Below are 57,671 nucleotides of genomic sequence, written 5' to 3'. Positions count from 1 at the left end.
TCGTGCTCATCGGAAATGCCGGTATAGTACGTCACGAACAGCTTTCCGCCATTCGACACGTATCGGCGAATCCGATTCGAATCGACCTCGCTCAACAGATAGACACACGGGAGCACTGCCACCTCATAGGTATCCCAATCACTTCTCATCGGCACCATGTCGGCGGTGATTCCCAAATCGGCGAAAGCACGGAACCAGTCCAAAGGTTCGGTGAAATGGCGAACCTTCTGCGTGGGGTTGGCGCTATGCTCCGTGGCCCATTCGCTCTGGTAATCGAAGACGATGGCGACAGAGGATTTCTTTAGTTCGGTTCCTTCGAGACCGGCTTCGGAAAGCTTGCGCAAATCGTCGCCGAGTTCACAGACATCACGGAAAATCTGGCTGTTTTCACCGGCGTGGGGCACCATGGCGCTGTGGAATTTCTCGGCGCCTGCACGCGACTGCCGCCACTGGAAATAGCAGACCGCGTCGGCGCCCATGGCCACATGCGCCAGCGCGTCACGAACCGTCTGCCCCGGTTCCTTGCGATAGTTGACGGGGCGCCAATTGACGGCACCCGTCGAATTCTCCATGAGGAACCATGGCTTTTTGCGGGCAATACCGTCAACCAATGAGGCGGACCAGGCCAACTCATCCAGATGTTGCTCGCCCGGCACGAAATAATGGTCGTTGGAGACGAAATCGACCTCATCGCCCCAGTCGTCATAGTCAAGCGGTGTACCGCCAGTGCTGACCATGAAGTTGGTCGTCAACGGCTTGTCCGGGGTAATCTGAGCCAAGGTATCGCGTTCCGCCTTGTAGAAATCCTTCAGGGCATCCGAGCTGAACCGCTTGAAATCAAGCAGTTTGCCAGGATTCATGAAATTGCCCTCACCGATAAAGCGCGGGGGAATGATCTCGCTGAAATCATTCATCCGTTGCGCCCAGAATGACGTGCCCCAGGCGTCGTTGACGGCCTCAATGGTGCCGTAACGTGCCTTGCACCACTTCTGGAAGGCACACATGGCGTCATCGGAATAATCGAAGCGGTTGTGGCAGCCGTATTCGTTACTGACATGCCAAGAGACAACGTAAGGATTGTCCTTGAAATGTTCGGCCATTTGGCGGCAAAGTCTCAAGGCGTACTCGCGGAACACCGGCGAAGTGGGGCGCCAGTGCTGACGGGCGCCGGGCCAGCAAATATCCCCACGCTCGTCACGCCAAAGCACCTCCGGATGCTTCTGTGTCAGCCACATCGGCGGCGAAGCAGTGGCGGAGGCCATGTCCACCGCGATGCCGGCCTTGCCGAGCTTGCCGACGATGCGGTCAAGCCAATCGAAGTCAAAGACACCATCACTGGTTTCTATCTTGGCCCATGAAAAAATACCAAGTGAGACCAAGTTGACCTTCGCTTTACGCATCAGTCGGATGTCGTCATCCCAAATCTCTTCCGGCCATTGGTCGGGATTGTAATCACCTCCGTACCAGAGCCTCTGCCTTTGGCCGTCAAGAGGCTGCGGCCAACGATATGTTCTGCGTGTACTCATTACTTTATATTCCTTGTGTTGTCTCGTTTGTCGTCGTTGTTTATTCTTTGACGGCGCCTGCGGCGAGGCCGGACTGCCAGTACTTCTGCAGGAGGAGGAACGCGATCACCAGCGGGATGATGGTGACCAGGGAACCGGTGATGACGAGGTTCTGGATGGCCTGCCCGCCCGCGGTCGAGGCCTGGTCCTTCCACTGGTTCAGGCCGATCGTGAGCGGGTACCAGTCGGCGTCCTTGAGCATGATCAGGGGCAGGAAGTAGTTGTTCCACGTCGCCACGATCGTGAACAGCGCGGTCGTCACGATGCCCGGGGCCAGGAGCGGCAGGGCGATGGTGAAGAAGGTGCGGAACTCGCCCGCCCCGTCCACGTGCGCCGCCTCCAGCAGCTCGGTGGGGACGGCCTGCTCGCTGAAGATCCACATCAGGTACAAACCGAACGGCGAGATCAGGCTCGGCAGGATCATCGCCCACGGCGTGTTCGTCAGGCCCAGTTTCGCGAACAGGAGGAACTGGGGGACGGCCAGGGCGATGCCCGGCACGCTGATCGCGCCGATCACCACCGCGAACACCGCCTTCCTTCCCGGGAAGCGGAACTTGGCCAGCGCGTAGCCGCCCATGATCGCCAGCAGCGTCGCCCCGCCCGCGCCCACGACCACGTAGAGCAGCGTGTTCAAAAACCACCGGCCGAAGATCCCGTCCTGGTAGGAAAACACCTCCGTGAGGTTGTCCCACAGGGCGAACGTGCGGCCGAAGCCGAGACCGAACGTCGAGGTGAAGTCCGCCTGCGTCTTCGTGGCGTTGACCAAAAGGTAGACGAACGGGAACAGGCAGTACGCCGCGAACACCGCCACCACCAGGGTCAAAGGCCAGCTGCGGCGCGGGTTCTCCGGGTTGCCGAACCCGCTGCGCGCGCTCCGCCTCCGCTCCGCCGCCTCATCCTTCGCCACCCGGCGCCGGCGCGCCTTCTCCGCCCTCCGGGCCGCCCTCTCCCGCGCCTTCAGCCCGGACGCGGAGAGACGGTCGGGTCCGGACGTTGTCCTGGCTTGCATGCTCGTCCCGCTCATTTCATCTGCTCCTTCATGCTGTTGAGCTGCACCGCGTACGCCACCGCCATGGTGATCACGGCCATCACGATCGCCAAAGCGGCCGCATAGTTCGACTGGCCGCCCGTGAAGCTCAGGTTGTACGCATACATGTTCGGCGTATAGTACGTCGTGATCGCGTTGCCCGGCACCATGTTCTGCATGATGCTCGGCTCGTTGAACAGCTGGAAGCTGCCGATGATGCTGAAGATCACCGTGATCGCCAGCGACCCCTTCAACTCCGGCATCTTGATCCTCCGCACGATCTGCCACTCCGAGGCGCCGTCGATCGCCGCCGCCTCATACAGGGAATGCGGGATCGTGGACAGCGACGAATAGAAGATCAGCATGTTGTAGCCCGTGAACTCCCACGTCACGATGTTGCCGATCGACGCCAACAGCACCCCCGGCTGCAGCACGTCCAGATGCACGCCCAACCACGAGTTCAGCGAACCCACCAGACCGTACTTCGCCCCGTACATGAACCCCCAGATCAACGTCGAGACCACCGCAGGCACCGCGTACGGCAAAAACGTCGAGATACGGAAGAACCGCGTGCCATGAAGCCTCATCGAATCCAACGCCAACGCCAGCAACGCCGACAGGGCCAGCATGACCGGCACCTGCACCAGCGTGAACAGCGTCACCCGCCACACCGAACCCCAGAACTGCCCGTCACGGAACAGCCGCACATAGTTCTGGAACCCCACGAACACCGTGCCCCCCACCATCCGCGTCTGGAAGAACGACAGGAACACCGCATACACGACCGGCACGATGAACACAAACAAAAACACCACAACAAACGGCCACAAAAACTTCCAACCACGCCAATCCACACGATGACGATTCACCGACACCGAGTCCACCTTGGGACTTGGCCCGGCAGAAACCTCTGCTGCACTCATTTTGCATCTTCTCCTTCGAAGAAAATCTCGGTGACGAGCCAATCGCACTCGCCAGTGGAAAAATGTTTACGTTACCATTGTAGCATTTATTCATGAAAGCGAAACACGATTCGTGTCGACGTGCACATTTGCCCATTGATTGACGCTCTTAGTAATTATTTACTGACTTTTGAGAAACATCATTAGGAAATATGTCTTAGAATGGTATCGTCACCAATATAAGTGCAGAATAAACAATGCAACAACGATTTACGAGGTCAACAGATGCCAACCAACCGGGTAGTGTCAATGCAGGATGTCGCCCGCGAAGCAGGGGTTTCCCCGCAGACGGTCTCACGGGTGGCGAATCACAGTAATGCCGTAAAACCGGACACACGCAGACGCGTCGAAGACGCCATGCAGAAACTAGGCTACCGGCCGAATTACGCAGCCCGAGCATTGAAACACGGGCATTTCAACAATATCGGAGTCGTGCTTTTCAATATGACTTCGTACGGCAATGCCCGTATTCTCAACGGCATCACGGACGCCGCGCTTGACAACGATTACGCCGTTACCCTCCACCGAATCGGAGACGACAGCATCCACACCCTCCAGGCGGCAATCAACCGTATGAAAAAACTGCCCGTCGACGGGGTGATCGTCATTTTGGAAAAGAATCTTCCGGACGTCAACTCGTATGTGCCCCTGCCCGATTTGCCCGTGGTTCTTATCAGTGAGGAACCCTCAGACCACTGCCCCACCGTAGACGCGGACCAATACGGGTGCTCGATCGCCATTGTCGATTATCTGCTCAGTCATGGGCATTCCACCGTCTACCACATCGCCGGACCGACTTCCTCGCGAGCGGCACAGAGCCGCGAACTGGGTTGGAGAGACGCTCTTGAGCAAGTCGGAGCCCCCATACCTCAGACCTATATCGGCGATTGGAATGCCGACAGCGGCTACCAGGCAGGATTGTCGTTGGCGACCAATCCTCGATGCACCGCCATCTACGCGGCGAACGACCAGATGGCCTATGGCGTTGTCCAGGCTTACGAAAGCTTGGGCAAAAAAGTACCGCAGGATGTCAGCATCGTCGGTGTCGACGATTCGCTGGTCGGTCTCGTGCCTCGCCTCAATCTGACGACGATGAAAATGCCGTTCAACCAAATCGGGCGTACGGCCTTCGACATGGTCAAATGGCAATGTGACGGAAAGCATGTTCGCGCAGGCATAAAAACCGTCATCCCGACCCAGCTGATCGAGCGCGGCTCCGTGCGGTCGATTGAATAGGGCTTGACAGCTCGGACCTGTATCTTGCGGCCTGGCCCTACGATTTGTATTTTGCCCCATACGGATTCCGCCGACCTAACGCAGTTCCATTCGAGACGTCTCAGTTTGTAAAAGCTCAGTTTGTAACAGCTCAGCCAAGGTCGATCTGCGAAGTGAATCTACGAGGTTCGTGGCTGACCGGGTCAATGAAACTGAGCGAACGGGCCACCAATTGAAGAGGGCTGGAGAAGTCGGTATAGTCCGGTTCGAGGATTTTCGGGTACAGGTCATCGCCTTTGATCGGCAGACCCAGCGAATTCATATGGACACGCAGCTGGTGGGTCTTGCCGGTTTTCGGGTGCAGGATATAACGGCGAAAACCCTGGGATGCGATATTTCCGTCCGTATCCCCCAGCTCGATGACAGTTTCAGCGTTGACGTTTCCCGGCATTTCGTACGCCTGCAAGCGTCCACGGTTTTTGACGATATGAGAGCGGCGCTTGACTGGGAATGGCGCGGGCGGATTGAGCCTTTCGATGGTTCCGGTTTTGGGCCGCACAATCGGCAAGGCCGGCGCGAGGCATTCGTAAGTCTTTTCAACCCGATGCTCCTGAAACAGCATCTGATAGTCCCGCCGTCGATCGGGGTTGCGTACGAAAAGTACCACCCCGGCCGTTTGGCGGTCAAGCCGGTGAGCCGGCGTAATCTGCGGTTCCTTGAAACGTTTGCGCAACCGGATCAGCGCTGTCTGCCGATACCACATTCCCCGCGGCGTCGTCGCCAGAAAATGCGGCTTGTCCACCACGATGATGTTTTCATCCTCGTAAAGAACCGTCAGCTCAAACGGCACTTCCGGCTCATCAATGACGAAACGATGCTTTTCCGGCAAAACGTATCACTCAACCGTCACGGACTTGGCGAGATTGCGAGGCTTGTCGACGTCATAACCTTTGAGCGTGGCCACATCGAGCGCAAAGAGCTGCAACGGAACCACATCGACCAACGGGCTCAGCAGCGTCGCGCACTCAGGACGCCAGAAGACGATATCCGCATATTTCTCGGCGTCGGGGTCGCCTCGTTCGGCCACCGCGATGGTGAACGCGCCACGAGCCTTGACCTCTTCGATGGCGGAAATGACCTTGTTGTGAAGCACATTGCGCCCACGCGAGGACGGGACGATGATCACCACCGGCTCCCCCGGCTCGACCAGCGCGATCGGGCCATGCTTGAGCTCGCCAGCCGCGAACCCTTCGGTAAAGGTATAGGCGATTTCCTTGAGTTTGAGGGCACCTTCCAGCGCCACCGGGTAGCCGACGTGGCGTCCGAGGAAGAGGAATGATTTGGCGTTCAGGAGCTTCTTCGCCGCATCGCTAACGGTTTCGGCATCGTTGTCGAGCACCCATTGGATCTTCTCGGGCATGGCCTTGAGCTGATCCAAAATCTGATGAATCTCATCACGATAGAGCGTGTTCTTGACTTGGGCAAAATAGAGTCCAAGCAAGTAAGCGGCGATAATCTGGGCGACAAAGGCTTTCGTCGATGCCACGGCGATTTCGGGGCCGGCGTGCGTATAGAGCACGGCGTCGGCTTCGCGCGGAATCGTGGAACCTTGCGTGTTGCAAATGGCAAGTACTCGGGAACCTTGTTCGCGGGCGTGACGCAGGGCCATCAGCGTGTCCATGGTCTCCCCGGACTGCGAGATGGCGACGACCAGCGTACGTGGGGTCAGAATCGGGTCACGATAACGGAATTCGTGCGCCAGCTCGACTTCGACGGGGATACGCACCCAGTGCTCGATGGCGTATTTGGCCACCATACCGGCGTAACTGGCGGTGCCACAGGCCACCACGATGATCTTGTCGATCTGTTTGAAGACTTCCGGGTCGATATGCAGCTCGTCAAGCTTGATTTCGTCGTCTTCGTTAAAACGGCCAAGCAAGGTGTTGCGCACCGCCGCCGGTTCCTCATGAATTTCCTTGTCCATGAAGGAATCCCATCCGCCTTTTTCGGAGGCGCTGGCATCCCAGTCGACGGTGAAACGTTTGGAATCGGTGACGGGGTTCCCATCGAAATCGGTGACGGTGACGTTGTCACCGGAAATGCAGACCGCCTGATCCTGATCAAGTTCCATCGCTTCCTTGGTGTAAGCGACAAACGCGGCCACATCGGAGCCCAGGAAGTTCTCGCCATCGCCAAGGCCTACGACGAGCGGCGAATCGTGACGCGCGCCGACGACGATTTCCGGCTGACGAACGTCAACGGCCAGAATCGTAAATGCCCCGGAAAGCATACGGGCCATACGGCGCAATGCCTCGAACAGGTCGGGCTTTCCGGTCTCCTTGATGATGGTATTGGCGATCTTGCCGAGCAGTTTCGCGGCCACTTCGGTGTCGGTGGCCGAAAGGAACGTATAGCCTTCGGTCTGCAAGTCGAGACGCAGTTTCTCGGCGTTCTCGATGATGCCGTTGTGAATGATGGCGATCTTGCCATCCTGGCTGGTATGTGGATGCGCGTTGACATCGCTGGGTTCGCCATTGGTGGCCCAACGGGTATGGCCGATCCCTACAGTTGCATCGGGCATGGGGCTGCGTTCGATGTCGGAAGCGAGATTGGCGAGTCTTCCGGATTTCTTGCGTACGGCGGCCGTTTCCATTCCAGGCGCCACCAACGCGACTCCGGCCGAATCATATCCCCGGTATTCGAGGCGTTTGAGTCCCTGCATGCACACTTCCAACGGTTTCCCGCAAGCTGTCTTGTTTCCTGCAAATCCAACGATTCCACACATAGCTCACCAGTCTACGTGACAACCCTGAACCGCAACACCACCCCCGCGAAAGTTTCACCATCCCCCACACTAATCGAGCGTCTTCTTATTTTTTATTTATTCAATACGGCAGCTAACTGACGCGGTGGGGTGGGGATATACAATGGCCGACACGCTCCGGGCCGCTCAGGCCAAGTCTTTACGGTCGGCCATCGCATATCCCCACCCCACCACTCAACCTAACCGATGGCATCCCAATTGTTTTAATCGTTGAGTAGCTGGGCGGAGATATGCGATGTTCGGGCGTAAGACACGGCCGAGCGGCCAAGGAGCGTCCCGAACATTGTATATCTCCGCCCAGCTACGCCAGTCAGAAACCTCGGTGTTGATAAAATCGAAAAGAAGATTTACAGCACGTGGCTCAGGAAGTCCTGGAAGCGGGGCTCCTGGGGATGGTCAATGATTTCGGGGCCACCGTGTTCTACGACTACGCCGTCGTCCATGAAGACGATCTGGTCGGCCACTTCGCGGGCGAATCCGATCTCGTGGGTCACCACGATCATGGTCATGCCGGCGTCGGCCAGCGAACGCATCACGCCCAGCACCTCTCCTACCAGCTCCGGGTCGAGCGCCGAAGTCGGCTCGTCGAAGAGCATGATCTTGGGGTTCATCGCCAGCGCGCGCGCAATGGCCACACGCTGCTGCTGTCCGCCTGAAAGCTGCATCGGGTAATAATCGGCACGGTCGGCCATGCCCACGCGTTCCAGCTCACGCATGGCCTCTTCCTTCGCCTTGGCCTTTGGCACCTTGGCGACATGCACCGGCGCCTCCATCACATTTTCGAGCACGGTACGGTGCGGGAAGAGGTTGAAACGCTGGAAGACCATTCCCAACTTCTCGCGCTGCTTGGCGATTTCCTTGTCGTTCAAGGTCTGCAGTTCGTCCTTGCCGCCGTGGTTGACATGCTTGTAGCCGATGAGCTCGCCGTCGACCTCGATACTGCCGCCGGTCAACGTCTCAAGCTGGTTAATCAGCCTCAGGAACGTGGACTTTCCAGAGCCGGAAGGCCCCAGAATCACCGTCACCGTGCCCGGCATCACCGTCATGTCGATGCCTTTGAGCACATGCAGGCTGCCGAACGCTTTGTGCACCTGCGTCGCCTTGACGGCGGGTACGGTTGCAGCGTTCGCAGAAGTCTCTGTCATATTATTAGCAGCGTTCAGGCTGTCGACTCCTTGCTTATTTGCCGCAGTTTGCACAGTCGAATCATTCTTTGTCATATCGTTCATCTCTGTCCCGTCTTCCTTCACGCGTTGAGTCCGAGGAATGTGGTGCCACCCTCATTGCCCTCGGCTACCTTTGCGGACGGCTTCTCGTCTTTGGCGTCACTGCCGCCCTCGCTGGGTCCGTTGGAACCCTCGTTGAAGCCCTTGCCGAAATAGCGCTCGATCCACGATTGCACCACCATGAGCACTGAGGTGATCACCAGATACCAGAAGCAGGCCACGAGCAACAACGGAATCGGCTTGTAAATACGGGCGGCGATGGCATTGGTGGCAAACTGGATTTCCAAGCTGAACGGCACCGCCGAAACCAGCGAAGTCGTCTTCAACATGCTGATGACCTCGTTTCCGGTGGGCGGGACGATGATACGCATGGCCTGCGGCAAAATCACGCGGCGCATAATCATCGTGCGCGGCATACCAAGCGCCTCTGCCGCCTCACTTTGCCCGGGGTCGACGGCTTCCAAGCCGGCACGCACGATTTCGGCCAGATAGGCGGATTCGTTCAATGCCAAACCGAGCATCGCGGCGAGGAAACCAGGGGAAATGAGCTTGTTGATCTGTTCGGTGCTCATCGACCAAAAGTTGATGTGAGTAAAGGGAATGCCCAACGAAATCGTGGGAATCAGCACCGAAAAGAGGCCCCAGAACACCAACTGCGTGTAGATTGGGGTGCCACGGAAGAACCAGATCCAGAACCAGCTGACCCCGCGCAGCACCGAATTGACGGACTTGCGCATCACGGCGAGCAGCACGGCCAGCACGATGGCGATGAGCATGGAGGTGACCGTCAGCACGAGCGTCCATCCGATGCCGTTCAGGACGTGCTCATTGAACAGGTATTTCCAGACAATCGGCCATTCGAAATTGCCGTTGGTCACCATGCCATGCACCAGCATCACCGCGAAGAATGCGACGATGATCCCCGCGATCAATGAACCGGGACGATGCACCGGCCTTGCATGGATCCGATTGGGAATATCCAGCCCGTCCGATTCATTTTTATGTGCCATAACGTTTCTACCTCTCCCGTAACTGCCTTTTCGCCGGCAAACCGACATCAACTACCACTACAAAACGTCAACAAAACTATATGTATAATATACGACACTACGCATAATCGTTCGGTCGTCTCATATTCCAAAAACTCGAAAGTGATTTCAACGGGCAAACCATCGGCGGCTCTGACACCATCGATCGCGATCCGCCACTGATGTTTGACATTGGAATATTGATATAACAATCCGACCGATGCCCTATATCAGCATCAGTCGGATTGCATAATGTTAACCAGGTTAAAACTACTTGATATCGTCGTAGTTGTTGATCTTGGCCTCTTTGACGGCGCCGGATTCGCTGCCCCAAGACTTGAGGATCTTCATGTACGTACCATCGTCGATAAGCTTCTGAATCGCGGCCTGAACCGCCTTTGCCGTCTGCATGTCGCCCTTCTTGACCACCACGGCCTCAGGGGTCATGTTGAAGGTCTTGCCAAGGAACTCAAGCCCGCCGTCGCTCTTCTTGACGGCATAGCCCGAAACCGGAGAATCAGCGAGGAACGCATCGGCCTTGCCGGTGGAGACGTTGGTCGCCACCACTGTCTGCTCCTTCATCGACTGGATGTCAATGGCCTTCTTGCCGGAGGCGACACACTTCTGGCTCAGATCCTTGACCGTGGTCTCATGCACGGTTCCTGTCTGTACCGCGATGCTGTGCCCGCAGAGATCATCGGTCGAAAGCTTCTTTGGATTGCCCTTCTGAACCACGAAAGTGGCACCTTCGTTCATGAAGGAGACGAATTCGCCGGCGTCCTTACGGGCGGGGTCCATGGTGAAGCCGGAAATGCCGACATCGTATTTCGAGCCGACGCCCGGCATGATCGAATCGAACTCGGCGGAGGTCGGGTCGAATTTGAGCCCGAAGACCGCGGAAACGGCCTTGGCGATATCCATTTCATAGCCGATCGGGGTCTTGCCGTCCTTGTCAAGGAATTCAGCGGGTGCATAATCAGGTGACGTACCGACGGTGAATTTGCCGTCTTTCTTGATTGAATCCGGCAGCATCGCGGCGATCTTGTCGTCTTTCTTGACCGAACTGGTGTTGGAGGCGCTGCTCTTAGGCGTCGCGCTCTGATCGCTTTCGTCGGTGGTACCGCACGCGGCGACACTGGCCAGCATTGCGGTGGCACAAATACCGGCCAAAACGACCTTGACCGACTTGGAAACATGGAACGACATATTGAATCCTCTCTGGGGCGAACTCGAACGTTCCGCCTTCTTCGTATAAATGCATAATATACTCACCTACGTATTTATGCAAAAACACCGTCTCAATAAATGGACATAACACGATTCCACAATATGTTTACTGCGAAGGGAAGTCGACAATATAGGTTGTTTCCAGCACTCCCTGCAGTTTTGCGCTGGAAATGACGTGAATATCGGCGCCAAATACGTCTTTACCAGCATAAATGAGTGGGGACTGCCGGAAACACAGCGTATACACGGCCGTCACCATAATTCAGGCAATTTCCGGCACAAATTACACCTAGCGCACCAGCTTGTTCTTGTAGCGCATCGCACGCAAAGCCTCGCGCTTGTCCTCGGCCTCGCGCAAGGACTGGCGTTTGTCGTATTCCTTCTTGCCTCGGGCCAAGGCGATTTCGGCCTTCACTCGGCCATCCTTGAAATAGAGACTCAACGGCACGATGGTATAGCCCTTGGCCTCGGTCTGTCGGCTGAGCTTGGCGATCTGCGAGGCGTGCAACAGCAGCTTACGCTTGCGCTTGGGCGCATGGTTATTCCACGTACCGTTGAGATATTCCGGAATATTCGCGCCTTCCAACCACATCTCGCCGTTGCGATCGATGGAGACGAACGATTCAGCCAAGGACGCGCGGCCTTCCCGCAGCGACTTGACCTCGGTTCCGGTAAGGACCAAGCCAGCCTCGTAATGGTCTTCAATCGTATAGTTGTGCCGAGCCTTGCGGTTCTGTGCGATCAGCTTTGTACCCTGCTCCTTCACCATGCCCTCCCCTTTTTGCTTTGAATCTCTTTGACGCTTGATATGCCCCGACCATAGCACAAGCGCGCCACTCGGTATGGGCAGCGCGCTTGGACGTTCTGTTTTAAACAAGCGGCGGATTAATCTCAACCATCCAGCCGCTTATCGTCAATCAGTGAATGAACTGGTATTTGCTGGCACCGTAGACCGTCTCGTAGGCGGGGAACGTGGCAAAGCCCGTGCCGCCTTCCGAAATGAACACAGAACCGTCGCCGTTCACACGCTCGACAATGGCCACATGACCATAAGCGGCGCTTACCGGGCGATAACCCATCGAGCCGGTGATGATCGAGCCGGGAGTGAAGACCATGGCGTCACCTACACGCGGAGAGTTGTCGACAGGCCAACCCATACTGCGGGCGGTTGCGGCCCACTGGCCACCGTTGCCCATACTGCCGGTGACCGGCTTGCCGAACTGGTTGCGGCGAATCCATGCCCATAGCGTGCACTGACGCGGCGGATACGGAGCACTGCCACCGCTCCAGCCGCCACCGCTGGAAGGCCGGGACGGAGCCGGAGTTGAAGGGGCGGGACGATAGTTGTTGCCACCGGAAGGACGGGAAGAACCGCCGGAAGAGCCGTTGTTCCAAGTCTGACCGCTGGAATGGGCATTGTAGTTGTTGTTGTAGGAGTTCAGCGCCGGCTGGGACTGCGCATCAATCTGGGCCTTCAAGGAGACCATTTGCGCTGCAGCCCTTGCCGAATCGGTGGTCAGCTGACTCGACTGGCTTTGCAGATAGTCTCGCTGACTCATGCCCTGGCTGAGCAAGGACTGCAGGCTGCTCTGCTTGGCCTGTGCGGTCTGAGCCGCCTGCTGGGCCGTGGCCGCATCGCTGTCGGCCTGGACCTTGAGTTTGGAAATCTGCTCCTCGATTGCGTCAAGACGCTGCTTGCGGTTCATTGAGGAGTTCAAGGTGTTGGCGTCTTCGTCCGCCGCATTGGCCTCGCTGCGCTTGACGGCTGCCTGGGACTGCATCTTGTCGACGAAATCCTGCGTGGTGGAAGACTTGGTGACCACATCCATGACCTGCGTGGCCTGCGTGGCGTGGAAGCTGTCGCGTGCCACCTGGGCGACACCGGCCTTCGCGTCATCGTAATCGATACCTGTCTGCTTGATCTTGGCTTCGAGATCGTCTTTGTCTTTGATGGCGGCATTGAGGCGATCGGTGGCGGACTGCGCCGCCGTCTGGGCCTGCGTGGCATTGCCCTGCGCATCATCGGCGGCTTGCTGAGCTGCGGGAATCTGGTTGTCGGTCAGATCATTGAGCTGAATGATCTTGTTCGCCAAATCGGAATTGACCCCGACAAGCTGGCTGCGCAGATTGTTGGTCTCCTGTTGTTTCTGCTGATAATCCCCCCATGTGGCGGCTTCGGCCTGTTCCGGATTGGCGGTAAGCACCGCAGCGGCGCAAGTGAGCAACATGACGACGGAAAGTACCATCCCCACAAACACGCGCAAACGTTGAGTGACTTTCAGCACGACAACACCTTTCTTAAGTAATGCAATGTCTCTATTGTAACAAACCCTTATTATCAGTTCATTAAGCGAGTCTGTTACAGCATGATAGTAGTGCAATGAGTCCTAGACCTGAAGATATCGCCGTAGGGATATCGTCGAGACGATCGCGGAAAGCAGCATTGCGCCGACTATCAACGCAGGAGCCATCAGCCACACCGTCGCCTGATTGACGAAGGGCATCCATTGCACCGTCTTGGCAAGCCAATCGGTGATGAACAACTTGACGATGGCGCTCAACGCCGCGCAAGAGAGCAACGAGCCCAAAAGCGAGGCCAGAACACCTTCGAGCACGAACGGTAATCGAATCGTCCAATTCGAGGCCCCGACCAAACGCATGATTTCGGTCTCGTTTTTCCTACTCGCCGCGCTCATACGTATGGTAATCGCCGTAAGCAGGACAGCCACCACGACCATCACCGCCGCCAAAACCAACGTGACCGCAGTGCCCTTGTTGAGCACAGCGAAGACCGGGTCGAAGATCTGTCGCTGATCCAGCACCTCCTCGACCCCTTGGCTGCCAGAAAGCGTTTCGGAGACCTCCTGGTACTTCGTCGGATCCTTGAGCTTGAGCTTCAACGAATCCTGCATATCCGCGGCCGTCAGCGTACGGCCCTGATAGATGCCGTTCGGATATTGCTTGAGGAACGTGTTCTTATAGAAATCCTCACGGCTTTCATAGGTGATCTTCGAGACCACGTTGCCGAGCTCGTCGTGAATCTTATCCTGTAGCTGGATGATCTCCTGCTGGGTCGGGGCCTTGCCTGCCGAGCAATTGGCGACCTGGCTGGTGCCGTCGGGGCACAGCCAGACCACCACTTCGACCTCTTTATACCAATCCCCTTTGGCCTTGGTGATCTGCGCCTGCATCAGGCCGGAAGCGCCGATGAAAAGGAAGGAGATAAACGTGACCAAAAGCACGGAAAGAATCATCGAGACGTTCTGCCTCAGACTCGTCCATGTTTCAGAAAGGATAAACCGTGCTCTCATTTCCGCTCCCCTGCATTCTTGCCGTTGTTACGGCCTTGTGCGTTGTGAACCTGTTTACTTTGCACGTCTTTGCCGGCCGTCGGCTTCGTGTTCGGCTTCGATTTTGCTTGCGATGGCGGAATCGGAGGCGCTGGCAAAGATGGCGCTTTGGCCTTTGCTTTGCCGGTTTTTGCCACGCTATCAGAGTTTTTTACACTCTGGGAGCTCTTCAGAATTCCAGCCGTCCGAGTATTCGTGATATTGGCTTTCGGCTGCTTGCCTTGTTGCTCTGCAGTGGACGCACTACCGGCAGTACCCGCTGGATTCACTGCTTTTGCGCCCCCTGAAGTCTTCGAAATACGGGAAGCTGCAGGCTTGGACTGCGTGTTTCCCGCAACCGATGAAGACGAAGAATCAGTGCCTTGCCCCGAACGTCTCGAACGTTCCGATTGCCCGGTTTGTGTTCCTTGGTTTGCAGCCGACACTGGTTCGTGTGCGCCGGTCATTTCCTCAGACGTCAGGCCTTTACCCCATGTCATCGTGGTTTCCGCAGATTGGAACGCCTCTCCGTAGCGTCCGGTGCGGCCGGAATGCATGGCGCTGGCAAGTCGGGCGATGCCTTCGTTTTCGCCGGTACCGTTCGCTACGGCCTCGGCGACGGCATCCATGGCCTGCGTGGCGACAATGGAACGCTCATCGCTGGTTTGGGAGTTGATTGACTGTCCCGACGTCGCCGATATGGCACTGACACGGGATTGCGGCCTCTTGAATTTATTGGCGGTAGGATCGATGACCTGCTTGGCCTTGGACTCCACGTCGGCGTCCGGGAAGTATCGGGCGGAATCATAGCTGCCCTTGGCCTCGTCACGCACGATCTTGCCCGCATGCAGCTCGACGACGCGCTTGCGCATGGAATTGACGATTTCCTCGTTGTGGGTGGCCATCACGATGGTGGTACCGGTGCGGTTGATGGCGTCCAAGACTTCCATAATGCCGAGCGACGTGGTCGGGTCGAGGTTGCCGGTGGGCTCATCGGCCAGAAGAATCTGCGGGTGGTTGACGTAGGCGCGGGCGATGGCTACACGCTGGGCCTCGCCGCCGGAAAGCTCGTGCGGGTAGTTCTTTTCCTTGCCGGTGAGACCTACGGTTTCAAGAACTTTCGGGACCAGCGACTTGATGGTGGAACGACGGGTACCGATGACCTCGAGCGCAAAGGCGACGTTCTGCCAGACCGTCTTGTTGTTCAGCAGCTTGTAATCCTGGAAAATGAAACCTATCGAACGACGATACTGTGGAATCTGACGCGCACTTAGGCGGCGTAGGTCGTTGCCAGCCACACGGATTTCACCGTCCGTGGCCTCTTCCTCGCGCAACAATAGACTCAGCAATGTCGTCTTGCCGGAGCCCGAAGCGCCCACCAAAAAGACGAAATCGCCGCGTTCGATGTTGAGGTTGATATGGTCAAGGGCGGGCCTGGTGCCCTTCGGATAGATCTTGGAGACCTTGTCCAATGTGATCAACGCCATAATGCCGTGTCCTTACTGTTTGCCGCTCAAGTTCAAGTCTACGAACTTCAGCCTCGCAGATTGTCCTGATTCCACTGAAATGGCTGAAAGTCTTTACTTTTTATTGTTGTTTTTGGTTTGATCTTCGGCCTGCTCGGCTTCCAACGCGGCCTCACGGCGTTGTTCGTGGCGCCAGCGGATGCCCGCGTCAATGAACCCGTTGATGTCACCGTCGAAAACGGCCTGCGTCTGGCTGGTCTCGTAGCCGGTGCGCAGATCCTTGACCATCTGATACGGATGCAACACATAAGAACGCATCTGATCGCCCCAGCTGGCCTTGATGTCGCCGGCCAGTTCCTTCTTCTTCTTGGCTTCCTCCTCATGGCGAAGCACGAGAAGGCGGGATTGGAGCACGGCCATGGCGGCGGCGCGGTTCTGTATCTGGCTGCGCTCATCCTGCATGGTCACCACGATACCCGTAGGCAAATGGGTGATGCGCACCGCGGAATACGTGGTGTTGACGCCCTGTCCGCCGGGGCCGGACGAGCAGTAGGTATCCACGCGGATATCGGAATCGGGAATGTCGATGTGATCGGTTTCTTCGACCAGCGGCACCACTTCGACCGCGGCGAAGCTGGTCTGACGGCGGCCCTGGTTATCAAAAGGAGAGATACGAACCAGGCGGTGCGTGCCGCCTTCCACGGAAAGACGGCCGTAAGCGTACGGCGCGTCGACTTCGAAAGTCGCGGATTTGATGCCTGCCTCTTCGGCGTACGAGGTGTCCATCACCTTGGCCTTATAGCCGTTGCGCTCGGCCCAACGCAGGTACATGCGCAGCAGCATCTGCGCGAAATCGGCAGCATCCACGCCACCAGCGCCGCTTCGGATGGTCACCACAGCGCTGCGCTCGTCATATTCGCCGTCAAGCAGGGTCTGGATCTCCATTTCGTCAAGGTCTTTTTGCAAGGCGTCGACACCGTTCTGCGCCTCTTTCATCGAGTCAGGATCGTCTTCTTCCTGACCGAGTTCGTAGAGCGTTTCGATGTCATCAAGCCGGCTCGAAAGCGAATCAAGCTTCTTGATCAGCCCCTGCTTGTTGGAGAGCCTGCTGGTGATCTTCTGAGCGTTTTCGACATCGTCCCAGAGATTCGGCGCCGACGCCTCTTTCTCAAGCTCGTCGATTTCGGATTTCAGGCGATTGACATCCAATGCCTTTTCAATCGTCTCGTATTTGGTTCGCGCCTCACCCAGCGCCTGGGAAAAATCAAATTCTGCCATTGCACTTCACCTTATATTTGCTCACTGAAAATTCTCTGACCGTCTTTATTGGCACAAGGTCGAAAATAATCGATTCCGATTAACGCAGTTCCTGCGACTTGCCCGGATATCAAGGTAGATATTCATTTCCTTCAATGAATCTTGCACCACAAAATCCGTCGCCCTGACCGTCATGACCTTGTTGCCGTATTCAATGCAAGATCGTCAAAGGCCCGCATAGATTGCAGGAATGACCAGCGCAAGCAGCATCGCTGCAGCCACGACAATGCAAATCGCCCGCACGATATTGCGGCGACGGCCCTCGCGGCGTTCGCGTTCTTTCCTGTAATCACTCACAATCCATCATTGTATCGAGCCTGCGGGATTTAACGTCTTGATAGCTTGGCTTCTGGGCTTTGCAGCGACAAATATTCTGGTTTGCGCTAGATTGGATACATATTCATTTCAACAATGTAGCTAAAAAGGAGCAGGTATGAGTGACGAACGGACGGCTTGGGGCTGGGGCCTGGCCTCGATCGACGAGGCGGGCAACACGCTGGATGTGTGGTATCCGAAACTGGAAATGGGTGCGGCACCCGACGAGGCTTCGCGGCCGAAGCATGGATTCGGGGCTTTGGCTTACGACCAGCCAGACGCTCGCGGTGTACGGCGTGTGCCCGTGTTCACCGTCTCCGCTCTTGACTCTCCCATCGCCGACGCCGCCGATGCCTACTTGCGTTTGCACTTGCTAAGCATGTGCATGGTCGAGCCGAACACCATCAATCTCGACGGCATTTTCGCCAAACTCGCCAACGTGGTGTGGACCAACTACGGGCCGTTCGCCGCCGAGAACTTCGCACTACGCAAGATGGACGTGATGAACGCCGTGGCCAAGGCCGGCACGGTCGCCGGCGGTATGCCCGCTCCCCACGTCGACGTCAACGTGCTCGGCATCGACAAATTCCCGCGTATGGTCGATTACGTTGTGCCGGAAGGCGTACGTATAGGCGACGCGGACCGCGTACGTCTCGGCGCCCATTTGGCCGCCGGCACGACCGTAATGCATGCCGGTTTCGTCAACTTCAACGCCGGCACGCTCGGCACCTGCATGATCGAAGGTCGGGTCTCCCAAGGTGTCACCGTTGGAGACGGCTCCGACGTCGGCGGCGGCTCGTCCATCATGGGCACGCTTTCCGGCGGTGGCAAGCTGCGCAATTCCATCGGCGAGCACAGCCTGCTCGGCGCCAATGCCGGTATCGGGATTTCCCTGGGCGACAACTGCGTGGTCGAAGCGGGACTCTACGTCACCGCCGGCACAAAGATCACCATCCACGACAAGGCCAAGATTGCTGCAGGCGAGCCGCTGGAAGTGGTCAAAGGTTCCGAGCTTTCAGGCAAAGACAACATCCTCTTCATCCGCAATTCGGTGACCGGTGCCATCGAGGCCCGCTACCGCAAGGTCGGCATCGCCCTGAACGAGAAGCTGCACAAGAACTGATTTCTCACAAGTCGGTAGATAGGTTTTTGAAATCGGCCATTTTCCGCCATTCTCAAAAACCTATCCCCTGACTTGTGTTTTGGAACCTAGCGCTGATTCATCGGGACGTAATCACGTTCGGTTTCGCCGGTGTAGACCTGGCGTGGCCGGCCGATCTTGGTCTTTGGGTCGTCCAGCATCTCGCGGTATTGCGCAATCCAGCCGGGAATGCGGCCAAGTGCGAAAAGCGGGGTGAACATCGGGGCGTCGAAGCCGATGACCCGGTAGAGCAGACCGGTATAGAAATCGACGTTCGGATAGAGATGACGAGAGACGAAATAATCGTCGTGCGTGGCGATGTCCTCAAGTTCCGTGGCAATATCAAACAGAGCGCGTTCGTCTACAGGAAGACGATTATCGACGTCCCCTCGCGCCATCAGCTGCTCAAGATAGTGTTTGGCGACCACTGCCCGCGGGTCGTAGCATTTGTAAACTCGATGGCCGAAACCGGAAATGCGGGTACCGTTCTTTTTTGCGTTTTCGACGAACTGGCTGACGCTTTCGCCCGAATCACGAATAACCTCAAGCTGTTTCAACACCGCTTCGTTGGCGCCGCCGTGCAGCGGGCCGGAAAGTGCATTGACACCTGCCGCCACTGCCGAATACAGGTTGGCGTGGGCACTGCCGGCAATACGCACCACAGAAGTCGAACAATTCTGCTCGTGGTCGGCGTGGATGATCAACAAACGGCCGAGCGCGTGGATGGACAGTTCGTCGGATTCATAGGGCTCGTAAGGCACTGCGAAGCACATGCGCAGAAAATCGTCGACATAACCACGTGCGACGTCCGGGTAAAGCATCGGTTCGTCACGGCGTCGACGGTAGATATAGCTGACGATGGTACGGGCCTTGGCCATGATGATTCGTGCCGATTCGTCAAGCTGATCGGGGTCGCTGATATCGGTGGTATCAGGATAAAACGCCGCCAGCGCATTGATTGCCGAGGCGAGTACGCTCATCGGCTGGGCGGAATGCGGGAACGAGGCCATGAAACTGCGAAAGTCCTCGCCCACCATGGTGCGATGGTTCAGATCAAGGCAGAATTGGTCGTATTCCGCCTTTGTTGGCAGTTCACCATGCTGCAGAAGCCAGGCCACCTCAAGAAAATCGGATTGCTCACAAAGCTGCTCGATCGGGTAGCCTCGATAACGCAAAATGGATTTCTGACCGTCGATGAAGGTGATTTTGGATTCGCATTGAGCAGTCGTCAGGAAGCCGGGATCAAGGGTGACGAAGCCATCATTTTTGAGGCTGGAGACCACGATGCCGTCGGCCCCCTCCGTGGCTTTGACTACGGGCAAATCGAACTTGCTCGCATCGACATTGAGTTTTGCCTCCACCATGGCTTCCACCTTCCTTACGCCCCTCGACCGTTACTTTGCTGCCTCTCAGCTTACCAAACCAGACAAAACGAAAAGCATTGCCGCAATCCATTGAGGATTGAACACACCTTATTGCATGAATGTAAACTGGGGAAGCAAATGTCCACGTTCCGTACATTTTGCCTTGACCATGAGCATCTTCAATCAACCGACTCATCAAAAAGCCGTCAAAAACCAACTTAATCGGCTAAATGAACGGTTTACGGCCTCCTGGCCAAGTCATGCCCGAAAACCGTTCAGCAACAGATGTCATCCAGACAACAGGCTAAACCTCTTTGTTCAGTTCACTATTCCTGTCAGCTGCAAAACACGCACAGATACAATTGGCATCCACTTGCAAAGAAGCAGATGCCATGATAAATGTAGATTCCCAAGCCTACGGAAAGCTACTCGCGAACGGTCAAAATCTCGGGGCCGTTGTCGGTGATGGCGATGGTGTGCTCGCTGTGGGCGCCGTTGGAACCGTCGGAGCTGCGCAGCGTCCAACCGTCCTTGGCATCCTGATAGATCTCATCGGTGGTTTTCATGAACCACGGCTCGATGGCGATGGTCAGGCCCGGGCGCAGCTTGTAGCCGTGGTGGGCCTTGCCGTCGTTGGGAACGAAAGGATCGCCGTGCATCACATGTCCGATGCCATGGCCGCCGAACTCCATGTTGACGGTGTAACCATGCTCATGCGCCACGTCACCGACAGCTGCGGAGACGTCACCAAGCCTGTTGCCGGACTGCGCCGCCGCGATGCCGGCCGCGAGCGCCTCTTCGGTGCACTTGATCAGCGCGATATCCTCGGGATTCGGATCCTTGCCGACCACGAAGCTCACTGCGGAATCCCCGCACCATCCGTCGACGCTGATGGCCAAGTCAAGGCTCACCAAATCGCCGTCCTTGAGTGCGTAATCGTAAGGAACACCGTGCAGCACCGCATCGTTGACAGAGGTGCAGATGTAATGCTTGAACGGGCCGGTGCCGAAATCAGGGGCGTAATCCACATAGCAGGATTCGGCGCCCTTGCGGCTTTCGATGCGACGACGAACCAAATCGTCGATCTCAAGCAGATTGGTACCGACTTTGGTGGTTTCCTGAAGTTCCTTCAGAATGCTGCCGACGAAACGGCCGGCGACCTTCATCGAAGCGATTTCCTTTGGCGTTTTCAATTCGATCATGCCTTCACCCTACTTCGTTCGGCCAACAATCTTCCGGCGATTTTTCAATTCGCTCATTGCCGTAATCAACCGCGAAACCATATCGCCCTCACCAAATATGAAAACGCCTCGACTGCTTGAACACGGGGTTCAAAGCAGCCAAGGCGTTATATCGTCAACGGTGCCTTAGATAAACGGATACGAAAAGCGTTGCGCAACGATATCATTCGTCAGATATTATCGTCACTTCTTGCCGAAACGGAAGGCGCGGACGATGGCGAGAATGCCCATGACCACCATGGCGATGCCCGCGAAAACGACCAGTACGATCACCGAAGCGAACGGGGAGAAAAGCACGACGATACCGGCGAGGATGGAGATAATCGCATAGAAGATGGCCCAACCGGACTTCGGCAAGCGCCAGGTCTCGACCAACGCCATAATGCCTTCCATGATCCAGCCGATGCCGACTGTCAAGGTGACCAAAATCGTCAGCAAAGCTGTGGAAATCGCGGTGTTCTTGAGCATAATCACACCACCGATCACCAAAAGAAGGCCAACGAGTATGTCAAGCACTCGCCAGCCGCCGGGCAGCCCGTTTTCGACGATGGCGCCGATGATGCGGATGGCGCCGGAAACCACGAAGTAGGCACCCAAAACGATGGCCACAGCCACCAGTGTCTTGCCGGGCCAAATCAGCAGCGCCAAGCCAAGCAGGAGAGCGACGACACCGACCACACCATAGACGATGCGGATGGTTTTCTTCGCCTGGTTCGGCAGCCATTCCTCGGCCAGTTTGAAGGGGTTCATCCGCCACCATTCGTTGCTTCCGGGTCGAGCCGATTGGGCGTTGAAATAGTTGTTATTGCCTGCTGTCGGGCCACCATTTCGAGTCTGCTGACCGTTCCGCGCATATTGGTATTGGCCGTTTTGGCTGGCGTTGGCATATTGATTGGCATTGGCGTAAGGGTTGCCATTCTGGTATTGCCGGTCGTATTGATTGGGGTCAGCGGCATACGGCCCATAACCGTTCGGACCATAACCGCTATACGGGGCCTGATTCTGGTTCTGACCTTGACCGTTGTATACGTATGGATTGGCGTTCGGGCCGGCTTGCGGAGCACCGCCTTGGTTGCCGGTGTATTGGCCATAATTCTGGTTGCTTTGTCCGGCGTTCTGAGCATACCCATTGTTTTCGGACTGGTTTTCGTTGCCATTCATAGCGTTGGCATTAGGCGCATAGGCTCCATATTCCGGCTGACCTGACGGTTGTTGGCTATTGGGCTGTTGCTGAGCGTTCTCGTTGTTTCCATTCACGTTCAAATTATTATCATTCGTATTGGCGTCTGACATATCGACTCCTTTTCATTGTCGCCGTCACCATCAAATCACACAGTGGCGCTTCACTTCAACTACCATGTCATTCAACAGATTAAAGTCGAAAGCTATTCCTTCGCTAGCGACTTCAAGACTTTGAACTTGGCACAAGCCGGGTGTAAAAATCTCTGGTTTCCGCACGATTTTTCTTTTATCCCGCAACGCTTCTTGTCAGAGAACGCCGATACAGTAGAGCCATGTCTACACCTTTGATTTCAGGCCTTGATACGACCTCATTCTCCAGCACCATCAGCCCCGGCGACGACCTCTTCCGTTTCGTCAACGGCCCATGGATCGACACCTATGAACTTCCGGACGACCGTTCACGTTACGGTGCTTTCGACAAGCTTGCCGAAGACTCGGAAAACCAGATTCGTGACATTCTCGAAGACGAGGATTGCCCGGCCCACAAATCCCAAAGCCTCTATCGCGCATTCCTTGACACCGATGCCATCGAGGACGCGGGCATCAGCCCCATCAAGGGCACGCTCGATCGCATCGACAACGCCGCCGACAAGGCGGAACTGACCAAGGTTTTGGGTGAGCTGTGCACACTCGGAGGCCCCGACTTCTTCGATTGCGGTGTTTACGGTGACCCCGGCGACCCCGAGCACAACATTCTGCATATCGAGCAGGGCGGCATCGGCCTTCCGGACGAAGCCTACTATCGCGAAGATCATTACGCGCCGATCCGTGAGCAGTACGTGCATATGGTCATGAAGCTTCTGATGCTCGCCGATTACGGCGACAGTACAAAAGCCGAAGCAGACGCCAAGCGCTTCCTGGAGATTGAGACCAAAATCGCCTCGAACCACTGGGATAACGTGGCAACCCGAGATTCCCAGAAAACCTACAACCCCACGGATTTCGGAGAACTCACCTCCACGCTCTCCCACTTCGACATCGCCTCATGGCTTTCCGCGTGGCAATGCGCGTACAATGCCCTGCCTGCCTCAAAGGCACAACCGCTGGATCTCAAATCGGCGTTCAACCGCACCATCGTGCATGAGCCGAGCTTCCTTTCCGGTTTCGACAAGTTCTGGGACCAGAGTGACCTCGACGATCTGAAACTATGGGCACGCGTAACGATGATCAGCGGCTCTGCGAGCACGTTGAGCCGTGACTTCGACAAGACGCAGTTCGACTTCTATGGCAAGACGCTTTCAGGCGCCAAGCAGCAGCGCGACCGCTGGAAGCGCGGTGTGTCACTGGTCAACGGCATCTGCGGCGAGGAAGTCGGCCGCGAGTATGTCCGTCTCCACTTCCCCGAAAGTTCGAAGAAGCGCATGGAACAGCTGGTCTCAAACATCATCGAGGCCTACCGTGTCTCCATCTCCGGCAGCGATTGGCTGGGCGAGGCAACCAAATCCAAAGCCCTTGAAAAGCTTTCAAAGTTCACCCCGATGATCGGCTATACCAACCACTGGCGCGACTACACCGCCCTCGATATCAGGCCGGAAATGAGCCTGATGGAAGATCTCAATGCAGCTGTCGCCTACGAGACCGGATTCCAGCTCTCCAAGGTCGGTCAGGTCGTCGACCGTGAGGAATGGCTCATGAACCCGCAGACGGTCAACGCCTACTACGAGCCGTCCATGAACGTCATCGTCTTCCCTGCCGCCATCCTCCAGCCCCCGTTCTTCAACCCGGAGGCCGACGACGCGGCCAACTACGGCGGCATCGGCGCGGTCATCGGCCACGAAATCGGACACGGCTTCGACGACCAGGGCAGCCAGTACGACGGCGACGGCAAGCTCAACGACTGGTGGACCGCAGAAGACAAGGCAAACTTCCAAAAGCTCACCGCGGCATTGATCAACCAATACAACGGATTCATTCCCTCCCAGCTTCAGGAGAAGTATGGTGATGACTTAAGCAAAGCCCCGCACGTCAACGGCGCGCTGACCATCGGCGAGAACATCGGCGACTTGAGCGGCGTCAACATCAGTCTGAAGGCCTACGCCTTCGCACTTGACAAAGCTGCCGGCCATGCAATCGACGGTTCGCCGGAAGCTGTCGCCGCATCACTGGCGAGCGCCCCCGAACTTGACGGCTATACAGGTCTGCAACGCTTCTTCCTGAGCTACGCTTCGATTTGGCGCACCGCCCAACGCGAAGAGCTCACGGAACAGTATCTGCAGATCGATCCGCACTCCCCCGCCGAATTCCGCACCAACGGCATCGTACGCAACGTCGATCTTTATTACAAGGCCTTCGACGTCAAGCCTGAAAACAAGCTGTGGCTGGCCCCCGAAGCACGGGTATCCATCTGGTGATCATTAGTTCGACGAGCTAATCGCACTCAATGGATTGCATACCGATCATTTGAGCGAGATTGTCCAAGTCACGGTCGGAGCACATCTTTGTGCCCCGACCGTTTTCTTATTCACTTCACGTCTATTACCCGACTGATGCCACCAAACGATCTGCGGTGGCATGCCCTTCAAAGACCTCGCTGGCATCCCAGGGATCCTCACCTGGTTCATCGCCGGGTTGCGCGTCATTGCTTTGAGCATGATTCGTCACCGACTCATGCTCCGGCTGCTCATTCGAGTCTGCGGTCGAAACATGAAGGCGATCTGCGTCTGCCGTATTGGCCTGCGTCTGGGAACCTTCAGCCGCCTCGTCCTGGCCTTGCCCCTGAGTCACTTCAGCAGGGTCGCGGCTATTGCCATGTTCCTTTCCGCCCGGTTTCACCCGTTGGAATGCCGAAATGCCAAAACTCAGATCATGGCCGACACTGGTGGCCTCCATCACCATCCTGCTGTGTTTGGTGCCGTCACGCGTCCATTCCTCGGTCGCCAGATTGCCCGTGGCGATGACCGGATCGCCCTTTTTGAGACTTGAAAACACATTCTCAGCCAGCTGGCGGAACACCTTGACGGTGATCCACGTCGTCGGCCTGTCACGCCATTCATTGACCGCTGGATTGAAATATCTCGTCGTGCAGCCGATTCTGAACGAAACGGCTGCCGGGCCTCCCTCCTTCCCAAAGCTTTGCGGGTTCGCGCCCATGAATCCTGAAATCGTCACTATACCTTGCTGTGCCATCGACTCTGCTCCCTTTGCGTCATGACATTCGTCTATTTATGGACTGCGGGATACGTTACCGTCAATGGAATCCGGTCGCGTTCGCGTCCAAACCCCAGCGCTGAAACGGCTTGAAACGCACCCCGCGGTTATTCCAGTATGCAGGTTGGGATTGTATGTTTTCAAGCTGAAACGGGTCCTGTGGTCGAATGCCCGGGGTCCCGGCGTGTTGTGGATGCAATGTGGACGAACGGGGCGGTATCCACAGCAAAATCTCAAATGTGGATAGTCCATAGACCACCAGCAGATAAAAGAAAACCAAAAATGCGAATTTCAATAAAGAAGGAATATCGATAACCATATATGCATTACAGATAATGCAGATGCAAAATCAAGGGTTATGGGCCCCACCCCGGTTACACCAACTCCTTTAGCCGATACCCCCGATAAACCGAAATCCAAGAAAACAGAAAAACACCCGATAAACGACGGCGGCGCTGCGTATCAATCGGTACGCAGCGCCGCCGTCGGATTTGAAGAAAATATTCAATTATATTGAATACAGCCTGAACCAAAGTTCGGCAAAACCGACTTCAAGCTTCCAAAACCAGAAACTGTAAAGCCGGTTCTACGCCTGTCTCAGTCCTGATAGTTGTAGAAACCACGACCGGCGTTCTTGCCCATGTAACCCTTGTCGATATAATCCGTCTTCATACGATTGGCGAATTCCCGGATGTCGGGGTCTTCGCTGTCCTTGTCGATGTTGTACATGGTCATCATGCCGATTGCGTCGTCGATCTGGAACGGGCCGGTCGGCGCACCGGTGGCGATACGCCAGGTCGCGTCGATATCCTCAATTGAAGCGACACCCTTGACCCAAAGCTTGCCGGCATCGTTGAGGAACGGCACGAGCAACGAATTGAGCACGTAGCCCGGTTGTTCCTTCTTGATACGGATCGGAACCATGCCAATCTCCTCAGCGAACTTGGCGACCTCCTCGAATACGGCCGGATCGGTCTTCGGCTGCATCATCACCTCGCCGGTGTTGAACTTCCAGACATGGTTGGCGAAATGCAGGCACAGGAACTTGTCAGGACGGTCGGTAAACGGCGCTATCTTGCTCGGCGGCAGGGTCGAGGAATTGGTGCAGAAAATCGTCTTGGCCGGCGCATTCTCACTGACCTTCTTCCACGTATCCTGCTTGATATCCAAACGCTCCGGAACCGCCTCGATAACAATATCCGCGTCTTTCAGGGCGTCCTTCATATCGGCTGTCGTACGAATGCGGGTTACCGCATCGTCGAGCGCCTTGGGATCGGTATCCGGCAAATCGGCTTTATACTGTTCCTTTATCTGCTCCCAGCGTGCCGGCAGCTTGGCCAGAATCTCGTCGCTAATATCATATGCGACCACGTTCTTGCCCTTGAACGCCGATTGGAAGATAATCTGCGATCCCAGCGTACCCGTACCTAAAACAGTTAAATTCTGCATCATTGCCTTCTTTTATAAATCGTTTCAAGTTCCATATGCCAAGAACTCGAACCCAATAATTCCAAGGAAAGACTACAAATCATCCCAATTTGTAATTCATTCCTTACTTTTAATTGTAACGTTTTTCTAATCGGAAATATGGCATTGTGATGCCTAATTCAGTGACTTTGATAACACATCATTACTTTTGATCAACAACGAAGCTCTTTCAAACATCATATTTATCCATCCAACCCAAGAACGGCCATGCAGAAATGACAATGGCGCCACGCACCCGAAGGCACGCGACGCCATACTCTAGACTTGAAGAAAATAAACACACTTATTGTCTTGGGGTTTCAACGCAGACCCATTCAACCGGATGATTTGGACTTACCTTGAACGCAGTCACCCCATCGAAGTGCAGGAACAAAGGCGATCAATCACTCGTAGTCGTAGAAACCGTGACCGGAGATCTTGCCCATCTTGCCCTTGTCGATATAATCCTCTTTCAGACGACGAGCGAACTCCTTCTTGACCGGATCAGTGGCGTCCTTGTTGAGGTTATAGGGGGTCATCATACCCACGGTGTCCAAGATCTCGAACGGGCCGGTAGGAGCACCGGTGGCGATACGCCAGGTCTTGTCGATATCCTCGAACGAGGCCACACCGCGAACCCACAGGTCGGCCGCGGCATCAAGCAGTGGAACCAGCAGCGAGTTGAGCAGATAACCCGGCTGTTCCTTCTTGATGCGGATCGGAACCATGCCAATCTCATCGGCAAACTGCGCAACCTCTTCAAAGACCTTCGGATCGGTCTTCGGCTGCACCATCACCTCGCCGGTATTGTACTTCCACACCTCGTTGGCGAAATGCAGGCACAGGAACTTCTCGGGACGGTCGGTGAACGGCGCGATCTTGCTCGGCGGCAGGGTCGACGAATTCGTGCAGAAAATCGTCTTGGCCGGCGCATTCTCACTGACCTTCTTCCACGTATCCTGCTTGATATCCAAACGCTCCGGAACCGCCTCGATAACAATATCGGCATCCTTGAGTGCATCCTTCATATCGGCCGTCGGACGGATTCGCGAAACCGCCGCATCAAGCTTTTCCTCGGTCACGCCCTTGACGTCACGCCTGTAGCAGTCCTTGAGCTGCTCCCAGCGTGCCGGCAGCTTCGAAAGAATCTCGTCGCTGATATCGTAGGCGACCACGTTCTTGCCACTGTAGGCCGACTGGAAAATAATCTGGGAACCGAGAGTGCCCGTCCCCAATACCGTTAGATTCTGCATCATTGCCTTCTTTCGTCTATGACTTCACGAAAACGTCATTATTTCGTGAGACAGTTGCAAACGCAATCACCCAACACTGAGAATAATTACGTTTTATTTTCAATTACCCTTTTATGATACATGAATAATCGATGGAAACGTTTTATTTCAACAGAAAATTAGTGATTTATAAGACAGACTATCCAAACATCAATATTTAGGATTTTACAGGGCCTTAAGCGTACATTTAGGACCGGTTTGCTGGCATTTTCAACCGAGCCCGCGGCAATATTTGATGGAGGGACGTTCGTTTTCCATTACCGTTTAGCCAGCATCAGAAACCAATGTGGCCATCTCCCAAATAAAGGAGATGGCCACATTCGATTTTGATATTATGAAGAGGTTTAGAGCATTGCTTTGTACCGTTCGACCAACGTATCGGCGGCCTTATCTGCCGGAACCTTCACAGTGTTCTCGCCGTCGCGGTCGCGCACCTCGATGGTGCCGTCGTTCAGATAATCACGGCCGACCACGGCGACCAGCGGCACACCGAGCAGCTCGGCATCCTTGAACTTCACACCGGGCGAGACCTTCTTGCGGTCGTCGTAGATGACCTCAAGGCCCTTGGCCTCAAGCTCGGCGACCAGCTTTTCCGCCCCACCGAACGCTTCGTCCTTCTTGCCGGTGGCGACCACATGTACTGCGGCGGGCGCGATGTTGACCGGCCAGGCCAGGCCCTTCTCGTCGTGGTGGGTTTCGGCGATGCAGGCCATGACGCGCGAGACGCCGATGCCATAGCTGCCCATCCACACCGGCACGGCCTTGCCGTTCTGGTTGAGGACCTTGAGGCCCAGCGCCTCGGAATACTTGAGACCGAGCTGGAAGACCTGGCCAATCTCCACACCGCGTTCGAAGCTCAGCGGACCGGAACCGTCCGGGCTCATGTCGCCGTCGCGAACCTCAGTCGCCTCTACGGTGCCATCGGCCTTGAAATCACGGTCGTAGACCATGTCGAAGGCATCCACGCCGTCCTTGTCGCCGCCGGTGACCCACGCGGAGCCCTCGGCGATATGGGCGTCAACCAGATAACGCACCGGGTCCTTGATAGCGGAGCCCTTGACGCGCGCCTGCGGCCCCAAGACGGACGGCCCGATATAGCCCTTGACCAGTTCAGGATGAGCCTTCAAGTCGGCCTCGTTGGCCTCTTCGATTTCCGCAGGCGCGAACTGTGCCTCGAGACGCTTCATATCGATCTGACGATCGCCAGGCAGCGCCACAACGACGACCTCGCGCCACGGCTTGCGGTGCTCTTCAACCTCGTCATCGGGTTCGCCGGGATGCTTCACGGCGATGACAACGTTCTTCAGCATGTCGGTCTGTGCCCATTGACGGCCATCCTCGCGCGGATAGAGCGCATTGCACTGGCTGACCATGTCATCGATGGTCTTGGCGTTCGGGAGGTCACGCAGGCTCATCGCCGGGGTCTTGGAACAATCAACAGCCGGAACTTCGGGTGTGGTCAGCGCTTCGACATTCCAAGCCTTGCCGCTCGGCGCCTTGGCAAACGTGTCCTCCCCGATGGCCATCGGGGAAAGGAATTCCTGCGATTCGAAGCCGCCCATCGGGCCGGAAACCGCGTGGACCATGATGTAGCCCAAATCGAGGCGCTTGAAGATGCGCTCATAGGCATCGCGCTCCTCGACATAGGCCTTCTTCAGCCCGTCTTCGTCAATGGTGAAGGAATAGCCGTCTTCCATGATGAACTCGCGGCCGCGCACGAGGCCGGCACGCGGGCGGAACTCGTCGCGGTACTTGGTCTGGATCTGATAAAGCGTGACCGGCAGATCCTTATAGGAGGAATACATGTCTTTCACAAGCAAGGTGAACATTTCCTCATGCGTCGGCGCGAGCAGGTAATCGGCCTCGTGACGGTCCTTCAGGCGGAAGATGTTCTCGCCGTATTCCTCCCAGCGATGCGTCGCCTCATATGGTTCTTTCGGCAACAGAGCCGGGAAATGAACTTCCTGACCGCCGATGCCGTTCATTTCTTCACGGACCACGGCCTCGATCTTGTTGAGGACGTTCAGTCCCAGCGGCAACCACGTCCAGATGCCTGGCGCGGCCTTGCGAATATAGCCTGCTCGCTGGAGCAGACGCGCCGAATCGACGTCGGCGTCGGCGGGGTCCTCACGCAGCGTGCGCAGGAACAGGGTGGACATACGAAGTGCTTTAGTCATGGTTTCTAAATTATTCGCGCGAGCCGACATTGGCAAGATTGCGGGAAGCCATCGAATCGCTTCTATTCCCTAGCGCACAGTGACTCACGGTTATGCTCAAATCGACAAATTCCTAAGACGGATATTAATTCTCCAATATCAGCATCAATGGATCGAAGCAGATTAGAACAGCTCGTCCTGGGCGAATTCGTCGGTGTCGTCGGCGAGCTGGCCGGTGGCCTGCTTGGTGAAAGCATCGCTGCCCTCACATTCGAGGCGGGCGCAGGCGGCCTTGGAATTGTCGCGCAACTGGCCGTCGAGCAAGACAGCGTCGGGCGAAACCATGAAGGCGCGTTCGCTGATGTCGTCCAAATAAAGACCATCGAGGTTTTCCACACGGGAAAGCGCGACATAGCCCATGCCAGGCGCGAAAGTACGCCGTAAGTTCATCACGGCGCGGTCGAGTGTCATGCCCTGCGACTTGTGGATGGTAATGGCCCAGGCACAGCGCAGCGGCACCTGTTTGACGCTGGCCAGCACAGTTTCGCCGTCCATCATATCCCACGAAGCCTGCTTCATAGTAACCGTATTACCATTTTCGAAGGCGACAATCGGCCAACCTCCCTTGGCCTCGGAGACAAAGCCCTCCACCTTGCCGATGGAGCCGTTGACATACTGGTGGTCGGCGTCGTTGCGCAATGCCATCACCGCGGCACCGGTTTTCAATTCCAGCTTTTCAGGAGCGAGCATGTTCTTCTTGAGTCGCTTGACCAAGTCTGCGGGGCCCGCCGATTCGGCGACATAGTCGTGCGTTTCGTCGTGAATCTGTGAAAGCCGCAAGTCGTTCAGGGTGTCGGCCTGTTTGTTGACAGGAAAAAGGTGGACAGCCACTTCCCCAGCGGCCGGCGACTTACCCATGCGTTCCGCAAGTACGTCGTGATCTTCCTGTGTGACGTCGCCCTCGCGAATATCGGTGAGTACGGTCAACAGCTGACCGTCATCCTGGCGGTGCTGTTCGGTCAGGTAGCAGACCACAGGATTGAGCTCGTCCCAGACCAGCGATTCGGTAACGAAACCGTCGGCGTCCTTGCCGGCATCGGCATAACGCTGACGTGACATCAGGAATTCCGGGCTTGGTGGCACATCGTCGCGCCGGAACGATTTCTTGACCGGAGGCAGCTGGAAGAAATCACCGGAAAGCACGACCTGCAGCCCACCGAATGGCTCAGGACTGTGCCGCAAGGCACGGCAGACGTCGTCAACCATATCGAACAGCCACGCCGGCAGCATGGAAACCTCATCGATGACCAAAATATCAGCGGCTTCAATCTTGCGCTTGCGCCGCGAACGAATGCGCTTCATCAGCGCCGGGGTCATGACCTGCGAGACACCAACACCGGACCAAGAATGGATAGTCTGGCCGTTGATGTGAGTGGCGGCGATGCCGGTGGAAGCAGTGACGGCGACGGAGGCGCCACGGGCACGGGCAGCACGGATAAACTCGTTCAAGACGTAGGTCTTGCCGGCGCCGGGAGCACCGGTGATGAACGCATTCGCCCCCGCATCGAGAATCGTCAGCGCCTCCGCTTGCTTCATGCCGCTACTCCTTCGCTTTTGCCAGCGCTTACTTACCCACTGCCCTATGCCGTGGGAAAAGCACCACAATCAACCCTAAAAGGTGCTTTTCGCCTCACTCCGACGCTCAAACTGTGGGAAAAGCACCAAAAACGCCCCAAAATGGTGCTTTTCTCCTCAGTCTGGTGCCCTATCCGTGGGAAAAGCACCAAAAATGGTCTGGAATAGTGCTTTTCTCCGCTATCTACCAACCAGCTGAGGGGAAAAGCACCATTTGTCACCGTCTACTTGTTGAGCAGGCTTGTGGCCTCGATGTCGGCCTCGATCTTCTTGGCCTGAGCTTCATCCGGGCCAGGGGTCGGAGCCATGAAGGCCTCGCGATAGTAGCGCAGTTCATCAAGTGACTCGATGATGTCAGCAAGCGCACGATGGCCGCCATTCTTGGGGGGACGGTTCATATAGACCGCCGGATACCAACGACGTGCGAGTTCCTTGATGGTGCTCACGTCGATGCTGCGATAGTGCAAATGGCTCATGAAGCTTGGCATGAAGTGGTCGAGGAATTTCTTGTCGCTTCCGATGGTGTTGCCGGCGAGCAACGGCTTGACCCCGTCAGGCGTAAAGCGGGCGACGTAGTCGGTGACCTTCTTTTCGGCGTCAGCCAGGCTCAGGCCGGTCTCCCATTCGTGGATCAATCCTGAACGAGTGTGCATCGTGCGCACGAAGTCGCCCATGTGGTCGACCGCCTTCTGCGAGGGCTTGATAACATAGTCCACACCTTCGTCGAGCACCTTGAGATTGAAATCGGTCGGCACCACGGAGACCTCCACAAGCTCGTCGCCGCCGAAGATATCGAGACCGGTCATCTCGCAGTCGATCCAAATCAGCCGCGAATCCTCCGCCGAATACGTCTCGTCATCCTGAGCATTCACCATAATATTTACCCTTTCGCTGCCACTAACAGAACTCTACACACTATCTCACGCTGATGACCGACAGTATTAATTCTGCATATTTTCACTTACTGACGTGGTGGGGCTGGGATATACAATGCTTGACACGCTCCGGGCCGCTCAGGCCAAGTCTTTACGGTCAAGCATCGCATATCCCAGCCCCACCACTCAACCTATACGGAGTTAAAGAGTCGATAGCCTCGACACGCTCTGGGCTGAGCCGTTAAGCAGAAAGCCCAGTGGACTTTCTGTAGGCGAAGTGAGCGCGGTGTATCGAGTGCGAAGGCAAAATCTCTGATTTTGCACAGGCCAAGTCTTTACGGTCTGACATCGCATATCCCCACCCCACCACTCAACCACAGAATGATAAAGCCGCCCGATACCCTATTTGCAAGGCAGAGACGAGAAATGCGACAACACAAATCATTAACACTATAAACCGTTGAGTGACGGGCTGGGATATGCGATGCTGTGGCATAAAGCTTGGCCTACCGGCCTGGAGGGTGCCTCAGCATTGTATATCCCAGCCCGCCACGTCAGTTACATGCAACGAAGACTGAGCTAGAGAAAATAATAAATATCAGTCGTTGTGGAAGCCGCTGTAGTTCGGGGCCTCCGTCGTCATCACGATGTCGTGCGGATGCGATTCGCGTAGACCCGCTGTGGTGATGCGGATGAAGCGGCCCTTTTCGGCCATTTCCTTGATGTTGTGGGCACCGATGTAGAACATCGACTGGTGCAGGCCGCCAATCATCTGATAGAGCACCGCGTTGAGGGAGCCACGATAGGGCACCTCGCCTTCGACGCCTTCGGGGATGACCTTTTCGTTGCTGGTGACATCCGCCTGGAAGTAGCGGTCCTTGGAGTAGGACTTCTTGCCGCGCGGGGCCATAGCTCCGAGCGAGCCCATGCCACGGTAAAGCTTGTACTGTTTGCCGTGCAACAGCACCTTTTCGCCTGGGGTCTCGTCGCAGCCGGCGAGCGCGCCGCCGAGCATGACGGTCGAGGCACCGGCCACGAGAGCCTTGGCAATATCACCGGAATAGTGGATGCCACCGTCGGCGATGCAAGGCACGCCAGCCGCTCGGCAGACCTGAGCCGCGTCATAGACGGCAGTAAGCTGCGGAACGCCGACACCGGCAACCACACGCGTGGTGCAGATGGAGCCGGGGCCAACGCCGACCTTGACGGCATCAACGCCTGCATCGATCATGGCCTGCGCGCCGGAAGCGGTCGCGACGTTACCGCCGATGATCTGCACGCCGTTGAATGCACGATCGGACTTCAAACGCTTGATCATATCGAGCGCGAGATGCGCCTCGCCGTTTGCGGTATCGACCACCAGCACGTCGACGCCGGCCTCCATCAATGCGGAAGCACGGGCCCACGCATCGCCCAGGAAGCCAATGCCCGCGGCCACACGCAGACGGCCTTGGTCGTCCTTGGTGGCGTCGGGATACTGCTCGGTCTTCACGAAGTCCTTGACAGTGATAAGTCCGGCCAGTCTGCCCTCGGCATCGACCAGCGGAAGCTTTTCGACCTTGTGCTTGGCAAGCAGGTCGTGCGCATCTTCACGTGAGATGTCGGCAGGGCCGGTGATAAGCCCGTCCTTGGTCATGACGTCCTTGACCTTGAGCCTATCGTAATCTTCGGAAGCGATGAAACGCATGTCACGATTGGTGATGATGCCGAGAAGCTTGTTTTCAGGGTCAACGACGGGAAGGCCCGAAATATGGAAACGACCACACAGCTTGTCGAGATCGGCAAGGGTGGCCTCAGGATTGACGGTGAGCGGGTCGGTGATCATACCCGATTCGCTGCGTTTGACGATATCGACCTGCGAGGCCTGATCGTCGATGGAAAGGTTTCGGTGCAAAACGCCGATGCCGCCGTTACGTGCCATGGCGATGGCCATGTCTGATTCGGTGACGGTGTCCATAGCCGCCGAGAGCACAGGCACCTTCATGGTGATTTCACGGGTCAGATGCGTGGTGGTGTCGACGTGAGAGGGAATGACATCGGTCTCGTTGGGAAGCAACAGGACGTCGTCGTAAGCCAAACCCATTTTCGCAAAAACAGGAGGCAACGGATTGAATGATGACTGGATATCAGGTTGAGAATTTAAAGCCATAGCACAACTATATGGGCGCGGGGTGACGAGCGTCACCATTTGTTGAAATCAGTGGTTCTTTCGGGAATGTCGCGCGTTGCGCACCCCTGGATCCTCTTCTTTTTGTATTTCAAGCCATCGTCGCATCAGGTACGGGGACATCGTGCAAATCGTCAAAATCACAGCTGCAACAATCATGCCGACAGCCACATATTGCCACCTGAAGAAAAGAATCATGATGGAACCGAAGGAAATCAGCGCCGCCCAGCCCCAGAGAATCAGGACCGCGCCCTGTACACTGTGACCGATGCGCAACATACGATGATGCAGATGCATGCGGTCGGGGTGCATCGGCGATTGGCCTTTGCTCAGACGACGGATGATGGCCAGGCACATGTCGAGCACCGGCAGGAACAGCACCAGAATCGGCAGCAGAATCGGCATGAACGCCGGCAGATAGAGGCTGGTATGTACGGAGGCCGGGTCGAGATGGCCGGTCATGATAATCGACGCGCAGGTAATCATATATCCGAGCAACATCGAACCGGAATCCCCCATAAAGAGTTTGGCAGGATGCCAGTTATGAAGCAGAAAGCCGACGCAGATACCGACCAAAGCGACGTCAAGCAACGTGGCCATCGAAGCGTAGCTCGGTGTGGAACGCGCAATGACGTAGGAATAGACGGCGAAGGCGATGCCGCCGATGGCAACGATTCCGGAAGCGAGGCCATCAAGCCCGTCGACGAAGTTGACAGCGTTGATCGACGCGACAATCAAAAAGGCCGTGATAGCCATGGAAATACTTGGCGAAGCCGTCACCAGCGAGCCGAACGGCAGGAAGATGATCTGCACGCCGCCCCATGCAACGAACACGGAAATCAGGAGCTGCCCGGCGAGTTTGAGCATCCAGTCCAAATCCCAAAGATCATCAGCTACACCCAACAGGCAAATCAACGCCGCACCGATAAGTACCACCCACGCTTGGTTCGATCCGACGAAAAGCCCTGAGATGAAAGGCATCTTGCTGGCGAATATTATCGACACCGCAAGGCCTATCAGCATCGCCAGCCCACCCATGCGCGGGGTGGGAACCGTGTGCACATCTCGCGCGCGGACTTCACCCACCGCACCGATTTCGATGGCGAGATGACGAACCAGGGGTGTGACCAGCCATGTGGCCCCTCCCGCAATCGCGGCGATGAACAGGTAGACTCTCACGCGTTCAGACTCCCGCCTTCGGCGTCCATAAGCGCCGCACGAACTTGCGTCTCGCTGATGACGCCCTCGCGCACAATCGAAATCCCATCGCGCTCGCTGACATCAGCGGCAACCACAGTGCTTGCAACGTGGCTTACTGTCGGCCCACCATCAAGATACAGATCAACGTCATCGCCAAGTGCCGCAACAGCTTCCTGAACCGTTTGTGGACTTTCCCCACCACTGCGATTGGCGCTGGAGCAAGCCAACGGCCCTGTGGCACGCAAGGTCTTGAGACAAGCTTGCGAATCCGGGACTCGCACGGCCTGAGTTTTGCCGCCGTTCATTTCCTCACGTAACGTCACCAGTTTTGAACCGGTTTCGGCCACTGCGATCGGCGAAAACGGTCCAGGCAAAAAGACCTTGGCAAGTCGATCCAGCGGAACCGGCAGATAGAGACCAAGCGCGTCCAAATCATCTACTGAGGAAAGCAGCACCTGCAGCGCCTTGCTACGCGGGCGACGTTTCGCCTCATAAATGCGGCTCACCGCCTCAGCGCTGAAAGGACTCGCAGCAACGCCATAGACCGTGTCTGTCGGCAATACGACAAGCCCGCCGTCTTTGACAATCCTTTTAGCCATCGCCAAGGATTCGTCATCAATTGCACGCACGTCGCTCATATTGCCTCCAACACAAAGTATGCCTTAATTGCACCATTGCACCCCGACTTCACGAGCAACCCATCATGAAAGCATCACCAATCCACATCTGTCCGGCAAACGGCTTCATCGTGCTATCGCAGATGCCACGAATCACTTCCGAAGGCAATGCGCCGAAACAACCAACCAGAAAAGCCGCGTTTCGCTAATGAATCGGCGTAGAACCATCGGGCGAGGTCATCGTCAATATAACTCGTACGGAAATAACGAATTTTGACGAAATCAACCACTCCAGAAAGCTACCCTTTGATGGCAAAGAGATAACGCGGACGACCGGTGAGGTCTTCGCCGGTATGCGCCGAACGGAAACCATGGGTTCTGGCAAAGTCGACCAGCAATTGGGCCTGCGAAATGTCATGTTCCATCACCAACGCCCCGCCGTTGCGCAAAAGCTTCTCAGCACGCAGAATGATCCGTTCGGGTGTATAGGTCCCGTCTGCAGAACCGCCATATAACGCCGTTTTTGGGTCATAGTCACGGACTTCGGGCTGTTCGGGAATCTGGTCGAGCGGTACATAAGGCGGGTTGGTGACCACAGCGTCGATTGTGCCGTCCAATCGCTGCAACGTCATGGCGTTCGCCGCGTCGGCATGGAAAAGATGATAGTTGTAGCCGGCCAGCGAATGGTCTTTGAACACCTTCTGCTCGTTGCGCTTCGTCCATTCAAGGGCTTCTTGCGAAAGTTCCACGGCCCAGACCTCGCTGCCCGTCACTTCAGTGACAAGTGAGAGCCCGATTGCTCCGCTTCCGGCGCACAGATCGACCAGACGGCTCGGCTTGATATTCTCTTTCGTCAGCCAGTCGATGGCCACCTGCACCACGGTTTCGGTCTCCGGTCGGGGAATGAAGACTCCCGGCCCGACTTCAAGGTCAAGATAACGGAACGGCGCGTGACCGACGATATATTGCAATGGTTCGCGTTGCTTGCGTCTGGCGATCATCACGGCGAAACGGCGAATCGCGGCGCCATCGGCGTCTTCAATGTCATTAGCTGCATTACTTTTATGTTTATTGCCGGCGTTTGCGGAACCGCCGTTCACATCTCCGGTTTCGCCATCCCCGCCAAACATGCCCCCGGAGTCATCGTCACCATCGATGCGATGTACGTCGACACCATCGACCGCAGCCGAACCGTCTTTTATGTTGCTATGCAATGGCGTATCGAGCAATATCGATTTTTCGACATCGCCGGCCGTCACACCAAACGCCTCGGCGAGCAGCAATTTCGCATCATTACGTGGCGTCTCTATACCTGCTGATTTCAGCCATTCCGTTGCCTGCTGCAACATCTCAAATGTCGAACGCGCCACGTTTTCCGCCATTGATTGTTCCTCTTGCTCAGTCGGTTTTGGCAAGACGTGCGGCTTCGTCGGCCTGAATATCGCTGTCGATGACGGCCTGCAAGTCGCCGTCGAGCACTTGGTCAAGGTTGTATGCCTTATAGTTGGTGCGGTGGTCGACGATACGATTTTCAGGGAAATTGTATGTGCGGATGCGTTCGGAACGGTCGAGTGAGCGCACCTGCGAATGGCGCATGTCGGCTGCTTCCTCGGCTTCCTTTTCGTGTTTCATCGCCAGCAGGCGGGATTTGAGGACTCGCAATGCCGCCGCGCGATTCTGGATCTGCGACTTCTCGTCCTGCATACTCACCACGATGCCGGTGGGGATATGGGTCATGCGCACCGCAGAATACGTCGTGTTGACGGACTGTCCGCCGGGACCGGAACTCATGAAGATATCGATTTTGAGGTCTTTTGGATCGACCTCAATCTCATCGTCGTCCTCGTCGGCTTCCGGGAAAACGATGACGCCGGCTGCGGAAGTCTGGATACGCCCCTGCGATTCGGTGACGGGGATGCGCTGCACGCGGTGCACGCCACCTTCGTATTTGAGGCTCGCCCATACCCCGTCCTCGGGCGCCGGATTGCCTTTGGCCCGAATGGCGACCTGCACATCCTTGACGCCGCCAAGCTCGGTGCTGTTCTCACTTTGGATGGTGGTGGTCCAGCCGCGCTTTTCGGCGTAACGGGTGTACATACGCAGCAGATCGCCGGCGAACAGCGCCGCCTCTTCCCCACCGGTGCCTGCCTTAATCTCCATGATGGTATCACGCACATCGTCAGGATCGCGAGGAATCAGCGCGCTACGCAGCTTCTCTTCGGCAGGCGCTACCAACGCTTCGAGTCGTTTGGCTTCCTCGGCAAAGTCGGCGTCCTCGCCGGCCATTTCCTTGGCGGCATCGGCATCATCACGGGCATGCTGCCAAGCGCGATAGGCTTCGACGATGCTGCCAAGTTGGGCATGGCGACGCCCCAGCTTACGAATCGCCTTGGGGTCGGAGGCAACCTCGGGCTGGCTCATCTGCCGCTCGATGTCCTGATACTCTTCCAACGCGCTTTGCGCTGCCGGGAATTGCTCGTCTGCCATGCAAAAGTCCTTTTATTATGTTGTCAAATATTCTTATGAAACAAAAATCCCCGAAATTGGGTATGAAAAACGCCAGCCCGGATTCGGGTCCACAGACCCGAACCAGCGAGGCTGGCGAATAAAGAATGCTACTTGGTCTTCTTGCCGTAGCGCTTCTCGAAGCGAGCGACACGGCCGCCGGTATCGAGAATCTTCTGCTTGCCCGTGTAGAACGGGTGGCAGTTTGCGCACACATCAACCGTCATGTGATCGCCCTTGGCGGTGCTGCGTGTTACGAAAGTATTGCCGCAAGAGCAGGTAACCTGCACTGGGTGATAATCGGGATGAATACCCTGCTTCATAATGTCTCCTAAGGAATTCAGGTGACCCGGGTCGCCTAACCCCAATGGCCAGACGTGAACCGGAACGTTGATATTCTATCAGCGAGCGTTGACCGTAACCAGGAAAACAGCGGAGAAGCCAAAGGCCAATCCCTTCCATTGCCTCATTTAGTCATAAGCCCGCAGACAGTACAACACGAAATACCGCTATGTCATACCTGCTTTCTTCCGTGAGCTGATTGGATTTCAACAAAACATAAAAACCTGTAATAAAGCAAATCCAAAGCAAACCATACGACGAACACGCAGTAACAGCGAAACAATAAAGGTGTTATATCTTGATGACAGTCCATAAATATGGATGACAAACCAAGCTCGCCTACGATCGACGGCGCTTTGAAAGGATAGTAGTATGGCACTCATTCGCAAGATCGGCATTATCGGCTTGGGTCACGTCGGGGCACACGTGGCCAACAGTCTTTTGATGGAAGGCATCGCCGACGAGCTCTATCTGGCTGATATCAATCAGAAGAAACTCACCAGCGAGGTTCAGGATTTGAGCGACGCGCTCTCCTTCAACCCGCACAATTGCAAGATCGTCAATTGCAAGGACGAATACGAGAAGCTGGCCGGCTGCGACGTCATTGTCAACGCCGCCGGCGACGTCAACGCCTCTGCGGTTTCACGTGACGGCGAACTGTTCATCACCACCGACATCGCCCGCACCTTCATCGCCCGCGTCACCGACGCCGGTTTCAAGGGTATCTGGGTTTCCATCGCGAACCCGTGCGACGTGGTCTGCACCGAGATCTGCCGCCTTTCCGGCTGTGATTCCAAGCGTGTCATCGGCACCGGCACGGCTCTCGATTCCGCACGTCTGCGCAACGCGATTTCCTCGAAGGTCGGTCTCGACCAGCATTCGATCAACGCCTATATGATGGGTGAACACGGCGCTTCCCAGTTTGCGGTCTTCTCCGCAGCAAGTTTCGGCGGCAAGCCGTTGGAGCAGCTGGCCAAGGAACAGCCCGACCGCTTCGGCTTCGACCAGAAAGAGGTCGAAGACTTGGCACGTCAGGGCGGCTATGTGACCATGGCCGGCAAGCACTGCACCGAATACGCCGTAGCGAACGCCGCAGCCATGATCGTGCAGGCCGTCGTTTCCAACTCCCACTTCGTGACCGCCTGCTCCACGATGCTTCAGGGCGAATACGGCCACAGCGGCCACTTTGCTTCCGTCCCCTGCGTCATCGGCGCCGACGGCATCGAAGAGGTCATCAACCTCGAGCTCAATGACCGCGAAAAGAAGGCACTGGACGCTTCCTGCGAACACATCACATCCAACATCGCCCGCCTCGGCGATTGGTGGAACACCGAGTCCCGCATGAAGTGAGCGCAACGGAGTGGAAGTCGAATACTGAGATATCAACAGGTCACATATAACAGTGTTGCCGTCGATTAACAGAATTGTTCGATAACCACGACATCGACATATCAAAATCCCGAGGTTCCAACGAATCCCGGGATTTTTTGGTGGGGCCGCTCGGGCTTGAACCGAGGACCGACGGATTATGAGTCCGATGCTCTAACCGACTGAGCTACAGCCCCACATTGGCGAAAGCCAACGCTGTCAGTCTAGCAAACGCTCTGACCAGCGACACCACGCAACGCCGCCGCAACAACGGAAAACGACGCAGAGATAACATTCATCAGCCAGGCAACATCACAATCAAAATCTGCAAAAACGAAGCTGCGATTGCCGATTATTGTCATGGAGATTTTTCATAAATCCCAGCCAGATTCTACTTTTTGCTTCTCACTGCACGACCGGAAGCGAAACGGTCAAGCGCGCCGGTTTTGGCAATGGCAAGATAGAGGAACCAGCTCATCACCCCGGCAATAAGAATGCCGCTGATGATTTCGCAAATCATGCTCACGATGCCGCGAACACTGAAGAGCGAAACACCTTGAAGTCGGGTCAAAAGCACATAGATGCCATAGAAAACAGCTATGAAGAATCCCGAGAATACGGAACGAGGAAGCGTGAACTTGCGGTATTTGGAGATTGCGAAAGGAATATCGGCCAGCAGACCTTCGGCCAACGCCGGAAGAAACACCGAAATCACCGAGTAGCCGTTGCCGAATAGGATCTCAAGAATCGCGCCGACCAAATTGGTGTACATGCCGGCTCCAGGTTTACGAATGATAAGCATGGCCAACGGCCCTGAGAAATACCAGAAGCCATGCAGCAGGCTCGATAAGCCCGGCAAAACCGCGCCCAACAAGGGCGAAAGCAGTGGATAAACGAAATCGAAGCCCCAAAAGATGACGCCGCAGGCCACGCCAAGTGCCGCGCCGACCGCGATGTCCGTAGAACGCCAACGCAGAGGGGAAGCCAGCACAGGGCCCGTTTCTTCTTTGGCTGACCGAGTGGAGGGGTTTGAGGTATGAACGTTCGCTGAGGCCGCACCGGGTTTCGACGGGGAAGTGCTTTCTGCTTGCTCTGATGCGAATTGCCCAGGTTTGGATTTATCAGTGTTATCAGGAGATTCGGTTTTTGGGGCTGGTTTGGCCACAGTAGTTCCTTGCATTAAAACTGCGCACAGCATTGGGATTACGACGCCCCTTGACCTGCACAGTTCGGGCGGAGGCGCCAACCGCCACTCTATCAGAATCGGATATGTCGGCACACCCCCGGCGCTATCGACGCTGGTTATGGCCTACACCAAATCGTGGTGCTACTTTGAAATCCCCCAAAAACCGAGCATCCAGACTAATGGACAAACTGCCGAAAATGCTACAGAATTAAAGGAGATACCTTCAGGATTTGATAAACTCCAACGGATTGTCTATGAACTTGCGCAGACCGACTTCCGCCGCTCCTAAAAGCGCCGGTCTGGTATTGACGTCGGGCAACAGCACGCGTGGCTGAACTTCCGGATAACTCAATATTTGCAGCTCAAGCTCATGGTTCAACCGGCGTGTCAGCGCCTTGCCGAACCTATCCCAAAGACCGCCCAAAACAACGGTATCAATATCGAGTATATTGATGGCGGATGCGAGCGCGGATGCCAAAGCTCTTACCGCCCGGTCCACAGCGGCCACAGTGCGGTCGTCATGTGCCTTGTACTTGGCAAGCAGTTCGTCCACCGCTTCCATCCTTGTCGAAACCCCGCGATCGGCGACGCCGGAAGCTTCCACCAACGCCTTTCGCCCAGCGTACATTTCCAGGCATCCACAACGCCCGCAGGTGCACTGCGGCCCATCAAGAGCCACGGAAACATGGCCAAGCTCGCCCGCAAACCCGGAGTCACCGTGAGCGACCTGACCATGCCGCACCACGGCACCGCCGATACCGATATCCGTGGAGATATAAATGAACGAGTCGGTTGGGCGGATCACGCTTTTGCCGTTTCGAGGCGTGGCATACCCGGGTATCTGCGCCAATGCGGCCAGATTCGCCTCATTGTCGGCAAGAGCGTCCAGCCTCTTGACCACGTTGAACCCAGAAAGCTCCAGCTTTTTCCAACCAAGATTTTTCGCCGACAACAACACCATATCGTCGGTGACAAGGCCTGGAAGCGCCAAAACCGTGCCGACTACCGTTAAACCTCTCTTGCTGATTTCCTGTTCGCCCTCATCCACCAGTTCATCAAGCTGATTGAACACCTCTTTGGGGTCGCTGGCCTCCATGGAACGGCTAATCCAACGCTGGGCAACGACAGAACCATCAAGGGCAAGCACCGCAAAACCGTATCCATCGGTGTTGATTTGCAGTCCTATCGAACAGAACCGTCGCCCGGAAATATTGAGCGGGGTGCTGGGTCTGCCGTAGGTCGCGCCTGCGGAAACCGGCTTGCCTTCCTCCAAAGCATCGGAAGAAACGAGCATCGGCACCAAAAGCGACATCGTCGCCTTCGTCAACCCCGTCGCCTTTGCGAGTTTGGCACGGCTCATGGGTTTGGACGATTGGAGCAATGTGGAAAGAACCACCGAAAGGTTGTGGTTGCGCAAATCATCCTGATTGATACTTTTCAGCGCCATGAGCCCTCTTTTCAAAGTTATGTTCACTGTATCAGCCGGGGCGAAATAGCAAGAACAACAGCGAAAACACACGACAGCATTGAAATAATCTATTGATTTAACTAATATGGACAACGGATTGTAAGTATACTGATTTCAGACGCGGCAATACAAGCACGCAGCAGTGTTCGGCGTATTTCGAAAGGCGAGAATAATGGCAGGGCAACAATCAGAAAACGGTTCCGCTCACGTAACGTTGGTGGCCGGAGTCGACACTTCCACGCAATCGACCAAGGTCCGTGTAACCGATGCCGCCACGGGCGAACTTGTACGCTTCGGACAGGCAAAGCACCCCGACGGCACCAGCGTTGACCCCGAGTACTGGTGGCAGGCTTTTCTCGAAGCCTCCAGACAGGCCGGTGGTCTCGCCGACGTTTCGGCTTTGGCCGTCGGTGGCCAGCAGCACGGCATGGTGCTGCTCGACAAGCGCGGGAGGGTGATCCGTGACGCACTGCTTTGGAACGACACGCGTTCGGCACCCCAAGCCGAAAATCTGATTACCCGGCTCGGCGCACCGGAACGCACCACGGCGGATGAACCGGAAGACGTGAAGGCACGCGGAAAGCAACGATGGGTGAAGACCGTAGGATCCTCCCCCGTCGCTTCCTATACCTTGACCAAAATCGCTTGGGTGGCCGAAAACGAGCCTGAGAACGCCTCGAAAATCGCGGCAATCTGCCTGCCGCACGATTGGCTGAGCTGGCGCATCGCGGGGTTTGGCCCAGTCGAAGAAGGCGAGGACGCACATCTGGACGCCCTCTTCACCGACCGTTCCGACGCTTCGGGCACCATTTATTTCGATTCCGCGAACAACGTCTACCGCTACGATCTCATCGACATGGTTCTTGGCAGACATGATGTGATTCTTCCGAAAGTGCTCGGACCACGCGACGCCGCACCGGTCAAGGCCTCCCCTGCCGTTGCAGGCGCATCCGTTGACGGCGGCTGCATCATCGGGCCCGGCGGCGGTGACAATGCCATGGCGTCCTTGGGCTTGGGAATGTCGGTCGGCGACGTCAGCGTCTCGCTGGGTACGTCCGGTGTGGCCGCGGCCATCGCCGAAAATCCTGTATATGACTTAAGCGGTGCCGTTTCTGGCTTTGCCGATTGCACCGGGCATTATCTGCCTCTTGCCTGCACCATCAACGGTTCGCGTATTCTCGACGCCGGCTGCGCGGCACTCGATGTGGATTACGACGAACTGGGACGGCTCGCTCTTGCCGCAAATCCCGGTGCTGACGGGTTAACCTTGGTCCCCTATTTCGACGGCGAGCGCACACCGAACAGGCCGGATGCCAACGCAACGTTGAGCGGCATGACATTGGCCAACACCACCAAGCAAAACTTCGCGCGAGCATTCGTCGAAGGTCTGCTCTGCTCACAACGCGATTGTCTGGAAATTATCAAAGGGCTGGGCGGCAGCGTCAACCGTATCCTCCTGATCGGCGGCGGCGCAAAATCCGAGGCCGTACGAACCTTGGCTCCTGCGATTTTCGGCATGCCCGTCACTCGCCCCGCCACCGACGAATACGTCGCCATTGGCGCCGCACGTCAGGCAGCGTGGGTCTTGAGCGGGGAGCCCAATCCCCCGCAATGGAGTCTTAACATCGACGGCACCGAGACCGCCGAGCCAACCCCGCAGGTCTACCATGCCTACGTCAAGGCACGTGGGTGAGGGTTAATCAGATTCAGACGCCCCGTTCATTGCGGCCTTCCACTCGTCGGCATTCCAGTCCTTCGGAACTTCATGAATGACCTTGCAAGGATTGCCGACGGCAACACTGTTGGCGGGAATGTCGTGGACGACCACCGAACCGGCACCGATGACAGAGTTGTCGCCAATCGTCACACCCGGGCAGACCACCACGTTGCTACCAAGCCAGACATTGTTGCCGATGATCACGTCCTCGTTGCGTTGCCAGCCTTCAAGCCGTGGTTTGATGGGCACGGCGTGGTTGGGCGTGCAGATGCTGCATCGTGTGCCAATCAGACAGTCGGAACCGATTGTTATCGGCCCTCCCCCGACAATGAGCAAATCCATATTGATGAACGTGCGTTCTCCGATTTTCAGACCTAGCCCGTAATCCAAATAAATCGGTGGCCTAAAATCAACACTTTCCGCAGCTCCGGGCACGAGTTTACGGAACAGACGCATCGCCTCATCCGGATCATCAAAATAGATCTGGTTGATTTTGGAGCACGTCGATTGCGATTCCCAAGTCAATTTCGGCAGAATCTCGGACTTGCGATATTGCAGCCATTCGTCATTGAACAATTTCGCGAAATCCAGATATTTTGCCTTCAGCTTTTCGACTTCATCTTCCATCGTGACTTAAATCCTTACAATCTCTATTTTGTCGGTTTCGCGATTCCTCATTATTATCTTTTACAGCAGCAAGAACTCTAATCAGCAAATACCTTAAAGGACATTAACCATACAAATTCCGGCCAGCAATCTACATTGTAGATAACCGACCGGAAAGTAATGTTTATAGACAAATATTGATTTAGCCCTTTATCGCACCGGTCAAACCTCCGACTATCTGCTTTTGGAAAATAGTGAAGCAAACCAGAGCAGGAATCATTGAAACCGACGTAAAAGCAAGAACTTTTGCGGTATCGACAGAATACTGCGAGCTGAAAAGCTGAACACCCAACGGAAGCGTGTACTTGCCTTCCGAATTGATCAGGAACAGAGGAAGCATATAAGAATTCCAGCTCGTCACAAAGGTCAATATACCCGTGGTTGCGACGCCAGGCATGGAAAGAGGTACAACCATCCTCCAGAAAAAGCCAAGTCTTGAGCAGCCGTCCAAGGCACAAGCTTCTTCCAATTCATTTGGTATGGCTTTGAGAAAAGGAACCAGAATGATGACCGTCTGGGGCAAGGCAAAGGCGATTTCGGGAAGAATCAGTCCCGTCAATGAGTTTGTCAGATGGAGGTCCTTGACCAAAAGGTACAAAGGCGTAATCGCCACGGTAATCGGGAACATCAGACCAGCAGTGAACAGCATATACAGGGCCTTGTTGAACCTGAACTTATACCGTGCAATGACGAACGCAACCATCAAACCTAGAGCCACGGTCCCCAACATAGTGAAAACAGCGACAATCACGGAATTGACAAGTTCGGTCCAGAACGTTGATGAAGTAAGAACTGAAGTATAGTTCGTCATCACCCATGGCGAAGGTAAACCTGACGGATTTGTGGTAATTTGAGAATTCGTCCGGAACCCGCCAAGAATGATATAGAGAATCGGTATGATACAAACACCGATCAATAACAGCGCGAGAAAATATGTAACTGGGCTTCCCCAAGGATTCTTCTGAGATTTACGTAATGTTGTCCCAGCTGTTTTTTCAGATTTCATCTCTACTCAAACCTCGCTTATCAATTCCGCCATAAATAACTTGATATTGCTTGTTTTGCATTTCGTCTGTCTTCATCCGAGCGCTCCATCCAGATCCTTGCTCAGAATGAACTTCTGATATGTCAATGCCAATACAAGCGAGATAATGAAGATCAACACAGCGACCGCGCTGCCGTAACCATAGTTGGAAGCCATACGACCTTGCAATACCATATATGTCGCCATAGTTGAGGTACCTGCCGTCGCAGAAACGTATTGTCCCCAAATCACATATACCAAATCGAAAAGCTGCAGTGAACCAATCATCGACAAGAATGCAGCGACTCGAATTGTCGGCCCCAACAGCGGCAAAGTGATGCTCCACTGCCTGCGCCAGAAACCAGCACCATCGACCTCAGCTGCTTCATAGAGTTCGGTGGGTATCGATTGCATTCCCGCGAGCATAAGGATGACATAGAAGCCTATGTATTTCCATGAGATGATGAAAAGAAGCGTCCAAATGGCTATCTTGGGATTCGCAATCCAGTCCAATCCATGAATGCCTATTTTTTTGAGAAAATCGTTGACCGCTCCGGTTGTGCTCAGCATAAGGGACCAACCGGTTCCGGCTATGACCTCGGAAACCACGTATGGAACGAAAATGAGGGTGCGAATAATGCCTCGTCCCTTCATTTTTTGGTTGATAAGCAACGCAAAAAGTATCGCAAAAGGAAGCTGGACAATTAGAGAACCGATAACGATGAACCCGTTGTGCCATAACGTCTGCTGGAAGCTGGTATCGGCAAGAATCGCCTTATAGTTGTCAAAACCGATAAATTGCCCGTTGCGAGCCGGAGTCCCAAATCCCTTCCAACGATAAAAGCCATAATAGACAGCCAGAATCACTGGCAATATTACAAACCCTAAGAAAATAATCAATGCAGGTGCCGATAATACCGTTATCTCAATTTTCTTACGGATCGAATCCTTTAATCCCGTTTTCTTCGAATCCATAACCTGTCTTTCCCCATTCCGTGTTCAACGATGAACAAATATCTCCAGCGAGTAAAAAGTATAATTTTACGGAGATTCAAAATCGTGTGTGTTGGAAGCGGCCAGCAATGAATCGCCGCTTCCAACACACATTTCGTTATTCAATCAGCCCTTCTTGGATGCATCTTCAACAGCCTTGACGATGTCCTTTGAGGAGCCTTTCCCAGTCAGCAGATTGACGACCGCAGTGTTAAGAGCCGTACCTACATTAGTGCCCAGCTGGGTGTCCATCCACAGATACATGGTCGATGCGTGATTATAGGCATCGATGTCTTCCTTCAGAGCCGGATTGTCAACGACGTCCTGAGCTTCTGTCGAAGCAGGAATGGTACCATTCGCGACAGCATACTGTTCCTGGTTCTTTTTCTCGGAAAGGAAGTTCAGGAATTCAGAGCATTCCTTCGGAGCCTTAGTGCTGCATGCAAAACCATCAGCACCACCCATCATGGACTTTTGGTCTCCTTTAGCACCTTCAACAGCAGGGAATGGGAAGAAGCCAAGATCAGCGAGGTCTTTGCCATCAGGGGTGAGGTTCTTAATCACACCTGGCTCACTGGCAACAGTCAACTCCATGGCTACCTTATGATTGGCCAACAGACCAGCAGAAGAGCTTGCTCCTTGCTGTGCGGAAGTAGTCAGATAGCCGTCGTTGAAAGGCTTCCAACTAATGACGTCCTGCAAATCGTCTCCGGCCTTGGTCCAGCATGGATCACTAAACTTCTTCTGTGTCATACCATTCTTGAAGACAGAAACCGGGCACTCACGCATGGAAAGGTGATACCACCAATGTCCCACAGGCCATGCATCCTTGGCAGCCAGACCGATAGGAGTGATTCCTGCTTGCTTCAGCTTTCCAACGTCCTCCTTCAATTCGTTCAACGTTTTAGGAGCTGATGCAATCCCAGCCTGCTTGAACAAATCCTTGGAATACCAGAACCCTCCGGGCTGCATGTCAGAAGGCACTCCGTAAATCTTGCCGTCAATGGTATGGGACACCAGCCCGGTCTTCATCTGCTTCTTTACTGTATCGGAGACTTTACTGGTGATATCCTGTACCTGACCGGCATCAACCATATCACGTAACTTCTGCCCACCACGAGAATAAAAGATATCGGGAGCAGAGCTTTCATCCTGCATCGCGGTCTGAATCTTACCCTCATAATCCTCGTTCTGAATGGCCTGCTGGGTAATCTTCACATTGGGATGCTTGGCCTCGAACTGCTTTGCCATATCTTCCATGTAGGTTTTGCTTGTTCCCATGGTGTAGTTGTGCATCATTGTCATGGTGATGGTGCCATTCGAAGCTTTTTTAGACCCATTCCCAGATCCGCAAGCTCCCAGACCAATCAACATGCCGATGCAAGTCAACGAAACCGTAACAGTCTTAAACGCATTAAACTTCATCGTTTTCCCTCTCTCGTCTACTTTGACGAATTGCTTTAGGTAATTTCATTAATATAAATTATACATTATGATTTATAATGTTTATTTAAACCTCCTTCTTTGTTGAATGATTGCTATCACCAATGACGGCGGTAGCTCCAAAAACTTTCCGATTCTGTATCTCCCTGACTGGCCCGGTCACTTGAATTTCAGTAGTGCACTCCGCTTTACCCGAATCAAATCCGACTTTAAGGACTATCCGCCCCGGTTCCACAATCCTTCGATAATCACGACCGGTAAAACTCAGCACTTCAGTGGGCAGGTGGAACCGGATATGTTCGGATGCCCCTGCAGCCAATTCGACCTTGCAAAATCCAGCAAGATATTCAATTGGCCTTACCACACTTGAAACGGGATCATTGACATAAAGCTGGACGACCTGGCTGCCTTCAACATTGCCGGTATTGGTCAATCGCATATCAAAATCAACCGACCCTGTAGTCGGAATCTCTTTCGCACTTACAGAAAACTCCGACAATTCCCAATCCGTATAGGAAAGACCGTAACCAAACGGGAACATGGGTTCCTCGTCGATATTGGTCACATGCAAATTTCTCTCAATCGGCGTCGACAGATAAGTCGCCGGTTGAGTACCAGACTCCTTGGGAATGGAGACGGGCAACTTGCCAGAGGGATTCACTTCCCCGACAAGCACTTCGGAAAGAGCCGAAGCACCTTCCTCGCCCGGATAGAAAGTCTGAAGTATAGCGTCCGCCTCATCGTAAATCCCGGTGACCACCCTCGGCTTGCCTGTCAGCAATACAATGACATTGGGCGTATGGGTCTTCTCTATCGCCTTTACCAAATCCTCTTGATGGCCGGAAAGCCGCAAATCCGGGCTATCGGACCCCTCACCGGTCGTTCCATTGCCGAACAACCCAGCGATATCGCCAACCACGGTTATCACCAAATCGGCATTCTTTGCGTTCTCCACTGCTTGCGCAATAAGATCCGTTTCATCAGGATATCCGTCGGCGTCAGCAGGCATAATCGAAGCGCCTTGTGCATAGGAGATATCACAGTCCGGAAGATATTCCTTGAGCTTTTCAAGCAAAGTCGGTGCACAGATTCCAGGCTTCTTTTCTGGATAATTCGTCCTTACGTGTCTTTCAAAACTGTAGCAGCCGAACAATGGACGGTTATCATTCGCCGCTGGCCCGACTACGGCGATCTTTTTATATTCATGACTCTTGAGAGGCAGAATTCCATCATTCTTGAGGAGGATAATGGCCTCTTCCGCAATCTTACGAGCCAAGGCACGATTCTGGGGCTCATCAAGATTGACGCTGCCTTCCAATTTTTCGTCATCCACATGCGCAATGGCCTTTGGCTCTGGATTCCAATCCTGGTCGAGCAAACCAATCTCGATTTTCTGGGTCAGCACGCGGACCACAGCCTCATCAAGTCTTTCCTGCGGTATGACCCCCTCATCAACTGCCTTTTCAAAATCCTCGTCGAAGCACATCAAGCCAGGAAGCTCGACATCCATGCCAGCGCAGAAGGACTGAATCGCAGCGTCAAGATTACTCGCAGCGATATGCTGATTGGTTGCAAGCTGGATGATAGCGAAATAATCCGATACCGTCGTACCTTTAAATCCAAAACACTTGCGCAAAACATCTGTCAGCAAATCACGATTCGCCGAACAAGGTATACCGTCAATAGCGGTATAGGCAGGCATTACCGATTGAGCATGTCCTTCTTTTATCGCCATTTCAAACGGCGGTAGAAAAACATCAAGCAATTCTCGTGTTGAAATCTGTGAAGGGGAATGATTCTTGCCGCCTTTACTCGTGGCATATCCCACAAAATGCTTCAACGTGGCGATGACTCCCGAGGATTGCAGACCTTTTACATAGGCCGTACCAATAGTGCCGACCAAAAGCGGATCCTCACCAATCGTTTCCTCGCAACGCCCCCAACGAAGATCCTTAACCACATCCATCAGGGGACTCAACCCCTGGTGAACGCCCAAAGAAGCCATATTCCGGCCTATCCGCGCGGCCATCTGCTCAATGAGCGACGGATTGAACGTGGCTCCCCACGAAAGAGGAATCGGGTAAGTCGTAGCACCATAAGTCGTGAAACCGGTCAGACATTCCTCATGTACAAGAGCGGGAATCCCGAACCTGTTCGAAGACACTGCCCTACGCTGCATTTTCTCCAATTTTTTGGCTCCAACAGCAGGATCCACGGGAGCAGTGCCATATGGCCTGGTGAACTGACCAATCCCATCCGATATTGCCTCGTCAAAATCTATATATTGCATCAATTCATTCTGTTGAGGAGCCACTTCATAACCTTCATTGGTGGCACCACTCCAGATAGATGTGAGCTGAGAAACCTTTTCATGGGTGGTCATACGAGACACAAGATTCTTAGCCCTCGCAGCAGCCGGCAAGTTTTCATTTTGCCACGGCATCACTCCTTCATTCCCTTTTTGAGCTTTGTCGGGAATCTGCGCTGAATCGTTGCTCTCGAAAACCATTTTTAAAATACCCCTTTACTTTTACTTAAATTTTCGTATATTATTTTACTTTTTAAGTTGTTTTAAGTAAAAAATACATTCACTTTTCTTATTTGTCAAATCGTTGAACCAATAGTGTTTCCCTTTAGCGCAATATCTAAATGTCTCTGTATATTTACAAATAAGTTTCGGTTTGATTTTAAAAATAAATGCCTCTAGGAGATAATGTTGACTGATTCAGCGAAAAAGAAACCAACCCTTTCTCAGATAGCCGACTCCCTAGGGGTTTCAATAGCAACGGTTTCTAAAGTCGTGAACGGCAAGCCAGATATTTCCACTGAAACACGCCAAAAGGTCGAAGGTGCTTTGTTGAAAAGCGGATACCGAAAAACATCAAAAACCAATCATCCGCAATACATCGAAATCGTGTTTCAAAAACTTGACAGCCTTTGGGAAATCGAGATTCTTCGAGGTCTTGAAGACGCTGCAAATAAAAACGGACTAAGCGTCATAGTCACTGTCAACGGCAATAAACTGCACCCTGCTTCGGATTGGGTTGATGGCGTCATCAGAAGAAACCCTATTGGAGTGATACTTGTTTTTTCAAGTTTGATGCCCAACGAAACGCATAAACTTCGCTCTCGCAATATACCTTATACAATTTTGGACCCATCTGGTGACCCATCTCCCGAGTCCATGTCTGTTCATGCGGATAATTGGACCGGAGGTCTGATTGCAACTCGGCATCTTATATCTTTAGGGCATAAAAGAATCGCTATCATCACCGGCCCTACCGACATGATGTGTTCGAAAGCCCGACTCGACGGTTATCAAGCGGCGTTGGAAGAAGCAGGTATACCAATTGACGATTCTTTGGTGAAAATAGGTAATTTTGATGAAACCGAAGGTCTCGCGCAAGGCAAGGCTCTTCTGCAAATGGAAAATCCTCCGACCGCGATTTTCGCGGGAAGCGACCGTCAAGCCATGGGTGTCTTTGAAGCGGCAAGGCAACTCAACGTGAAAATCCCGGAGAACCTTTCTGTGGTTGGATTCGATGATGTACAGACAGCTGCATATATGAATCCTTCACTGACCACCGTACGCCAACCATTGCGCGATATGGCAGCGCAAGCCCTGCAAATGATATTGGACGCCAAACAAGGAAAAGCAGATGCGGAAAAAAGCATCATATTCCCTACTTCTCTGATTACTCGTTCCAGCACCGCAGCCTTAGAAGAAAAGAACTGAGGCTTCCTATCCAAAACAAAACGTGCTACGAGAATCAGCATTTATTCCAATTCCGTAGCACGTCGTTTTACGTCATTTATGACTAAATCACATCCCAGCCGGATGAGCGGACTTCATCACCATCTTTTCGGTCGAGAACGCGAGAATGCCGGCTCGTCCCAACTCGTTGCCGTAGCCCGAAAGCTTCACGCCGCCGAACGGAAGCTCAGGCAACGTGGTGGTCGGGTTGTTGACATAGACGGTTCCAGTATCAATCTGCGCGGCGACACGGGCGCCACGATCCGGATCGCTGGTGAAGACGCTGCCACCGAGCCCATAAGGGCTGTCGTTGGCAAGGTCGATGGCTTCCTGTTCGCTATGGACCTTGTAGACCACGGCGACCGGGCCGAACATCTCGTCGGCGTAGACAGGGTTGTCGCGCCTGACGTTGGAGAGGATGACCGGACGGAAGAACTGACCTTCCGAATCGATTTCAGGATACTGGTACTCGATCTTCGCACCACCTTTGACGGCTGCATCGAACTGACCTTGCAACTTCTCCTTGGCGTGCTTCGTGCACATCGGCGCGAACGTCGTGGACGGGTCGAGTGGATCGCCAGGCTTGACCTTGCTGAAGCTGTCGATTAGCGAAGCCAGGAACTGGTCGTAGACGTTGTCCATGACGATGAAACGCTTGGAGGAAATGCAGACCTGACCGGAATTCTGCAGCCTTGCGCCGCAAGCGACCGCACCGACTTCGTCCATATTCGCATCATCGAGCACGATGAAGGCGTCCATACCGCCAAGTTCCATGGAGCTCGGCTTCAGCGACTGAGCCGCTGCAGTTGCCACGGACTTGCCGCCGCGAGCCGAACCTGTGAGCGCCGCACCCTGAACGCGGGGGTTCTCAATGGCTTTGGTCACCTGATCATAGGTGAGGAACAGGTTGGTCAGGCAGCCCTTTGCGGCTCCACCTTCCTCAACCATTTCACAGAACCGCTTTGCCGAGGTCGGGGTGTTGGAAGCGTGCTTCAAAATCATCGTGTTGCCGATCATATAGTTCGGAGCGAAGACACGCATAATCTGATAATACGGGAAATTCCAAGGCTCAACCATCATGATGACGCCACGCGGCTGATGCAGTACTTCGGCCTCGCCCGGGAACCTGGTCTCAAGCTTGTCCGGCTTCAGCAGTTCCTCGGCTTGGTCGGCATACCAGTCGGCGATCATCGCGCACAGTTCCACCTCGCCGGCGGACTCGGTGATGAGCTTGCCCATATCGATCGTGCAGATCTTCGCCAGTTCTTCGCTGTGCTTGCGGAACGTCGCCGCAATGTTGTGCAGAATCTTGGAACGCTCCGCGAGCGCCTGTTTCTTGCCGTTCTGGAAGGCGGTTTCCGCCTGGGCCAAAGTGGCTTCAAGCTCGTCATCAGTGGCGAATGGATATTCCTTGACCAGTTCATTGGTATATGGATTTACTGTTTGATATGTCATCGCTACCTCCTCGTAGTGTTTTTGACCAACACTTATAATCTTATCGAGCATATTTACACAGACTGATGAAAACCGTTAAAATTGCCAGCGACGAAATGTGATAATTAATACAAACCTGTTTGCCCTCTCGATTAAAGACTTCCAACCGGCTGGTATGTCGCAAAACAGCAAGAAGCCGGCTCCGCAATAATCACAGAGCTGGCTTCTTTAGTCGATTACAATAAATTGGACTACTTTATAGATAATCCTGCAATATCACTCACAGATCCTGTGCGGCGTAGAGAGCGCCGGGGGCGTTGTTCTTGTCGAAGCGGTCCGCGGTGACGAGCAGCTTGTCGTTGGTGAACGCCATCTGGCCCAGGCGCGACATCTCGCGGCCATAGCCGGAGAGCTTCACGCCGCCGAACGGAATGTCAGGCAGCGAGGCAAGCGGGGTGTTGACGAACATCATGCCGGTGTAGACCTTCGCGGCCACCTCGGCACCATGGTTCTTGTCGCCGCAGAAGAGCATGCCGCCCAAACCGTACGGGTTGTCGTTGGCGAGCGCCACGGCCTCTTCTTCGCTGTGGACCTTGTAGACCGCAGCCACAGGTCCGAACATCTCGGTCTTGTAGCCGGGGTTGTCAGGGGTGATGTCAGTCAGGATGGTCGGACGGAAGAACTGGCCTTCCGAATCGATCTCCGGGAAGCGGTAGGCGACCTTGGCACCTGCGGCGACCGTAGCGTCGTACGTCTTCTGCAGCTTCTCCTTGGCGCGCTTCGAATTCATCGGGGCGATGGTGGTCGCCGGATCCATCGGGTCGCCCGGAGTGACACGCGAGAAGGCATCGATCAGGCCGTCGAGGAACTCGTCGTAGACGTTGTCCATGACGATGAAGCGCTTGGCCGAGGTGCAGACCTGGCCGGCGTTGTAGAGACGGACGCGCCATGCGCACTCGTTGACGTTCTTCATATCCGCGTCGCCGAGGACGATGAACGGATCCATGCCGCCCAGCTCCATGGTGCTCTTCTTCAGGGCCTTGCCAGCGGCACCAGCGACGGCGACACCGCCACGCTCGGAACCGGTCAGCGCCACGCCCTGAACGCGCGGGTCTTCAATAGCTTCGGTGACCTGGTCATAGGTCATGAAGAGGTTGGTGAGCGCACCCTTCGGAGCACCGGCCTCCTCGACGATCTCGCAGAAACGCTTGGCTGAGGTCGGGGTGTTGGACGCGTGCTTCAAGATCATGGTGTTGCCGAGCATGTAGTTCGGAGCGAAGACACGCATAATCTGATAGTACGGGAAGTTCCAAGGCTCAACCATAACAACGACGCCGACGGACTGGTGCAGTACCTGCGCGTCACCAGCGACGATGCTATCAAGCTTGTCCGGCTTCAAGAGCTCCTCGCTGTGATCGGCGAACCAATCGGCGATGATGGCGCACAGTTCCACCTCGCCCGCCGATTCTCCGACGAGCTTGCCCATATCGACCGTGCAGATCTTCGAGAGCTCGTCCGACTTCTTGCGGAAGAGCGCAGCGACGTTGTGCAGGATCTTGGCACGCTCGGCGATCGGCTGGCTTTGCGTCTCATGATAGGTCTTGTCCGCCAGATCGATGGTGCTCTTAAGCTCGGCATCGGTGGTGAACGGATATTCCTTGACTAATTCATTGGTATACGGATTTACAGTTTGATAAACCATAGCCACCTCCTTGTAGGCAAAATTTATTATACTACTTAATTACATCTATGAAAAGCGCACCGACAGCAAATCAGTCCCATAAATTGAAAAAATCGAGTATCGGAATGGCGAAAATCCAAGGAATATCGGGAATCAAAAAAACTTGGAAACTCGGCTGAAAAATTCTTCACAAACAAATTAACGGTCCGTCATCCATAGACAACGGGCCGATAACAAAAGAAAAAACTCCTGGCCGAACCTAAAGAACCTGAAAGCTTCTCGAAATCACCAGTTCAGGTGTTCGCTGGGCTCATCGACGGGCTCATGGCGCACGCCGGAAAGCATCAAAGCGCCAAGCTCACTGGCAGCGCGCTTTTCACGGTTTTCAAGTTCCGGGGTATCGAAATCCTCTTTGGTGGCCATAAGGCTCGTGGCAGTCGGAACAGCACGGAAGAACGCAAACAGACCACGCATCACCACGTCTGGCACCAAAGCATGACGGTTCGAACCGCCGGTCGCAGCCAAAACCATCGGCATATTCGTGATCGCATCGCGCGGAACCAAATCCCAGAATTCCTTGAACAGACCGGAATAGGAAGCCTTATAAATCGGGGAGGCCGCGATAAGACCGTCGGCGGCAGTAACCGCAGTAATGGCTGCTGTAAGACGGTTGCTGGATTCAAATGTGACCGAAGCCTTGGCGATTTCAGCCGCCATCTCCTTGAGATTGATCATTTCGACAACGACATCCTTGCCGGTGGCCTCAAGATAAGCCTCGGTCTTTTTTGTGATTTCCTTGGCAAGCCGACGCGTGCTGGAAGGTTCCGAAATACCTGCATTGACCACCGTCAAGCGGTACTGCTTCACATCCTCTTCCGCCTTGGCGGCCAGCGCCACAATGTCTGTCGTCTCCTCAAGACTCACAGTTTTCCTCCCTACACCTGGCAACTTCAATTCTGGGTATCTGCTTCAAGCCTTGCAAGCGCACCGCGTGGGCGCACCTCCCGGCAATCCAAGTACACGATAACTATCTGCTAACGTACCA

The 57,671-nt window shown here is 55.0% G+C and carries 47 protein-coding genes and 1 tRNA gene (1 of these 48 running past the window's edge); 7 read left to right on the top strand and 41 right to left on the bottom strand.

Features of this window, described 5'->3' with window-relative positions:
• The 3 genes in view from OZX67_RS03355 to OZX67_RS03345 are tightly spaced (at most 40 nt apart) and all read right to left on the bottom strand, a layout consistent with a single transcriptional unit that may run on beyond the window.
• Positions 1-1,526 carry the 5' portion of a beta-galactosidase gene (locus OZX67_RS03355; protein ID WP_277144173.1) on the bottom strand. 556 nt of this gene lie to the left of the window's left edge, so the window shows 1,526 of its 2,082 coding nt (coding positions 1-1,526); the start codon lies at positions 1,524-1,526; its stop codon lies off the left edge, out of view.
• 40 nt (positions 1,527-1,566) lie between these two features.
• Positions 1,567-2,589, bottom strand: coding sequence for a carbohydrate ABC transporter permease (locus OZX67_RS03350; RefSeq protein WP_277142253.1), 1,023 nt, complete (start codon positions 2,587-2,589; stop codon positions 1,567-1,569).
• Positions 2,586-3,515, bottom strand: coding sequence for a sugar ABC transporter permease (locus OZX67_RS03345; protein ID WP_277144171.1), 930 nt, complete (start codon positions 3,513-3,515; stop codon positions 2,586-2,588). The genes OZX67_RS03350 and OZX67_RS03345 overlap by 4 nt, the downstream gene beginning before the upstream one ends.
• Positions 3,516-3,803: 288 nt before the next feature.
• Here OZX67_RS03345 and OZX67_RS03340 point away from each other — a divergent pair, with 288 nt between their 5' ends.
• Positions 3,804-4,790 carry a LacI family DNA-binding transcriptional regulator gene (locus OZX67_RS03340; protein ID WP_277144883.1) on the top strand — a complete coding sequence of 329 codons (987 nt, stop codon included), beginning with the start codon at positions 3,804-3,806 and terminating at the stop codon, positions 4,788-4,790.
• 130 nt (positions 4,791-4,920) lie between these two features.
• Here the strand turns inward: OZX67_RS03340 and OZX67_RS03335 are convergent, their stop codons facing one another.
• The 11 genes from OZX67_RS03335 to OZX67_RS03285 all read right to left on the bottom strand — a co-directional run bounded on the left by OZX67_RS03335 (position 4,921) and on the right by OZX67_RS03285 (position 17,483).
• Positions 4,921-5,658 (bottom strand): pseudouridine synthase, encoded by a 738-nt coding sequence (locus OZX67_RS03335; protein ID WP_277144169.1) that lies wholly within the window; start codon positions 5,656-5,658, stop codon positions 4,921-4,923.
• A gap of 6 nt (positions 5,659-5,664) precedes the next feature.
• Positions 5,665-7,554, bottom strand: a complete 1,890-nt coding sequence (glmS, locus tag OZX67_RS03330) for a glutamine--fructose-6-phosphate transaminase (isomerizing) (protein WP_277144167.1) — start codon at positions 7,552-7,554, stop codon at positions 5,665-5,667.
• 386 nt (positions 7,555-7,940) lie between these two features.
• Entirely contained in the window at positions 7,941-8,813 is an 873-nt protein-coding gene (locus OZX67_RS03325; RefSeq protein ID WP_277144882.1) for an amino acid ABC transporter ATP-binding protein, read from the bottom strand.
• A gap of 26 nt (positions 8,814-8,839) precedes the next feature.
• Positions 8,840-9,829 carry an amino acid ABC transporter permease gene (locus OZX67_RS03320; RefSeq protein WP_277144165.1) on the bottom strand — a complete coding sequence of 330 codons (990 nt, stop codon included), beginning with the start codon at positions 9,827-9,829 and terminating at the stop codon, positions 8,840-8,842.
• Positions 9,830-10,117: 288 nt separating this feature from the next.
• Positions 10,118-11,053, bottom strand: coding sequence for an ABC transporter substrate-binding protein (locus tag OZX67_RS03315; RefSeq protein ID WP_277144163.1), 936 nt, complete (start codon positions 11,051-11,053; stop codon positions 10,118-10,120).
• A 310-nt stretch (positions 11,054-11,363) separates the two neighbouring features.
• On the bottom strand, positions 11,364-11,843 hold the full coding sequence (smpB, locus tag OZX67_RS03310) for an SsrA-binding protein SmpB (protein ID WP_277144161.1): 480 nt from the start codon (positions 11,841-11,843) through the stop codon (positions 11,364-11,366).
• Between the two features lie 148 nt (positions 11,844-11,991).
• A complete protein-coding gene (locus OZX67_RS03305) occupies positions 11,992-13,359 on the bottom strand; it encodes a CHAP domain-containing protein (protein ID WP_277144158.1) in 1,368 nt (455 codons plus the stop codon).
• 102 nt (positions 13,360-13,461) lie between these two features.
• Positions 13,462-14,385, bottom strand: coding sequence for a permease-like cell division protein FtsX (gene ftsX, locus OZX67_RS03300; protein ID WP_277144156.1), 924 nt, complete (start codon positions 14,383-14,385; stop codon positions 13,462-13,464).
• The gene (ftsE, locus tag OZX67_RS03295) at positions 14,382-15,890 is read right to left on the bottom strand and encodes a cell division ATP-binding protein FtsE (protein ID WP_277144153.1); all 1,509 of its coding nucleotides are present in this window, start codon (positions 15,888-15,890) and stop codon (positions 14,382-14,384) included. Before ftsE ends, ftsX begins: the two co-directional genes overlap by 4 nt.
• A gap of 93 nt (positions 15,891-15,983) precedes the next feature.
• Complete coding sequence (prfB, locus tag OZX67_RS03290) at positions 15,984-17,147, bottom strand: peptide chain release factor 2 (protein WP_277144151.1); 1,164 nt, start codon at positions 17,145-17,147, stop codon at positions 15,984-15,986.
• 204 nt (positions 17,148-17,351) lie between these two features.
• Positions 17,352-17,483 (bottom strand): hypothetical protein, encoded by a 132-nt coding sequence (locus OZX67_RS03285; protein WP_277144149.1) that lies wholly within the window; start codon positions 17,481-17,483, stop codon positions 17,352-17,354.
• A gap of 136 nt (positions 17,484-17,619) precedes the next feature.
• On the opposite strand from OZX67_RS03285, the gene dapD reads away from it, so the two are divergent.
• Entirely contained in the window at positions 17,620-18,624 is a 1,005-nt protein-coding gene (gene dapD, locus OZX67_RS03280) for a 2,3,4,5-tetrahydropyridine-2,6-dicarboxylate N-succinyltransferase (RefSeq protein WP_277144147.1), read from the top strand.
• 86 nt (positions 18,625-18,710) lie between these two features.
• Here dapD and OZX67_RS03275 read toward each other — a convergent pair whose 3' ends face one another.
• The 3 genes from OZX67_RS03275 to OZX67_RS03265 form a co-directional block, all read right to left on the bottom strand.
• Complete coding sequence (locus OZX67_RS03275; protein WP_277144145.1) at positions 18,711-20,006, bottom strand: citrate synthase; 1,296 nt, start codon at positions 20,004-20,006, stop codon at positions 18,711-18,713.
• Between the two features lie 425 nt (positions 20,007-20,431).
• Entirely contained in the window at positions 20,432-21,208 is a 777-nt protein-coding gene (gene map, locus OZX67_RS03270; RefSeq protein WP_277144142.1) for a type I methionyl aminopeptidase, read from the bottom strand.
• Positions 21,209-21,430: 222 nt separating this feature from the next.
• Positions 21,431-22,540 carry an HdeD family acid-resistance protein gene (locus OZX67_RS03265; RefSeq protein WP_277144140.1) on the bottom strand — a complete coding sequence of 370 codons (1,110 nt, stop codon included), beginning with the start codon at positions 22,538-22,540 and terminating at the stop codon, positions 21,431-21,433.
• A 221-nt stretch (positions 22,541-22,761) separates the two neighbouring features.
• On the opposite strand from OZX67_RS03265, the gene OZX67_RS03260 reads away from it, so the two are divergent.
• The gene (locus tag OZX67_RS03260; RefSeq protein ID WP_277144138.1) at positions 22,762-24,840 is read left to right on the top strand and encodes a M13-type metalloendopeptidase; all 2,079 of its coding nucleotides are present in this window, start codon (positions 22,762-22,764) and stop codon (positions 24,838-24,840) included.
• Positions 24,841-24,964: 124 nt separating this feature from the next.
• On the opposite strand, the gene OZX67_RS03255 is transcribed toward OZX67_RS03260, so the two are convergent.
• Positions 24,965-25,615: a single-stranded DNA-binding protein gene (locus tag OZX67_RS03255; RefSeq protein ID WP_277144136.1), complete on the bottom strand. Its 651-nt coding sequence runs from the start codon at positions 25,613-25,615 to the stop codon at positions 24,965-24,967.
• 61 nt (positions 25,616-25,676) lie between these two features.
• Complete coding sequence (locus OZX67_RS03250; RefSeq protein WP_277144134.1) at positions 25,677-25,955, bottom strand: hypothetical protein; 279 nt, start codon at positions 25,953-25,955, stop codon at positions 25,677-25,679.
• Positions 25,956-25,994: 39 nt separating this feature from the next.
• Between OZX67_RS03250 and OZX67_RS03245 the strand changes: the two genes are divergently transcribed.
• Positions 25,995-26,153 carry a hypothetical protein gene (locus OZX67_RS03245; RefSeq protein ID WP_277144133.1) on the top strand — a complete coding sequence of 53 codons (159 nt, stop codon included), beginning with the start codon at positions 25,995-25,997 and terminating at the stop codon, positions 26,151-26,153.
• A gap of 80 nt (positions 26,154-26,233) precedes the next feature.
• Here OZX67_RS03245 and OZX67_RS03240 read toward each other — a convergent pair whose 3' ends face one another.
• From OZX67_RS03240 to rpmE, 11 genes are all read right to left on the bottom strand, one after another.
• Entirely contained in the window at positions 26,234-27,088 is an 855-nt protein-coding gene (locus OZX67_RS03240; protein WP_277144130.1) for a 3-hydroxyacyl-CoA dehydrogenase, read from the bottom strand.
• Between the two features lie 419 nt (positions 27,089-27,507).
• Positions 27,508-28,359, bottom strand: coding sequence for a 3-hydroxyacyl-CoA dehydrogenase (locus tag OZX67_RS03235; RefSeq protein WP_277144128.1), 852 nt, complete (start codon positions 28,357-28,359; stop codon positions 27,508-27,510).
• A gap of 380 nt (positions 28,360-28,739) precedes the next feature.
• The gene (locus tag OZX67_RS03230; RefSeq protein WP_277144880.1) at positions 28,740-30,554 is read right to left on the bottom strand and encodes a proline--tRNA ligase; all 1,815 of its coding nucleotides are present in this window, start codon (positions 30,552-30,554) and stop codon (positions 28,740-28,742) included.
• Positions 30,555-30,734: 180 nt separating this feature from the next.
• Positions 30,735-32,147 (bottom strand): PIF1 family DEAD/DEAH box helicase, encoded by a 1,413-nt coding sequence (locus tag OZX67_RS03225; protein ID WP_277144125.1) that lies wholly within the window; start codon positions 32,145-32,147, stop codon positions 30,735-30,737.
• Between the two features lie 263 nt (positions 32,148-32,410).
• Positions 32,411-33,061 (bottom strand): oligoribonuclease, encoded by a 651-nt coding sequence (gene orn / locus OZX67_RS03220; RefSeq protein ID WP_277144123.1) that lies wholly within the window; start codon positions 33,059-33,061, stop codon positions 32,411-32,413.
• A 598-nt stretch (positions 33,062-33,659) separates the two neighbouring features.
• Positions 33,660-35,210, bottom strand: a complete 1,551-nt coding sequence (gene guaB / locus OZX67_RS03215) for an IMP dehydrogenase (RefSeq protein ID WP_277144121.1) — start codon at positions 35,208-35,210, stop codon at positions 33,660-33,662.
• A gap of 48 nt (positions 35,211-35,258) precedes the next feature.
• Positions 35,259-36,407, bottom strand: a complete 1,149-nt coding sequence (locus OZX67_RS03210; RefSeq protein ID WP_277144119.1) for an MraY family glycosyltransferase — start codon at positions 36,405-36,407, stop codon at positions 35,259-35,261.
• A complete protein-coding gene (locus OZX67_RS03205) occupies positions 36,404-37,066 on the bottom strand; it encodes an L-threonylcarbamoyladenylate synthase (protein ID WP_277144117.1) in 663 nt (220 codons plus the stop codon). The genes OZX67_RS03210 and OZX67_RS03205 overlap by 4 nt, the downstream gene beginning before the upstream one ends.
• A 278-nt stretch (positions 37,067-37,344) precedes the next feature.
• Entirely contained in the window at positions 37,345-38,427 is a 1,083-nt protein-coding gene (prmC, locus tag OZX67_RS03200) for a peptide chain release factor N(5)-glutamine methyltransferase (protein WP_277144114.1), read from the bottom strand.
• Between the two features lie 16 nt (positions 38,428-38,443).
• Entirely contained in the window at positions 38,444-39,532 is a 1,089-nt protein-coding gene (gene prfA / locus OZX67_RS03195; RefSeq protein ID WP_277144112.1) for a peptide chain release factor 1, read from the bottom strand.
• 128 nt (positions 39,533-39,660) lie between these two features.
• On the bottom strand, positions 39,661-39,873 hold the full coding sequence (rpmE, locus tag OZX67_RS03190; RefSeq protein ID WP_277144110.1) for a 50S ribosomal protein L31: 213 nt from the start codon (positions 39,871-39,873) through the stop codon (positions 39,661-39,663).
• A gap of 391 nt (positions 39,874-40,264) precedes the next feature.
• Here rpmE and OZX67_RS03185 point away from each other — a divergent pair, with 391 nt between their 5' ends.
• On the top strand, positions 40,265-41,242 hold the full coding sequence (locus tag OZX67_RS03185) for an L-lactate dehydrogenase (RefSeq protein ID WP_277144105.1): 978 nt from the start codon (positions 40,265-40,267) through the stop codon (positions 41,240-41,242).
• Positions 41,243-41,380: 138 nt separating this feature from the next.
• On the opposite strand, the gene OZX67_RS03180 is transcribed toward OZX67_RS03185, so the two are convergent.
• The 3 genes from OZX67_RS03180 to OZX67_RS03170 form a co-directional block, all read right to left on the bottom strand.
• Positions 41,381-41,457: transfer RNA gene (locus tag OZX67_RS03180), tRNA-Ile, on the bottom strand.
• Positions 41,458-41,651: 194 nt separating this feature from the next.
• Positions 41,652-42,251, bottom strand: a complete 600-nt coding sequence (locus OZX67_RS03175) for an ECF transporter S component (protein ID WP_277144103.1) — start codon at positions 42,249-42,251, stop codon at positions 41,652-41,654.
• Positions 42,252-42,669: 418 nt separating this feature from the next.
• Complete coding sequence (locus tag OZX67_RS03170) at positions 42,670-43,893, bottom strand: ROK family protein (RefSeq protein ID WP_277144101.1); 1,224 nt, start codon at positions 43,891-43,893, stop codon at positions 42,670-42,672.
• Positions 43,894-44,086: 193 nt separating this feature from the next.
• On the opposite strand from OZX67_RS03170, the gene OZX67_RS03165 reads away from it, so the two are divergent.
• Positions 44,087-45,607, top strand: coding sequence for an FGGY family carbohydrate kinase (locus tag OZX67_RS03165; RefSeq protein WP_277144099.1), 1,521 nt, complete (start codon positions 44,087-44,089; stop codon positions 45,605-45,607).
• A gap of 3 nt (positions 45,608-45,610) precedes the next feature.
• Here the strand turns inward: OZX67_RS03165 and OZX67_RS03160 are convergent, their stop codons facing one another.
• From OZX67_RS03160 to OZX67_RS03140, 5 genes are all read right to left on the bottom strand, one after another.
• Positions 45,611-46,258: a sugar O-acetyltransferase gene (locus tag OZX67_RS03160; RefSeq protein ID WP_277144098.1), complete on the bottom strand. Its 648-nt coding sequence runs from the start codon at positions 46,256-46,258 to the stop codon at positions 45,611-45,613.
• A gap of 181 nt (positions 46,259-46,439) precedes the next feature.
• Complete coding sequence (locus OZX67_RS03155) at positions 46,440-47,303, bottom strand: carbohydrate ABC transporter permease (RefSeq protein ID WP_277144096.1); 864 nt, start codon at positions 47,301-47,303, stop codon at positions 46,440-46,442.
• A gap of 72 nt (positions 47,304-47,375) precedes the next feature.
• A complete protein-coding gene (locus OZX67_RS03150; protein ID WP_277144094.1) occupies positions 47,376-48,296 on the bottom strand; it encodes a sugar ABC transporter permease in 921 nt (306 codons plus the stop codon).
• Positions 48,297-48,440: 144 nt separating this feature from the next.
• Positions 48,441-49,739 carry an extracellular solute-binding protein gene (locus OZX67_RS03145; RefSeq protein ID WP_277144092.1) on the bottom strand — a complete coding sequence of 433 codons (1,299 nt, stop codon included), beginning with the start codon at positions 49,737-49,739 and terminating at the stop codon, positions 48,441-48,443.
• A gap of 85 nt (positions 49,740-49,824) precedes the next feature.
• A complete protein-coding gene (locus OZX67_RS03140; protein WP_277144090.1) occupies positions 49,825-52,266 on the bottom strand; it encodes a glycoside hydrolase family 3 N-terminal domain-containing protein in 2,442 nt (813 codons plus the stop codon).
• Positions 52,267-52,470: 204 nt separating this feature from the next.
• Here OZX67_RS03140 and OZX67_RS03135 point away from each other — a divergent pair, with 204 nt between their 5' ends.
• On the top strand, positions 52,471-53,493 hold the full coding sequence (locus OZX67_RS03135) for a LacI family DNA-binding transcriptional regulator (protein WP_277144087.1): 1,023 nt from the start codon (positions 52,471-52,473) through the stop codon (positions 53,491-53,493).
• Between the two features lie 87 nt (positions 53,494-53,580).
• Here OZX67_RS03135 and OZX67_RS03130 read toward each other — a convergent pair whose 3' ends face one another.
• From OZX67_RS03130 to OZX67_RS03120, 3 genes are all read right to left on the bottom strand, one after another.
• Entirely contained in the window at positions 53,581-54,966 is a 1,386-nt protein-coding gene (locus OZX67_RS03130; RefSeq protein WP_277144085.1) for an NAD-dependent succinate-semialdehyde dehydrogenase, read from the bottom strand.
• 259 nt (positions 54,967-55,225) lie between these two features.
• A complete protein-coding gene (locus OZX67_RS03125; protein ID WP_277144083.1) occupies positions 55,226-56,647 on the bottom strand; it encodes an NAD-dependent succinate-semialdehyde dehydrogenase in 1,422 nt (473 codons plus the stop codon).
• 264 nt (positions 56,648-56,911) lie between these two features.
• Complete coding sequence (locus tag OZX67_RS03120; protein ID WP_277144081.1) at positions 56,912-57,550, bottom strand: CE1759 family FMN reductase; 639 nt, start codon at positions 57,548-57,550, stop codon at positions 56,912-56,914.
• Positions 57,551-57,671 lie beyond the last annotated feature (121 nt).

The sequence above is a fragment of the Bifidobacterium sp. ESL0728 genome (genome assembly GCF_029392015.1).
Taxonomy (GTDB): domain Bacteria; phylum Actinomycetota; class Actinomycetes; order Actinomycetales; family Bifidobacteriaceae; genus Bifidobacterium.
Note: the sequence above shows the minus strand (reverse complement) of the source record. Positions and strands in the feature narration are given on the sequence as shown.

Excerpts from the sequence above, each read along its gene's own strand:
- OZX67_RS03250 (WP_277144134.1), bottom strand. The coding sequence starts at position 25,955 with ATGGTTATCGATATTCCTTCTTTATTGAAATTCGCATTTTTGGTTTTC.
- OZX67_RS03275 (WP_277144145.1), bottom strand. The coding sequence starts at position 20,006 with ATGGTGGAGGCAAAACTCAATGTCGATGCGAGCAAGTTCGATTTGCCC.
- guaB (WP_277144121.1), bottom strand. The coding sequence starts at position 35,210 with ATGGCTTTAAATTCTCAACCTGATATCCAGTCATCATTCAATCCGTTG.
- OZX67_RS03245 (WP_277144133.1), top strand. The coding sequence starts at position 25,995 with ATGGGCCCCACCCCGGTTACACCAACTCCTTTAGCCGATACCCCCGAT.
- OZX67_RS03340 (WP_277144883.1), top strand. The coding sequence starts at position 3,804 with ATGCAGGATGTCGCCCGCGAAGCAGGGGTTTCCCCGCAGACGGTCTCA.
- OZX67_RS03325 (WP_277144882.1), bottom strand. The coding sequence starts at position 8,813 with ATGACAAAGAATGATTCGACTGTGCAAACTGCGGCAAATAAGCAAGGA.
- OZX67_RS03260 (WP_277144138.1), top strand. The coding sequence starts at position 22,762 with ATGTCTACACCTTTGATTTCAGGCCTTGATACGACCTCATTCTCCAGC.
- OZX67_RS03170 (WP_277144101.1), bottom strand. The coding sequence starts at position 43,893 with ATGGCGCTGAAAAGTATCAATCAGGATGATTTGCGCAACCACAACCTT.
- prfA (WP_277144112.1), bottom strand. The coding sequence starts at position 39,532 with ATGGCAGACGAGCAATTCCCGGCAGCGCAAAGCGCGTTGGAAGAGTAT.
- OZX67_RS03140 (WP_277144090.1), bottom strand. The coding sequence starts at position 52,266 with ATGGTTTTCGAGAGCAACGATTCAGCGCAGATTCCCGACAAAGCTCAA.
- OZX67_RS03255 (WP_277144136.1), bottom strand. The coding sequence starts at position 25,615 with ATGGCACAGCAAGGTATAGTGACGATTTCAGGATTCATGGGCGCGAAC.
- prfB (WP_277144151.1), bottom strand. The coding sequence starts at position 17,147 with ATGGCAGAATTTGATTTTTCCCAGGCGCTGGGTGAGGCGCGAACCAAA.
- OZX67_RS03320 (WP_277144165.1), bottom strand. The coding sequence starts at position 9,829 with ATGGCACATAAAAATGAATCGGACGGGCTGGATATTCCCAATCGGATC.
- OZX67_RS03265 (WP_277144140.1), bottom strand. The coding sequence starts at position 22,540 with ATGTCAGACGCCAATACGAATGATAATAATTTGAACGTGAATGGAAAC.
- OZX67_RS03150 (WP_277144094.1), bottom strand. The coding sequence starts at position 48,296 with ATGGATTCGAAGAAAACGGGATTAAAGGATTCGATCCGTAAGAAAATT.
- orn (WP_277144123.1), bottom strand. The coding sequence starts at position 33,061 with ATGGTGAATGCTCAGGATGACGAGACGTATTCGGCGGAGGATTCGCGG.
- prmC (WP_277144114.1), bottom strand. The coding sequence starts at position 38,427 with ATGGCGGAAAACGTGGCGCGTTCGACATTTGAGATGTTGCAGCAGGCA.
- ftsX (WP_277144156.1), bottom strand. The coding sequence starts at position 14,385 with ATGAGAGCACGGTTTATCCTTTCTGAAACATGGACGAGTCTGAGGCAG.
- map (WP_277144142.1), bottom strand. The coding sequence starts at position 21,208 with ATGATCGAATTGAAAACGCCAAAGGAAATCGCTTCGATGAAGGTCGCC.
- OZX67_RS03165 (WP_277144099.1), top strand. The coding sequence starts at position 44,087 with ATGGCAGGGCAACAATCAGAAAACGGTTCCGCTCACGTAACGTTGGTG.
- OZX67_RS03130 (WP_277144085.1), bottom strand. The coding sequence starts at position 54,966 with ATGACATATCAAACAGTAAATCCATATACCAATGAACTGGTCAAGGAA.
- OZX67_RS03135 (WP_277144087.1), top strand. The coding sequence starts at position 52,471 with ATGTTGACTGATTCAGCGAAAAAGAAACCAACCCTTTCTCAGATAGCC.
- OZX67_RS03345 (WP_277144171.1), bottom strand. The coding sequence starts at position 3,515 with ATGAGTGCAGCAGAGGTTTCTGCCGGGCCAAGTCCCAAGGTGGACTCG.
- OZX67_RS03350 (WP_277142253.1), bottom strand. The coding sequence starts at position 2,589 with ATGAGCGGGACGAGCATGCAAGCCAGGACAACGTCCGGACCCGACCGT.
- ftsE (WP_277144153.1), bottom strand. The coding sequence starts at position 15,890 with ATGGCGTTGATCACATTGGACAAGGTCTCCAAGATCTATCCGAAGGGC.
- OZX67_RS03205 (WP_277144117.1), bottom strand. The coding sequence starts at position 37,066 with ATGAGCGACGTGCGTGCAATTGATGACGAATCCTTGGCGATGGCTAAA.
- OZX67_RS03225 (WP_277144125.1), bottom strand. The coding sequence starts at position 32,147 with ATGAAGCAAGCGGAGGCGCTGACGATTCTCGATGCGGGGGCGAATGCG.
- rpmE (WP_277144110.1), bottom strand. The coding sequence starts at position 39,873 with ATGAAGCAGGGTATTCATCCCGATTATCACCCAGTGCAGGTTACCTGC.
- OZX67_RS03230 (WP_277144880.1), bottom strand. The coding sequence starts at position 30,554 with ATGTCCACCCTGTTCCTGCGCACGCTGCGTGAGGACCCCGCCGACGCC.
- OZX67_RS03315 (WP_277144163.1), bottom strand. The coding sequence starts at position 11,053 with ATGTCGTTCCATGTTTCCAAGTCGGTCAAGGTCGTTTTGGCCGGTATT.
- OZX67_RS03185 (WP_277144105.1), top strand. The coding sequence starts at position 40,265 with ATGGCACTCATTCGCAAGATCGGCATTATCGGCTTGGGTCACGTCGGG.
- dapD (WP_277144147.1), top strand. The coding sequence starts at position 17,620 with ATGAGTGACGAACGGACGGCTTGGGGCTGGGGCCTGGCCTCGATCGAC.
- OZX67_RS03235 (WP_277144128.1), bottom strand. The coding sequence starts at position 28,359 with ATGATGCAGAATCTAACGGTATTGGGGACGGGCACTCTCGGTTCCCAG.
- glmS (WP_277144167.1), bottom strand. The coding sequence starts at position 7,554 with ATGTGTGGAATCGTTGGATTTGCAGGAAACAAGACAGCTTGCGGGAAA.
- OZX67_RS03155 (WP_277144096.1), bottom strand. The coding sequence starts at position 47,303 with ATGAAATCTGAAAAAACAGCTGGGACAACATTACGTAAATCTCAGAAG.
- OZX67_RS03125 (WP_277144083.1), bottom strand. The coding sequence starts at position 56,647 with ATGGTTTATCAAACTGTAAATCCGTATACCAATGAATTAGTCAAGGAA.
- OZX67_RS03145 (WP_277144092.1), bottom strand. The coding sequence starts at position 49,739 with ATGAAGTTTAATGCGTTTAAGACTGTTACGGTTTCGTTGACTTGCATC.
- OZX67_RS03240 (WP_277144130.1), bottom strand. The coding sequence starts at position 27,088 with ATGATGCAGAATTTAACTGTTTTAGGTACGGGTACGCTGGGATCGCAG.
- smpB (WP_277144161.1), bottom strand. The coding sequence starts at position 11,843 with ATGGTGAAGGAGCAGGGTACAAAGCTGATCGCACAGAACCGCAAGGCT.
- OZX67_RS03160 (WP_277144098.1), bottom strand. The coding sequence starts at position 46,258 with ATGGAAGATGAAGTCGAAAAGCTGAAGGCAAAATATCTGGATTTCGCG.